52 protein-coding genes (2 of these 52 only partly in view) are annotated in these 56,852 nt (G+C 63.9%); 30 read left to right on the plus strand and 22 right to left on the minus strand.

Annotated elements, in window-relative coordinates; translation table 11 throughout:
• The 3 genes from P0D87_RS05365 to tkt all read left to right on the plus strand — a co-directional run.
• A protein-coding gene (locus P0D87_RS05365) for a hypothetical protein (protein WP_006047046.1) crosses the window boundary here: on the plus strand, positions 1-50 show its 3' portion. The gene continues 121 nt to the left of window position 1, outside the view; the window shows 50 of its 171 coding nt (coding positions 122-171); its start codon lies off the left edge, out of view; it ends in the stop codon at positions 48-50.
• Positions 51-149: 99 nt separating this feature from the next.
• The gene (locus P0D87_RS05370) at positions 150-752 is read left to right on the plus strand and encodes a cupin domain-containing protein (RefSeq protein ID WP_321175857.1); all 603 of its coding nucleotides are present in this window, start codon (positions 150-152) and stop codon (positions 750-752) included.
• Positions 753-993: 241 nt separating this feature from the next.
• Positions 994-3,078 (plus strand): transketolase, encoded by a 2,085-nt coding sequence (gene tkt, locus P0D87_RS05375; protein ID WP_171799900.1) that lies wholly within the window; start codon positions 994-996, stop codon positions 3,076-3,078.
• Positions 3,079-3,143: 65 nt separating this feature from the next.
• Here the strand turns inward: tkt and P0D87_RS05380 are convergent, their stop codons facing one another.
• From P0D87_RS05380 to P0D87_RS05390, 3 genes are all read right to left on the minus strand, one after another.
• Positions 3,144-4,229: a hypothetical protein gene (locus P0D87_RS05380; RefSeq protein ID WP_053859134.1), complete on the minus strand. Its 1,086-nt coding sequence runs from the start codon at positions 4,227-4,229 to the stop codon at positions 3,144-3,146.
• Between the two features lie 94 nt (positions 4,230-4,323).
• Positions 4,324-5,400 (minus strand): cell division protein ZapE, encoded by a 1,077-nt coding sequence (zapE, locus tag P0D87_RS05385; RefSeq protein WP_053859133.1) that lies wholly within the window; start codon positions 5,398-5,400, stop codon positions 4,324-4,326.
• A 94-nt stretch (positions 5,401-5,494) separates the two neighbouring features.
• The gene (locus P0D87_RS05390) at positions 5,495-6,397 is read right to left on the minus strand and encodes a YihY/virulence factor BrkB family protein (RefSeq protein WP_006047051.1); all 903 of its coding nucleotides are present in this window, start codon (positions 6,395-6,397) and stop codon (positions 5,495-5,497) included.
• A gap of 135 nt (positions 6,398-6,532) precedes the next feature.
• On the opposite strand from P0D87_RS05390, the gene P0D87_RS05395 reads away from it, so the two are divergent.
• The 7 genes from P0D87_RS05395 to P0D87_RS05425 all read left to right on the plus strand — a co-directional run bounded on the left by P0D87_RS05395 (position 6,533) and on the right by P0D87_RS05425 (position 15,064).
• On the plus strand, positions 6,533-7,687 hold the full coding sequence (locus P0D87_RS05395) for a ligase-associated DNA damage response exonuclease (protein ID WP_006047052.1): 1,155 nt from the start codon (positions 6,533-6,535) through the stop codon (positions 7,685-7,687).
• Positions 7,684-9,369 carry an ATP-dependent DNA ligase gene (locus tag P0D87_RS05400; protein WP_006047053.1) on the plus strand — a complete coding sequence of 562 codons (1,686 nt, stop codon included), beginning with the start codon at positions 7,684-7,686 and terminating at the stop codon, positions 9,367-9,369. Before P0D87_RS05395 ends, P0D87_RS05400 begins: the two co-directional genes overlap by 4 nt.
• 128 nt (positions 9,370-9,497) lie before the next feature.
• Positions 9,498-9,956, plus strand: a complete 459-nt coding sequence (locus P0D87_RS05405) for a response regulator (protein WP_006047054.1) — start codon at positions 9,498-9,500, stop codon at positions 9,954-9,956.
• A gap of 255 nt (positions 9,957-10,211) precedes the next feature.
• Positions 10,212-11,078: an SDR family oxidoreductase gene (locus P0D87_RS05410; RefSeq protein WP_053859132.1), complete on the plus strand. Its 867-nt coding sequence runs from the start codon at positions 10,212-10,214 to the stop codon at positions 11,076-11,078.
• 178 nt (positions 11,079-11,256) lie between these two features.
• On the plus strand, positions 11,257-11,817 hold the full coding sequence (locus P0D87_RS05415; protein ID WP_053859131.1) for a (2Fe-2S)-binding protein: 561 nt from the start codon (positions 11,257-11,259) through the stop codon (positions 11,815-11,817).
• A complete protein-coding gene (locus P0D87_RS05420) occupies positions 11,814-12,818 on the plus strand; it encodes an FAD binding domain-containing protein (RefSeq protein ID WP_053859130.1) in 1,005 nt (334 codons plus the stop codon). Before P0D87_RS05415 ends, P0D87_RS05420 begins: the two co-directional genes overlap by 4 nt.
• Positions 12,815-15,064, plus strand: coding sequence for a xanthine dehydrogenase family protein molybdopterin-binding subunit (locus P0D87_RS05425; protein WP_053859129.1), 2,250 nt, complete (start codon positions 12,815-12,817; stop codon positions 15,062-15,064). The genes P0D87_RS05420 and P0D87_RS05425 overlap by 4 nt, the downstream gene beginning before the upstream one ends.
• Before the next feature lie 87 nt (positions 15,065-15,151).
• Here the strand turns inward: P0D87_RS05425 and P0D87_RS05430 are convergent, their stop codons facing one another.
• Entirely contained in the window at positions 15,152-15,571 is a 420-nt protein-coding gene (locus P0D87_RS05430) for a PRC-barrel domain-containing protein (RefSeq protein WP_171799899.1), read from the minus strand.
• A 204-nt stretch (positions 15,572-15,775) separates the two neighbouring features.
• Between P0D87_RS05430 and glgX the strand changes: the two genes are divergently transcribed.
• From glgX to P0D87_RS05445, 3 genes are all read left to right on the plus strand, one after another.
• Positions 15,776-17,992 (plus strand): glycogen debranching protein GlgX, encoded by a 2,217-nt coding sequence (gene glgX, locus P0D87_RS05435; protein ID WP_053859127.1) that lies wholly within the window; start codon positions 15,776-15,778, stop codon positions 17,990-17,992.
• 107 nt (positions 17,993-18,099) lie between these two features.
• Complete coding sequence (locus P0D87_RS05440) at positions 18,100-18,279, plus strand: DUF2934 domain-containing protein (RefSeq protein ID WP_006047061.1); 180 nt, start codon at positions 18,100-18,102, stop codon at positions 18,277-18,279.
• Positions 18,280-18,342: 63 nt separating this feature from the next.
• Entirely contained in the window at positions 18,343-20,415 is a 2,073-nt protein-coding gene (locus P0D87_RS05445; RefSeq protein WP_053859126.1) for an AI-2E family transporter, read from the plus strand.
• Between the two features lie 90 nt (positions 20,416-20,505).
• Here P0D87_RS05445 and P0D87_RS05450 read toward each other — a convergent pair whose 3' ends face one another.
• The gene (locus tag P0D87_RS05450) at positions 20,506-20,679 is read right to left on the minus strand and encodes a hypothetical protein (RefSeq protein ID WP_165919845.1); all 174 of its coding nucleotides are present in this window, start codon (positions 20,677-20,679) and stop codon (positions 20,506-20,508) included.
• Between the two features lie 147 nt (positions 20,680-20,826).
• The gene (locus P0D87_RS05455; protein ID WP_408636739.1) at positions 20,827-22,416 is read right to left on the minus strand and encodes an FAD-dependent oxidoreductase; all 1,590 of its coding nucleotides are present in this window, start codon (positions 22,414-22,416) and stop codon (positions 20,827-20,829) included.
• 282 nt (positions 22,417-22,698) lie between these two features.
• Between P0D87_RS05455 and P0D87_RS05460 the strand changes: the two genes are divergently transcribed.
• A complete protein-coding gene (locus tag P0D87_RS05460; protein WP_029970598.1) occupies positions 22,699-24,852 on the plus strand; it encodes a hybrid sensor histidine kinase/response regulator family protein in 2,154 nt (717 codons plus the stop codon).
• A gap of 116 nt (positions 24,853-24,968) precedes the next feature.
• The gene (locus tag P0D87_RS05465) at positions 24,969-25,271 is read left to right on the plus strand and encodes a hypothetical protein (RefSeq protein WP_006047066.1); all 303 of its coding nucleotides are present in this window, start codon (positions 24,969-24,971) and stop codon (positions 25,269-25,271) included.
• 128 nt (positions 25,272-25,399) lie between these two features.
• Here P0D87_RS05465 and P0D87_RS05470 read toward each other — a convergent pair whose 3' ends face one another.
• The 3 genes from P0D87_RS05470 to P0D87_RS05480 form a co-directional block, all read right to left on the minus strand.
• Positions 25,400-26,419, minus strand: coding sequence for a class I fructose-bisphosphate aldolase (locus P0D87_RS05470; protein ID WP_053859125.1), 1,020 nt, complete (start codon positions 26,417-26,419; stop codon positions 25,400-25,402).
• Positions 26,420-26,495: 76 nt separating this feature from the next.
• On the minus strand, positions 26,496-26,915 hold the full coding sequence (locus P0D87_RS05475) for a secondary thiamine-phosphate synthase enzyme YjbQ (RefSeq protein WP_053859124.1): 420 nt from the start codon (positions 26,913-26,915) through the stop codon (positions 26,496-26,498).
• Positions 26,916-26,937: 22 nt separating this feature from the next.
• On the minus strand, positions 26,938-27,258 hold the full coding sequence (locus P0D87_RS05480; RefSeq protein WP_053859123.1) for a thioredoxin family protein: 321 nt from the start codon (positions 27,256-27,258) through the stop codon (positions 26,938-26,940).
• 272 nt (positions 27,259-27,530) lie between these two features.
• On the opposite strand from P0D87_RS05480, the gene P0D87_RS05485 reads away from it, so the two are divergent.
• From P0D87_RS05485 to P0D87_RS05500, 4 genes are all read left to right on the plus strand, one after another.
• Positions 27,531-27,827 (plus strand): DUF2628 domain-containing protein, encoded by a 297-nt coding sequence (locus P0D87_RS05485; RefSeq protein ID WP_053859122.1) that lies wholly within the window; start codon positions 27,531-27,533, stop codon positions 27,825-27,827.
• Positions 27,828-27,986: 159 nt separating this feature from the next.
• Complete coding sequence (locus tag P0D87_RS05490) at positions 27,987-29,330, plus strand: sugar efflux transporter (protein ID WP_053859121.1); 1,344 nt, start codon at positions 27,987-27,989, stop codon at positions 29,328-29,330.
• A gap of 201 nt (positions 29,331-29,531) precedes the next feature.
• Positions 29,532-30,569 (plus strand): phosphogluconate dehydrogenase (NAD(+)-dependent, decarboxylating), encoded by a 1,038-nt coding sequence (gene gnd, locus P0D87_RS05495; protein ID WP_053859120.1) that lies wholly within the window; start codon positions 29,532-29,534, stop codon positions 30,567-30,569.
• Positions 30,570-30,654: 85 nt separating this feature from the next.
• Positions 30,655-31,356: an HAD family hydrolase gene (locus tag P0D87_RS05500; protein WP_044020110.1), complete on the plus strand. Its 702-nt coding sequence runs from the start codon at positions 30,655-30,657 to the stop codon at positions 31,354-31,356.
• Here P0D87_RS05500 and P0D87_RS05505 read toward each other — a convergent pair.
• Both P0D87_RS05505 and P0D87_RS05510 read right to left on the minus strand, forming a co-directional pair.
• Positions 31,353-31,883, minus strand: a complete 531-nt coding sequence (locus tag P0D87_RS05505) for an ankyrin repeat domain-containing protein (RefSeq protein WP_053860703.1) — start codon at positions 31,881-31,883, stop codon at positions 31,353-31,355. The genes P0D87_RS05500 and P0D87_RS05505 overlap by 4 nt on opposite strands.
• A gap of 94 nt (positions 31,884-31,977) precedes the next feature.
• Entirely contained in the window at positions 31,978-32,103 is a 126-nt protein-coding gene (locus tag P0D87_RS05510) for a hypothetical protein (RefSeq protein WP_258196184.1), read from the minus strand.
• Between the two features lie 329 nt (positions 32,104-32,432).
• Here P0D87_RS05510 and P0D87_RS05515 point away from each other — a divergent pair, with 329 nt between their 5' ends.
• The 3 genes from P0D87_RS05515 to P0D87_RS05525 all read left to right on the plus strand — a co-directional run bounded on the left by P0D87_RS05515 (position 32,433) and on the right by P0D87_RS05525 (position 36,947).
• Positions 32,433-34,826: a phosphoketolase family protein gene (locus tag P0D87_RS05515; protein ID WP_053859119.1), complete on the plus strand. Its 2,394-nt coding sequence runs from the start codon at positions 32,433-32,435 to the stop codon at positions 34,824-34,826.
• Between the two features lie 12 nt (positions 34,827-34,838).
• The gene (locus P0D87_RS05520) at positions 34,839-35,987 is read left to right on the plus strand and encodes an acetate/propionate family kinase (protein WP_053859118.1); all 1,149 of its coding nucleotides are present in this window, start codon (positions 34,839-34,841) and stop codon (positions 35,985-35,987) included.
• A 258-nt stretch (positions 35,988-36,245) separates the two neighbouring features.
• Positions 36,246-36,947, plus strand: coding sequence for a YceH family protein (locus P0D87_RS05525; protein WP_053859117.1), 702 nt, complete (start codon positions 36,246-36,248; stop codon positions 36,945-36,947).
• A 10-nt stretch (positions 36,948-36,957) separates the two neighbouring features.
• On the opposite strand, the gene P0D87_RS05530 is transcribed toward P0D87_RS05525, so the two are convergent.
• The 3 genes from P0D87_RS05530 to P0D87_RS05540 all read right to left on the minus strand — a co-directional run bounded on the left by P0D87_RS05530 (position 36,958) and on the right by P0D87_RS05540 (position 39,169).
• Complete coding sequence (locus P0D87_RS05530; RefSeq protein ID WP_053859116.1) at positions 36,958-37,476, minus strand: SLATT domain-containing protein; 519 nt, start codon at positions 37,474-37,476, stop codon at positions 36,958-36,960.
• 92 nt (positions 37,477-37,568) lie between these two features.
• Positions 37,569-38,834 (minus strand): acyl-CoA dehydrogenase family protein, encoded by a 1,266-nt coding sequence (locus tag P0D87_RS05535; protein ID WP_053859115.1) that lies wholly within the window; start codon positions 38,832-38,834, stop codon positions 37,569-37,571.
• Positions 38,835-38,998: 164 nt separating this feature from the next.
• On the minus strand, positions 38,999-39,169 hold the full coding sequence (locus P0D87_RS05540; protein WP_408636740.1) for a hypothetical protein: 171 nt from the start codon (positions 39,167-39,169) through the stop codon (positions 38,999-39,001).
• 246 nt (positions 39,170-39,415) lie between these two features.
• On the opposite strand from P0D87_RS05540, the gene P0D87_RS05545 reads away from it, so the two are divergent.
• Positions 39,416-40,090: a UdgX family uracil-DNA binding protein gene (locus P0D87_RS05545; RefSeq protein WP_053859114.1), complete on the plus strand. Its 675-nt coding sequence runs from the start codon at positions 39,416-39,418 to the stop codon at positions 40,088-40,090.
• Positions 40,091-40,109: 19 nt separating this feature from the next.
• Here the strand turns inward: P0D87_RS05545 and P0D87_RS05550 are convergent, their stop codons facing one another.
• The gene (locus P0D87_RS05550) at positions 40,110-41,018 is read right to left on the minus strand and encodes a DUF72 domain-containing protein (protein ID WP_044020189.1); all 909 of its coding nucleotides are present in this window, start codon (positions 41,016-41,018) and stop codon (positions 40,110-40,112) included.
• Positions 41,019-41,134: 116 nt separating this feature from the next.
• On the opposite strand from P0D87_RS05550, the gene P0D87_RS05555 reads away from it, so the two are divergent.
• Together P0D87_RS05555 and P0D87_RS05560 are read left to right on the plus strand one after the other, a co-directional pair.
• Positions 41,135-41,443: a DUF6566 family protein gene (locus tag P0D87_RS05555; RefSeq protein ID WP_053859113.1), complete on the plus strand. Its 309-nt coding sequence runs from the start codon at positions 41,135-41,137 to the stop codon at positions 41,441-41,443.
• Positions 41,443-41,952: a hypothetical protein gene (locus tag P0D87_RS05560; RefSeq protein WP_053859112.1), complete on the plus strand. Its 510-nt coding sequence runs from the start codon at positions 41,443-41,445 to the stop codon at positions 41,950-41,952. Before P0D87_RS05555 ends, P0D87_RS05560 begins: the two co-directional genes overlap by 1 nt.
• Before the next feature lie 25 nt (positions 41,953-41,977).
• On the opposite strand, the gene nosR is transcribed toward P0D87_RS05560, so the two are convergent.
• The 4 genes from nosR to P0D87_RS05580 all read right to left on the minus strand — a co-directional run bounded on the left by nosR (position 41,978) and on the right by P0D87_RS05580 (position 45,851).
• Positions 41,978-43,399 carry a response regulator c-di-GMP phosphodiesterase, NosR family gene (gene nosR, locus P0D87_RS05565; RefSeq protein WP_171799897.1) on the minus strand — a complete coding sequence of 474 codons (1,422 nt, stop codon included), beginning with the start codon at positions 43,397-43,399 and terminating at the stop codon, positions 41,978-41,980.
• Positions 43,400-43,462: 63 nt separating this feature from the next.
• Complete coding sequence (locus P0D87_RS05570) at positions 43,463-44,065, minus strand: chemotaxis protein CheC (RefSeq protein WP_006047086.1); 603 nt, start codon at positions 44,063-44,065, stop codon at positions 43,463-43,465.
• The gene (locus tag P0D87_RS05575; protein WP_053859110.1) at positions 44,058-44,426 is read right to left on the minus strand and encodes a response regulator; all 369 of its coding nucleotides are present in this window, start codon (positions 44,424-44,426) and stop codon (positions 44,058-44,060) included. The genes P0D87_RS05570 and P0D87_RS05575 overlap by 8 nt, the downstream gene beginning before the upstream one ends.
• Before the next feature lie 9 nt (positions 44,427-44,435).
• Positions 44,436-45,851 (minus strand): ATP-binding protein, encoded by a 1,416-nt coding sequence (locus P0D87_RS05580; protein WP_006047088.1) that lies wholly within the window; start codon positions 45,849-45,851, stop codon positions 44,436-44,438.
• Between the two features lie 316 nt (positions 45,852-46,167).
• On the opposite strand from P0D87_RS05580, the gene P0D87_RS05585 reads away from it, so the two are divergent.
• Together P0D87_RS05585 and P0D87_RS05590 are read left to right on the plus strand one after the other, a co-directional pair.
• On the plus strand, positions 46,168-47,310 hold the full coding sequence (locus tag P0D87_RS05585; RefSeq protein ID WP_053859109.1) for a substrate-binding domain-containing protein: 1,143 nt from the start codon (positions 46,168-46,170) through the stop codon (positions 47,308-47,310).
• A 49-nt stretch (positions 47,311-47,359) separates the two neighbouring features.
• On the plus strand, positions 47,360-49,117 hold the full coding sequence (locus P0D87_RS05590; protein ID WP_053859108.1) for an ATP-binding protein: 1,758 nt from the start codon (positions 47,360-47,362) through the stop codon (positions 49,115-49,117).
• Between the two features lie 3 nt (positions 49,118-49,120).
• Here P0D87_RS05590 and P0D87_RS05595 read toward each other — a convergent pair whose 3' ends face one another.
• A complete protein-coding gene (locus tag P0D87_RS05595) occupies positions 49,121-50,695 on the minus strand; it encodes an alpha-amylase family glycosyl hydrolase (protein WP_053859107.1) in 1,575 nt (524 codons plus the stop codon).
• A gap of 48 nt (positions 50,696-50,743) precedes the next feature.
• Between P0D87_RS05595 and P0D87_RS05600 the strand changes: the two genes are divergently transcribed.
• From P0D87_RS05600 to P0D87_RS05610, 3 genes are all read left to right on the plus strand, one after another.
• Positions 50,744-52,408, plus strand: a complete 1,665-nt coding sequence (locus P0D87_RS05600; RefSeq protein WP_053860702.1) for an alpha-amylase family protein — start codon at positions 50,744-50,746, stop codon at positions 52,406-52,408.
• 38 nt (positions 52,409-52,446) lie between these two features.
• Positions 52,447-53,793 (plus strand): PQQ-dependent sugar dehydrogenase, encoded by a 1,347-nt coding sequence (locus tag P0D87_RS05605; RefSeq protein WP_053859106.1) that lies wholly within the window; start codon positions 52,447-52,449, stop codon positions 53,791-53,793.
• Positions 53,794-53,942: 149 nt separating this feature from the next.
• Positions 53,943-55,925 carry a DNA-binding protein gene (locus tag P0D87_RS05610; RefSeq protein ID WP_053860701.1) on the plus strand — a complete coding sequence of 661 codons (1,983 nt, stop codon included), beginning with the start codon at positions 53,943-53,945 and terminating at the stop codon, positions 55,923-55,925.
• 35 nt (positions 55,926-55,960) lie between these two features.
• Here P0D87_RS05610 and P0D87_RS05615 read toward each other — a convergent pair whose 3' ends face one another.
• Positions 55,961-56,281: a hypothetical protein gene (locus P0D87_RS05615; RefSeq protein WP_408636741.1), complete on the minus strand. Its 321-nt coding sequence runs from the start codon at positions 56,279-56,281 to the stop codon at positions 55,961-55,963.
• A gap of 151 nt (positions 56,282-56,432) precedes the next feature.
• A protein-coding gene (locus P0D87_RS05620; protein WP_053860700.1) for an endonuclease/exonuclease/phosphatase family protein crosses the window boundary here: on the minus strand, positions 56,433-56,852 show its 3' portion. The gene runs 357 nt beyond the window's last position; only the last 420 of its 777 coding nucleotides appear in the window; the start codon falls outside the window, past its right edge — the gene reads right to left on this strand; its stop codon occupies positions 56,433-56,435.

A 56,852-nucleotide genomic window follows, 5' to 3' on the forward strand; every position in this document is an offset into this window, starting at 1 on the left:
CGGTGTGCGGCGGCACGGGGAAAGTGCTGCAAGGCATCGGCGGCGGTTGAGCGTTCCGCGCGAGCGGGCGCGCTTTATGCGGCAGTGCAAGATCGTCCGTGTCCGGCATGCGATTGCCGGACCGGCCACGCTACGCATAGGAGCCATGTATGGACCGAAACCCGCACGAAAGTTCGCACATAAACTCGCCCGAAGTCTCGCACCAAGACTCGATACACGCGTTCGATGCCGCGCAAACCGAGTACGAAGCCTTCATGCTCGAACCGCACGACTGGGTGCCGAATAACCGCAAGCTGCCGGTCGTGATTTACCGGCAAGCGGTCGATCCGGCCATCGGCGATCTTGCCGCCGCGTTCGAAGTGCTGTTCGGCCGCAACGAGTGGCCGCCGCAGTGGCGCGACGGCATCTTCGACTACCATCATTTCCACTCGACCGCGCACGAAGTGCTCGGCGTCAGCGAGGGTTCGGCCGAAGTGATCGTCGGCGGACCGGGCGGGAAAGTGGTGAGCATTTCTGCCGGCGACGTCTTGCTGCTGCCCGCCGGCACCGGCCATTGCCTGCAATCGTTCGAGGGACACTTTCGTGTCGTGGCCGGCTATCCGGCGGGCCAGCAGTGGGACATTCGCCGCGACGCGCTCACGCCGCAGGAACTCGCGGCGATGCACGCATTGCCGTTTCCGCCGATGGACCCCGTCGACGGCAAGCACGGCCCGCTTTGCGAGCACTGGCTTGGCGCGGCTGAATGCCGCTAGTGCGTTCAGTGCACCGGATATCAGCGGTGCGCGAAGTGCGGCTGATGTCCGAATCCGCAAGCGCGTGTGCAAGCCCCCCGTAAACGCCCCGCGATGTCACGCCGCGTGCACATTTGCGCGCATCGGCGCATCATCGTCAACGCCTGGGCGATGTTCATGCGTTGCGTGTGAACACCGCTCCCCTGCGACGTCGCGGCAGCGCGCGCGGGCAATCTCCCAACGGCCGAACAAGGAGTGTCCCATGCAAAACGATCCCGCCCTCGATCAGCTGTGCATCAACACGATCCGCACGCTGTCGATGGACGCTGTGCAGAAAGCCAATTCCGGCCACCCAGGCACGCCGATGGCGCTCGCGCCGGTTGCCTATCATCTGTGGCAGAACCATTTGCGCTACGACCCGGACGAGCCGCTGTGGCCGAACCGCGACCGCTTCGTGCTGTCGGTCGGGCATGCGTCGATGCTGCTGTATTCGCTGCTGCATCTCGCGAACGTGAAGGCCGTCGACGAAGAAGGCAAACCGACCGGCGGTCCCGCGGTGTCGCTCGAGGACATCGAACGTTTTCGTCAGATCGACAGCAAGACGCCGGGCCACCCCGAGTATCGGATGACGACGGGCGTCGAGACCACCACGGGTCCGCTCGGCCAGGGTCTCGGCAACAGCGTCGGCATGGCGATGGCCGCGCGCTGGTACGAGAACCGCTTCAACAAGCCCGACGCGCCGCTCTTCGATTACCGCGTCTACGCGCTGTGCGGCGACGGCGACATGATGGAAGGCATCTCGCACGAAGCGGCGTCGCTCGCGGGCCACCTGAAGCTCTCGAACCTGATCTGGATCTACGACAGCAATCGCGTGACGATCGAAGGGCACACCGATCTCGCGTACAGCGACGACGTGGAGAGCCGTTTTCGCGGCTATAACTGGCACACGCTGCATGTGAACGATGCGAACGACGCCGCCGCGCTCGAAGCCGCGTTCGTCGAAGCAAAAAGTATTACCGACAGGCCGACGCTGATCGTGGTCAACAGCATCATCGGCTGGGGCGCACCGAACAAGCAGGACACCGCGTCCGCGCACGGCGAGGCGCTCGGCGTGCAGGAAGTCGCGCTCACCAAGAAGTTTTACGGCTGGCCCGAAGACAAATTCTTCTATGTGCCCGACGGCGTTCACGAGCGTTTCGCCGCAGGCATCGGCGCGCGCGGCAAGGCGGCGCGCGAAGAATGGCAGGCGAAATACGATGCCTACAGCAAGCAGTATCCCGAGCTCTCGCGCGAATTCGCGTTGATCGAAGCGCATGAATTGCCAGTGGGTTGGGACAACGACATTCCGACCTTCGACGCGGACCCGAAAGGCATAGCCACGCGCGAATCGTCGGGCAAGGTGCTGAACGCGATTGCCGCGCGCGTGCCGTGGATGATCGGCGGCGCGGCCGACCTCGCGCCATCCACGAAAACGAATCTGAAATTCGAGGGCGCGGGCAGTTTCGAGCACGACAACTACGGCGGCCGCAATCTGCATTTCGGCATTCGCGAGCATGGCATGGGCGCGGTGGTCAACGGTCTGGCGTTGTCGAACCTGCGGCCGTTCGGCTCCACGTTCCTGATTTTCAGCGACTACATGAAGCCGCCGATTCGCTTGTCCGCGATCATGGAAGTGGAGGCGATCTACGTCTTCACACACGATTCGATCGGCGTCGGCGAAGACGGTCCGACGCATCAGCCGATCGAGCAACTGGCCTCGCTGCGTGGCGTGCCCGGCCTGACCGTGCTGCGTCCGGGCGATGCAAACGAAGTGGCCGAAGCATGGCGCGTCGCGCTGACGGAAAAGCGCCGTCCGGCGTGCATCGTCGTATCGCGGCAAGCGCTGCCTACTTTGGACCGCAGCCGTTATGCATCCGCCGAGGGCGTGAAGAAGGGCGCCTATGTGCTCGCCGATGCACCCGACGGACAGAAGCCGCAAATCATTCTGATGGCCACCGGCAGCGAGCTTTCGCTCTGCGTCGACGCCTACGAGAAGCTGAAGGCCGAGGGCATTGCGGCGCGCGTGGTGTCGATGCCTTCATGGGATCTGTTCGAGCGGCAGGACGAGGCGTATCAGGACGCGGTTCTGCCGCCGGACATCGACGCGCGCGTCGCAGTCGAGCAGGCCGCGACGCTCGGTTGGGATCGCTATGTCGGCAGGCTCGGCGCGCAAGTCGTGATGCACACGTTCGGCGCGTCTGCGCCGCTTGCGGATCTGAAGAAGAAGTTCGGCTTCACACCCGAGCATGTTTATGAGGCAGCGAAGCAGCAGATTGAAAGAGTGCAGAGTAAGCGCAGCCAGGAGTGATGAACGCGCAGGCAGCGTGCTAAAAACCGGCGGCGTAAAAACCGCCGGTTTTTTTTATCGTCAACTCAATTCGCAGGAATCGTCACGACGGGCGCCTTGCTGCTGGTATCGGCTTCGGCGAGCGCCATCAGATTCTGCACGACCGTGAACGCGTATTTCGAGTCGAAGTCGTTGCGGTCCACCCAATACGACGACGCGCCATACGGGATCATCACGTAGGCATTCTCGGGCGCGGTCTTGCTCGAATGAATGACGATGGTCGGCCTCGTCTCGCCGCCGATCAGACCCACGGTCGGCTTCGTCGAACCGTCGCTGATGCGCTCGGCGGGCACCTGTGCCTGCGCGCCGAGATCGGTCAGGATGCCGAGCACCGAACGTGTCACCATCGGAATCTTGTCGGCCTTCCGCCATGCCGACGACGGCCCGTAAACGATCTCGTAGCTTCGTGTATTCGACGAAAGATGCAGCAGCTTGCGCACACGCGCGACGTCGGCGGTGATTTGCGGCGAGTCGCCGCTGGTGGTTGCGCCCATCACGAGAAAGACGCGCATCGGCTCGTTCTTGTCGCCCGTGTTGCGCGATTCCACATTCAACTCGCCCGCGAGTTGCAGACGCCGCAACGCGCGCAGCAATTCGAAAAAGCCCGGCGCGCCGGCGCTGTTTTCACCGCCGAGCGCATTGCCGTTCTGCAAGCCGCCCACCGATTGCGCGGTAATGCGCAACAGCAGGTCAATCGGAACGCCGCCTTCGGCGAGCGGCAGCACGAGTGCCGGTGCGAGCGGCCGGATATAAGCGGAGGCGAAGGCTTCACCGGTGGTCGGTGTGAACGTGAAAGTAGGGTGATTCGAGTACGACACGCTGCCGGTGGCAAGCGCATAGTTCGGCTGACTGCCCGAGCCCACGTTTGCGGTCGCGCCGCCGCCGGCATCGAACGTATAGGCCGCGATGATGCTGCTGACGGAGAGAAACGCCGGTGCGTCGCCATAGCGCAAGCCGACCACGGCCGCGAGAATCTCGCGCTTTTTTGCATCGCCGAGTGCGCGGGCATAGTCGACCTGATCGGCCTTCAGGCGCGCGGGGCCAATATGCACGCAGGCGGAAGAAAGGCACGCCGCGCACAGTGCGGCGGCGACCGAAACGGCTTTGATCATCTCGGAGTGTTTATCCGCTGAAGAATGAAACTTCAACGGCGGTAGCACGGTGCATTCCCGTATCGATCGTATGCGGGTTTTTAAGCGTGCTGGCTTAGCGTTCGTCCGCTGTTTGCGCTGGCCGGTCCATCGCATCGTCGAGCGCATTCCGATAGCCGCGCGATTGCATTTCCGCGAGCCGGCTCAGCGTTCTCGACAGATCATGTGCGCCTTCGAGGCCGCGCAACGCGGCATGAATCGGTTGATCCGATGCAATGAACAGCGCGCGCTTGCGGTCGTAAAGAATGTCGACGAGCCATACGAGCCGCTGCAGCGTATGAGATTTCGTGAGCCATTCGGTACGCACGTTGTCGACGATGAGCCCACGCCAGCGCTCGGCGAGATCGAGGTAGTCGAGATGTGAACGGCTTGCCACGCAAAGCGCTTCGAAGTCGGCCCAAAGAAGAGCCGCGCCGACCGCGCGCGCAATCAGCGGGCGGCCCGCTGCGCTGAGCTTCGTCGCGTCGAGTGCGCCGCTGCTTTCGTAGCGCAGAAAAACATCGCGCAGCGCGTCGCCGGTCGCGGCATCGAGTGGAGAAAAGAAACGCGGCGACGGATGCGCCTGACCGCCGAAGCGATAATCGCGGGCGCCGTCGAAATGAATCACGCGAAAGTGCTGCCTGATCTGCCCGATGGTCGGCAAGAAGCGCTCGTGAAACTCCGGGTCGGACAATAGATGCTCCGGTGCGTAGTTCGACGTCAGCATGATGCGCGTACCGAGCGCGATGGCCGTGTCGAGAAAGCGGCCCATCAGAAACGCGTCGGCAATGTCGTGTACATGGAATTCGTCGAAGCACAACAGCTCAATTCCATCGAGCCATTGCTTCGACACGGAGCCGAGCCGATCGTCGCCACGCGGTTCGTTCACGAGGCGCCGGTTCATCTCGCGCAGAAACTCGTGAAAATGCAGACGCCGCTTGCGGCAATCCGCGAGTTCGAACACGGTATCGACCACGAGGCTTTTGCCGCGTCCAGGCAGTCCGTGGCAATACACGCCCTGGTATCGTGAGTGAAAATCGCGCGCAGCCGGGCGGAGTAATTCGGCGAGCGCCGCGATGGACTCGCGTTGCCTCGCATCGGCAACGATGCCGCGGGCGGCGAGACTGTTTTCGATCAGCGCTTCATCGAGCATTCGAATCCCGTAAGTGCGCCGGAATGGAAGCGGCGAATGCGCGTAATGTTACCGCAGCGTTTTGGTCGCGCTGCGCCTTGCTGCGAGAACACACTCAGCCGGTTTTAATCGGCTGCTTCGGCGCGTCTTGCGGCTCGAGGCCGAAGCGCTCGTATTGCGCGATCACCTGTGCACCGAACAGCAGCAGCGTCGCGAGCCATTCCAGGCTGAACAGAATCACGATCGCCATCGTGAGCGAGCCGTACACCACGCTGACCTGCGAAAGCGTCGCGAAGTACCACACCAGCACATGCCGCGTGATCTCCCACAACACGGCCGCGACAATACCGCCGAACAGCGCGTGTTTCAGCGAAGGCCGTCCTACCGGCATCACCATATAAATCGACGTCAGCACAAAAATCTCACCGGCGAGACCCAGCAGATACAGCAGCACGCGCGACGCACCTTGCAACGAAACATAGGTGCCGAACAGATCGATGCCGGCGGCGCCGACCGCTTCGAGTCCACTCGACACAACGGTGACGATCAACGCGCCGACGCCGAGGAACAGGATGTAGCAATACGGCAGCAGCGCCGACAGCAAAAAATGCCGCCGCCGTATGACCACGCGATGCACGAAGATCAGCGACATCGCGTTTTCGAGCACGGTGAACGCGAGCGAACTGAAGAACAGCATGGTGACGAACAGCACCCAGCCGACCACCGCGCGATGCGCGAGGAAATTGGCGAGTTCATGCACGAGCGCCTTCGACTGGCCAGGCACGAGCCACTGCAGAAGATGCCCCAGCGCCGACAACAAAACGTGTTGCGGCACGATGCGCGACAGTGCGATGACGATGAGTATCATCAGCGGCACGATGGAAAGCAGCGCGTAATACGCGACCGCGCCGGCGAGCAGCAGTCCCTGGTTCGCGCGAAATGCTTTGAGCGCGTCGAGCGTAAACCGGCCCGGATGTTTCGCGACGTACAGCGTGCGTCGATCGATGATGAAGTGCATGGGTCCTCGCAACAAGCGCGTTTCGTGCCGCCGATGAGCGGCGCATTCCGACACGCCTGATCGCAAACATAAGCAAGAAAGCCGCCATGCTTATGACAGTCCACCCGGGAATAACCTTTGCTTGATACGGGCGACATGGCATCCGAACCCACCTCGAATATCGCAGCGGACAATGCCGGCCCCGGGGACCTCGTCATCGCACGGCCCGAGGGTTTGTATTGTCCGCCGGGCGATTTTTATATCGATCCGTGGCAGCCCGTCGAGCGCGCCGTGATCACGCATGCGCACTCGGATCATGCGCGCTTCGGGCATCGGCACTATCTCGCATCGCGTGCGGGCGCGAACGTGCTGCTCTCGCGTCTGCCCGACATCTCGCTGCAAACGCTCGCGTATGGCGAGCGGCTCGACATCAACGGCGTCACTGTCTCGCTGCATCCGGCGGGACATGTGCTCGGTTCCGCGCAATTGCGCATCGAATACGGTGGCCGCGTGTGGGTCGCATCGGGCGACTACAAGCTGGACCCCGACCCGACCTGCGATGCATTCGAGCCCGTGCGTTGCGATACATTCATCACCGAATCCACCTTCGGTCTGCCGATCTATCGATGGGACACGCCGCAAACCGTGTTCGACGGAATCGATTCATGGTGGCGTCACAACGCGGCCCAGGGGCGCGCGTCGGTGCTGTTCTGCTATTCGTTTGGCAAGGCGCAGCGCGTGCTGGCGAGCGTCGACGCGGGCATCGGACCGATCTTCTGTCATGGCGCGGTCGAGCCGCTCAACCGCGCGTATCGCGAAGCCGGCGTGCGTTTGCCGCCGGTACGGCTCGTCAGCGAAATTCCGCCGAAAGAGAAGGCCACGTTCAAACAGGCGCTGATCGTCGCGCCGCCGTCGGCGCAAGGCAGCGCGTGGCTCAAACGCTTCGGCGACTATAGCGACGCTTTCGCGTCGGGCTGGATGCGCCTGCGCGGCGCGCGCCGCAGGCGCGGCGTCGACCGCGGCTTCGTGCTCTCCGATCATGCGGATTGGCCCGCGCTGCAAACGGCGATTCACGCGAGCGGCGCACAGCGCGTCATCGTCACGCATGGATCGGTTGAACCGATGGTGCGCTGGCTGCGCGAGCAAGGGCTCGAAGCGGGAGCCTTCGCGACGCAATACGGCGACGACACGGTCGAAGCCGATGCGTTGGGCAGCGTCGAAACCGTCACGCAAGACGCGGTGACACATGCACCGGGCGACGAAGCCCGCGCGCCCGCATTCGACGCCAACGATACCGCGAGCCGTTCATGAAGCGCTTCGCCGCTCTTTACACCGCGCTCGACGCGACCACTTCCACGCATGACAAGCTCGAAGCGCTCACGAGTTATTTCTCCGTGGCCGAGCCCGAAGACGCCGCGTGGGCATCGTACTTTCTGGCGGGCGGCAAGCCGCGGCAATCGGTGCCCACGCGCCTGCTGACCGAGTTCGCGCGCGAACGCGCCGGCTTGCCCGCATGGCTTTTCGAAGAGTCGTATCACGCAGTGGGCGATCTGGCGGAGACCATCGCGCATATTCTGCCGCCCGCGCAACGCAGCTCCGAACTCGGCCTCACACAATGGATCGAGCAGCGCGTGCTGATCTTGCGCGGTCTTCCGCCGGACGAATTGCGCACGCGTCTTTTCAGCTATTGGGACGAACTCGACTGGAGCGGTCGCTTCTTGCTCACGAAGCTGATCGGCGGCGGCTTTCGTGTCGGGGTCGCGCGGCAACTCGTCGTGCGAGCGCTCGCGGAAGTGGCCGGTGTCGACCATAAGCGGATCGCGCAACGCATGGTCGGATGGACGGATTCGCGGCAAAAGCCGGACGCCGCGCGCTATCTGCGGCTGATCGCGCCCGAGGCATCAGAACTTGCCGGCGACGATGCGCAGCATCCAACAGAGCGGCACGACAGCGATCTCGGCCTGCCGTATCCGTTCTTTCTCGCGCATCCGTTGCAGGCCGATCCCGAGACGCTCGGCGATCCGTCGCACTGGTTGATCGAATGGAAGTGGGACGGCATACGCGCGCAACTCGTCAAGCGTGCGGGACGCGTGTGGTTGTGGTCGCGCGGCGAGGACCTGATCACCGATCGCTTTCCCGAAGTCACCGCGTTGGGCGAGGCCTTGCCCGACGGCTTCGTGATCGACGGCGAGATTCTTGCGTGGGAGCCGGGCGCTATCGCGCCATTGCCGTTCGCGCGTTTGCAACCGCGCATCGCGCGCAAGACGCTGACGAAAAAAATTCTCGCCGATTCGCCCGCTGCATTGCTCGCTTACGATCTGCTCGAAGCGGACGGCAAAGATTTGCGCATGACGCCGCTTGTGGAGCGGCGTGCGCGTCTCGATGCGCTTGCGGCATCGCTCGACACCACCCTTGCGCGCGATTTGCTGCGCGTATCGCCGCTCGTATCGGCCGCCGATTGGCAGACGTTGGCTGCACTGCGTGAAGAAAGCCGCGCGCGCGGCGTCGAAGGCTTCATGCTGAAGGAGCGCGAGTCGTTGTATGGCGTGGGCCGCACGAAGGCTTCGGGTACGTGGTGGAAATGGAAGATCGATCCGTATGCGGTGGACGCCGTACTGGTTTACGCGCAGCGCGGACACGGTCGACGCGCGAGCCTCTACACCGACTTCACGTTCGCAGTGTGGGACGAAGCCAATGGCGTGCGCACGCTCGTGCCGTTCGCCAAAGCGTATTCGGGTCTTACCGATGAGGAAATGCGCCAGGTTGACGCAATCGTGCGCAAGACTACGATCGAGAAGTTCGGACCGGTGCGCAGCGTGACGCCGACACTCGTATTCGAAATCGGCTTTGAAGGCATCCAGGCGAGTACGCGTCACAAATCCGGCGTGGCCGTGCGCTTCCCGCGCATGCTGCGCTGGCGCACGGACAAGCATATCGACGACGCCGATACGCTCGCGATGCTCAAGGGTTTCATCGACGATCGGGCCGCATAAGCGCCGCAGTCATTCACCAAGCATCTAAGCCACACCATGTAAGCAACAACAACGCGGCGCGGGAGCGAATCTTGCGGCCGTGCGCCGGGTGCCGCATAGCGGCGCACGCGACGATCAAGGAGAAGAAGGTGACGCTCGATAACCGATTCGACGACAGCGAAGACGTGGTCGTATGGCGGCCGATCCAGTATGCGATGGCGTCGCACCGTCGCGTGCTGGTGGTGGACGACTATCGTGAAGCAGCCGATGCGCTGCAGATGCTGCTGAACGCGGACGGATTCGAATGCCGCGCGCTGGACGACCCGCACGCGGTATGCGATATGGCGTCGGAGTGGCAACCGTTCGCCGTCGTGCTCGACATCAAGATGCCGGGAATCGACGGCCTGGAACTTGCGCGGCGCTTGCGGGCGCATCCATCGACGGCGCATATGCTGCTTGTTGCGTGCACCGCGTTCGCCTCGCGCGACGACCGCGCCCGCGCGCGCGCGGTGGGTTTCGACGCGCATTGCGCGAAGCCGTTGACGCCGGAACGGCTCTTGCGCGTGCTCGAATCGGCTGCTGCGCTGCATGCGGCGGGGCCGCCGTAAAGCCTGCGCGGCCTTTGAAAAAACTGCGATTGCCGTTTCGCTGCATATGCTTGCCGATTCCCTCTATTCGCGCAGATCGCGGCGCGAGCGTCACACTTCATCCACGCGTTGTCCTCATCTTTTCCCAACATCTTCTACCGCCGCACGCATGCGCCGTAACAAACCGCATGTATGCAGGCCCGCCGGTTGCTGACCTTGTTGCAACGCCGTGCGTCTCGCACGCCGCACATGTTCATCAGCACTCTGGAGGATCGTATGAGCGACAAGGAACGTCCTACGCCACCGTTCGACGGACAGCAGCAGGATCAAACGCCGGGCCGCACCGCGCCGATGCAGCCGCAGCCCGATCACGGCGAGAAATCGTATAAGGGCTCGGGCCGCCTCGCCGGCAAGGCGGCGATCATCACGGGCGGCGACAGCGGCATTGGCCGCGCGGTCGCCATTGCGTTCGCGCGCGAAGGCGCGGACGTGCTGATCGCGTATCTGAACGAAGACGACGACGCGCGCGAAACCGCGCGCTGGGTCGAAGAAGCGGGCCGCAAGGCGGTGCTGGTGCCGGGCGACATCACCGATCGCGCGCATTGCAATGCGATCGTCGACAAGGCCGTGCAGGCATTCGGCCGGCTCGACGTGCTCGTGAACAACGCCGCGTACCAGATGACGTATCCGTCGCTCGACGCGATCACCGACGACGAGTGGGACAAGACCTTCGATACCAACATCGGCGCGATGTTCAGGATCTCGCGCGCCGCGGTCAAGCATATGAAGCCGGGCGGCGCGATTGTGAACACGACCTCGATCAACGCGGATCATCCGAACCCCGGCCTGCTCGCGTATGCGACGACCAAGGGCGCGATTCAGAACTTCACCGGCGGGCTCGCGCAACTGCTCGCGGAGAAGGGCATTCGCGTGAATTGCGTCGCGCCGGGGCCGATCTGGACGCCGCTGATTCCATCGACGATGCCGCCTGAGAAGGTCGAAAAATTCGGCCAGCAAGTGCCGATGAAGCGGCCAGGCCAACCCGCCGAACTCGCGCCCGCTTACGTGATGCTCGCCTCCGACGAAGCGAGCTACATTTCAGGCGCAACCATTGCAGTCACGGGCGGCTCGCCGATTATTTAGGCATATTGATTGAATCTCGACGCAAGCGAACCGCAGTCTGTGCGCTAGTGCAGACAGCGGTTCGTGCGAGAACGTCCCCGATATTTCGACACGCGCCTTCCTGCCGGGCACGGCGTTTGCGCGCACCACTAGTTCTCCTAGCGCTCGCTGTGCGTCACCTCGTCAGGAGAACCTCCCCATGAATACACCCACTGCGGATACGCCGCTGGATGTCGCGCCGAGCGACGTCGAGCGCGTGCCGGTGAGCTTCGACATCAACGGCAAACAGCATGCATTCGGCGTCGAAGCCTGGACGTCGCTGCTCGATCTGCTGCGCGAACATTGCCATTTGACCGGCACCAAGAAGGGCTGCGACCACGGGCAATGCGGCGCATGCACCGCGATTGTGAACGGGCAGCGCATTAATACCTGCCTTGCGCTCGCGGTTGTGTACGACGGCGCTTCGATCACCACGATCGAAGGGCTTGCGAACGGCGAACAATTGCATCCCCTTCAACAGGCTTTCATCGATCACGATGCGTTTCAGTGCGGCTACTGCACGCCGGGGCAAATCTGCTCCGCCGTCGCGATGCTCGAGGAAGGCCGCGCGAAAACCGCCGATGAGGTACGCGAACTGATGAGCGGCAACCTATGCCGCTGCGGCGCGTACAACAACATCGTCGCCGCGATTCTCGATGTGTCCGAACCGGCGGAAGCGGCGGAAGCAGCCGAAGTCGGCGATGCAGGAGCGCGGCCATGAACCGCTTCTCCTACACACGCGCGAGCGAAGTGCCGCAAGCCATCGACCAGCATCGCGCGAACCGGGCGGCTGCGTTTATCGCAGGCGGCACGAATCTCGTGGACCTGTGGCGCGAGAACGTCGCGCATCTGCAGCTCGTGATCGACATCAACCGTTTGCCGCTTCGGCAAATCGAGCCGACCGCCGCGGGCGGACTCAAGATCGGCGCGCTCGTGACCAACAGCGCGGCCGCCTACGACGCGACGATAAGCGCGCGCTACCCGTTGCTCTCGAAGGCGATTCTCGCGGGCGCGTCGCCGCAGATTCGCAATGTGGCGAGCGTCGGCGGCAATCTGCTGCAACGCACGCGCTGCCTCTATTTCTACGACGCGGGCACGCGCTGCAACAAACGCGAGCCCGGCACCGGCTGTCCCGCAATGGAAGGCGTGAATCGCATGCATGCGATTCTTGGCGCAAGCGAGCATTGCATCGCCGTGCATCCGTCGGACATGTGCGTCGCGTTGGCCGCGCTCGATGCAACGGTTCATCTGTCAGGGCCGGACGGTTCGCGCGTGCTGCCGTTCGGGGACTTCCACCGCTTGCCTGGCGACACGCCGCACATCGACACCAACATGCGCGACGACGAGCTGATCACCGCCGTCGAGTTGCCGAAGCAGGGCTTCGCGGAACATCACGCTTACGTGAAAGTGCGTGACAGGGCTTCGTATGCGTTCGCGCTGGTCTCCGTTGCACTCGGGCTCGAGCTGGACGGCGACATCATCGTCAATGCGCATTGCGCGCTCGGCGGCGTTGCACACAAGCCGTGGCGTAATACGGATGCCGAAGCTTCGCTGCGCGGCAAGCCGCTAAATACCGACACGGTGCGCAACTTCGCGACCGACATGCTGCGCGATGCCCGCGGCCGCCGCGGTAACGCGTTCAAGATCGAATTGACGGCGCGCGCCATCGAGCGTGCGTTCGCGATGGCGGCGCAACGTTCACTGGAGGAGCACGCGCGATGAACCGCATTGAGACTTTGCCCGCGTTGCGTGCGAGCGGTGTGCCGCACAAGCGCGTCGACGGCCGGCTGAAAGTGACCGGCGCCGCGCAGTATGCGGCCGACTTCAGCGCCAACGGACTGACGTATGGCTTCGTCGTATCGAGCACGATCGCGGCGGGAACCATCGTGTCGATCGACTCATCGGCGGCACTCGCGTTGCCTGGCGTGCTGCATGTGCTGACCTGGCAGAACCGCCCCGAGTTGCCGCGCGAGGACAAGCCGTACAAGGACATGGTCGCGCCCGGCGGCAGCCCGCTCCGGCCGCTGTGGGACGACCGCGTGTGGTACAGCGGCCAGCCTGTCGCGCTGGTGCTCGCCGAGTCGCTCGAACTCGCGCGTCATGCGGCCTCGCTCGTCGACGTGCGTTATGAATCGGCGCCGCATCGAACGGAGATGGGCGAAGTGCTGATGAACGCCGAGCCGCCGTCCACGGAGAAGGGCGGCTTCGATCCGCCGCCCGAACCTCGCGGCGATGCCGACGCCGCGTTGGCGCGCGCCGCGGCGCGCGTCGATGCGTTCTACAGCACGCCCGCGGAATATCACAATCCGATGGAAATGCATGGTTGCACGGTGGTGCCCGACGAGCATGGGCACTTGACCGTGTATGAAAAGACCCAAGGCGTCGTCAATACGAAGTCGTATCTGACGGCCGTATTCGGCTTGAAAGACGATGAATTGCAGGTCGTCTCGCCATTCGTCGGCGGTGCGTTCGGCTCGGGTCTGAGGCCGCAGTATCACCTTGCGCTTGCGGTCATGGCCGCGCTTGAATTGAAGCGGCCGGTGCGTGTCACGCTGACGCGCCAGCAGATGTTCACGTTCGCGCATCGGCCGCAATCCATTCAGCGCGTGGCGCTCGGCGCTGATGCGGACGGCCGCTTGCAGGCGGTGATTCACGAAGCGGTATCCGAGACCTCGCAGTACGAGGACTACTGCGACGTGGTGGTGAACTGGGCCGGCCAGATTTATCGATGCGAGAACGTGACGCTTGGCTACAAGGTTGCGCGGCTCGACGTGCCGACGCCCGCCGACATGCGCGCGCCGGGCGCGGCGCAAGGTCTTTTCCCGCTCGAAGTCGCGATGGACGAACTCGCGGAAGCATTGCGGATGGACCCGCTGCAACTGCGCCTCATCAACTACGCCGAACGCGATGCGAACAAGAACCTACCGTTCTCCAGCAAGGCGTTGCGCGACTGCTATCGCGAAGGCGCGGCGCGTTTCGGCTGGGACAAGCGGCCGCTCGCGCCACGCGCGCGGCGCGAGGGCACCGAACTGATCGGCTGGGGCATGGCGACGGGCGCGTGGGACGCGATGCAAAACGAAGCGTCGGCGCGCGCGGTGCTTACGCGCGATGGACGCGTGACCGTGTCCAGTTCAACCGCCGACATCGGCACCGGCACCTACACCGCGATGACGCAGATCGCAGCGGATGCACTCGGCGTGCCGCTGCAGGACGTGGTGTTCGAACTCGGCGATACGCGCCTGCCGAAGGCGCCGATAGAAGGCGGATCGTGGACGGTATCGTCGGTAGGCAGTGCGGTCGATGCCGCGTGCAAGCGGTTGCGCAATCGCCTTGTCGAACTGGCGCGGCAATATGGCGGCGGACGTTTCGCAAGCATTGATCGCGACGACATACGGCGCATGGGCAAGCGCCTCGTATGCGGTCATGGCACGGCCGACGCGATCGACATCGACGCGTTGCTTGAGCGCGCCGGCCTCGACAAGCTCGAAGAACAGGCCACCGTGAAGCCGCACGAAAAGCAGCAGGCCTATTCGATGGGCACGCATTCGGCGATCTTCGTCGAAGCGCGCGTGGACGAAGCGCTGGGCACCGTGCGCGTAACGCGCGTGGTGAGCGCGGTCGCGGCGGGGCACATCGTCAATCCGAAGACCGCGGCGAGCCAGGTGGCGGGCGGCGTGGTGTGGGGCATCAGCATGGCGCTGCATGAAGAAGCGCAGTTCGATCATGACATAGGCCGCCAGATGAACCATAACCTTGCCGAGTATCACGTGCCGGTTAACGCGGATATTCACGACATCGAGGTGCTCTTTGTCGAGGAGCACGACACGATCGTCAATCCGCTCGGCGTGAAGGGCGTGGGTGAAATCGGCGTGGTCGGCGTGGCGGCCGCGGTGAGCAACGCGATCTGGCATGCAACGGGCAAGCGCGTGCGCGACTTGCCGATTACGCTGGATAAACTGTTCGCGTGAGTTCGCGATGGCGAGGAGCGTAGCGCGGTGCCGCGGTGCATTGGCCGCGCCGCGCTCTCGCCACTTCGCGGCGCGCCAAATGCAGCGTCAATCCGCGTACTTGAATTCCGGCAATGCCTCCAGTGACTTCTTGGTCGCCTCCGGCAAAACCACACGACGGTTGGTAACCTGCAGATCGTTGAACGGAACGGCCACGAGATGCTTGCCGATGCCGAGGAATCCTCCGACGGACAGAATCGCGTAAGTGCTGCGGTCGCCGCCTGGCGAGACGATCAGATCGTCCACTGTGCCGATGGTGTCCTTGTTCTTGTTGAACACGTCCGCGCCGGTCAGCTTCGATGCGCGATAGCCGCTCGCGAGTTGCACGACGTCCGTGCGCTTTTCGGTAATCGCCTGCGGCGCGCCTTGCGCATGCGCGTTGCCGGAGAGCGAAAAAGGCGTTAGCGGCACGAGCGTGCTGACGAGCAGCGCTGCCGCGAGCAGCGCCTTGGATTGCATGCTTCGCATGATGGTTTCTCCTTGTTATGTCTCGCGCCGGTCGCGGCGCGTCGAGCCGAGTCGGCTTTCAAACGCGTTACCGCAAATTGCATGCCGCGTCGCCCTGTGGCGCGCGACGTCCAGGCCCGCGGATTGCTACAGGAGCGAGCCTCTTATCCGTATCGCCTACACTAAAAAGGCGCGTGCGCGCCCATGCTTCTCACAGGAAAACCTATGTCATCCCCGGCCAATTACTCGACGCGTATCGCGGAAGGCACGCCTTTCCCGCTTGGTGCGACATGGAACGGAAACGGCGTGAACTTCGCGCTGTTCTCGGCGCACGCAACGAAAGTCGAACTGTGTCTGTTCGATGAAACCGGTCAGCATGAAATCGAGCGCATCGAATTGCCGGAATATACCGACGAGGTCTGGCATGTGTTCGTGCCGAACCTGAAACCGGGCGCTGTGTACGGCTACCGCGTGCATGGTCCGTATGAGCCGGAGAAGGGTCATCGCTTCAATCCGAACAAGCTGCTGCTCGACCCTTACGCGAAGGCGCATATCGGCGAACTGAAATGGGCGCCGGAAATTTTCGGTTACACGCTCGATTCGGAAGACGCGGACCTGTCGTTCGACGAACGCGACAGCGCGCCGTTCGTGCCGAAGTGCAAGGTCGTCGACGCGAACTTTTCGTGGATTCATCCCGAACGCAATCCGTTGCCGTGGGACCGCGTGATCTTCTATGAAACGCATGTGCGCGGCTTCACGAAGCGTCATCCGCAAGTGCCGGAGAATCTGCGCGGCACCTTCGCCGGACTCGGGCAGAAGGCGGTGATCGACTACATCAGGAGCCTCGGCGTGACTTCGGTCGAACTGATGCCGATCCAGACCTTCGTCAACGACAGCTATCTGCTCGACAAGGGCCTCACGAACTACTGGGGCTATAACACCATCGGCTTCTTCGCGGCCGATCCGCGTTTCTTCGCGTCGAACAACGAGTCCGTCAGCGAGTTCAAGGGCATGGTGGACGCGTTTCACAACGCGAATCTCGAAGTGATTCTCGACGTGGTGTACAACCACACCGCCGAAGGCAACGAACGCGGGCCGACGCTCTCGTTCAAGGGCATCGACAACGCGTCGTACTATCGGCTGATGCCCGATGAGCCGCGCTATTACATCAACGATACGGGCACGGGCAATACGCTCAATCTCTCGCATCCGCGCGTGCTGCAGATGGTGACCGACAGCCTGCGCTACTGGGTGACGGAGATGAAGGTCGACGGTTTTCGTTTCGACCTCGCGACGATTCTCGGCCGCGAGCCGCACGGCTTCGACGAAGGCGGCGGCTTTCTCGACAGTTGCCGGCAAGACCCGGTGCTCTCGAGCGTGCGGCTCATTGCGGAGCCGTGGGATTGCGGCCCCGGCGGCTATCAGGTCGGCGGTTTTCCGCCGGGCTGGGCCGAATGGAACGACCGCTTTCGCGACACCGTGCGCGCGTACTGGAAGGGCGACGAGGGCATGGTCGCCGATCTCGCGACACGTCTCACCGGATCGGGCGACAAGTTCAATCATCGCGGCCGACGCCCGTGGGCGAGCGTCAACTTCATCGCCGCGCACGACGGCTTCACGCTGAACGATCTCGTCTCGTACAACGACAAGCACAACGAGGCGAACGGCGAGGACAACAAGGACGGCCACTCGGATAACAAGTCGTGGAATATGGGCGTCGAAGGTCCAACCGACGACCCCGAGATTCGCCAGCAACGCGAGCGTCAGAAGCGCAATCTGCTTGCCACGCTGCTGCTCTCGCAAGGCACGCCGATGATTCTCGCGGGCGACGAGTTCGGCCGCACGCAGAAGGGCAACAACAACGCGTATTGCCAGGACAACGAAATCAGTTGGATCGACTGGGAAGGTATCGACGACGACGGCCGCGCGCTCACCGAGTTCGTCAGGAATCTGACGACGCTTCGCCACCGCTTGCCGGTGCTGCGCCGCAGCCGCTTTCTGACGGGTGAGTACAACGAGGCGCTCGACGTGACCGATGCGCGCTGGCTCGCGCCGGACGGCACCGATCTCACCGCCGAGCAATGGGCCGATCCGCTGATGCGCTGCTTCGGTCTCGTGATCGACGGCCGCGCGCAGGCGAGCGGCATCCGCCGCCCCGCGTCGGATGCGACGTTGCTGCTAGTGCTCAATGCACACCATGACGTCGTCAACTTTAAATTGCCCGACGTGCCCGAGGGTGAGCGCTGGACCTGCCTGCTCGATACCAACATGCCGGTGCGCCCAGACTTGCCGCAGTTCAGCGCCGGCGACGAGTATCAGGTCACCGCGCGTTCGCTGCTGCTGTTCGCACTCGAAGCGCCGAGCCGCGCGACGCAACGCGTGTTTGACAGACTCGAACAGCAACTCACTTCGGATGAAAGCGAAGCGCCGCCCACTAGCTGAGCGGGAATAGCACTTGCTCTGCGTGGATGGCCACGCGCGTTCGTCACGACGATGCGCGCGGCTTCGCCATGCCGGCATCCGCGAGACCTAAACCGTAGGGGACTCATATGGAACAGGAGCAGACCTCCCAGGAGGACCAGATCCGCACGCGCGCGTACTACCTGTGGGAGCATGCGCCGGAGCCGAAGGGCACGCCCGACGAGTACTGGGAACAGGCCCGCAGCGAGATCGAGAAGGAAGCGCCGCCAGTGGAAAGCGGGCCGATTGCAGAAGAGCCGAAAAAATAGCGTGATGACAGGGAGCGCCACAATCACAACCACGATCACAAGCAACAAGAAGCACGTAGCGCAATGAAGGACATTCCGGAACCGTCGCGCGGCGGGACGCCCACGCGCATCGATGCGCCGCCTGCCGCGTTCGGTCTCGATGCGCTGATCGCACTCGCGGTCGGCGCCGGTTTCGTCGCGTGCCTGTACTTCGCGCGCGCCGTCCTGATTCCGATGACGCTCGCGATTCTGCTGAGCTTTCTCGTCGCGCCGCTCGTCAAATGGTTGGGCCGACTGAAGCTCGGCCACGTTGCGTCGGTGTTTGCGGCCGTCGTGATGTCGATCTCGGTGATCGGTGTGCTGGGCGCGGTCATCACGATGCAGTTGAGCGACCTCGCCGCGGGCATGCCGCGTTATCAGGCGACGATCGAGCGCAAGATGGAAGCGGCGCACACGCTGACGGTGGGCAAGCTCGACCGTTTTGCGAAAGCCGCGGGCCAGGCGTTGCAACGCGCGACCGTCGAGCCGCCGCAACCGGAGCCGCGCCACGATGCGTCTTCTTCCGATGGCCGCGCGCCTGCCGCCGTGCCCGTCGAAGTGCGCGAGCCGGTGCCCACGCCGCTCGAAGTCGCGCGCCGCGTGTTGTCGCCGGCCATTAGTCCGCTGGAGACGGCGTTCATCGTATTCGTCGTGATGGTGGTGATCCTGCTGCAACGCGACGACTTGCGCGACCGCGCGATTCGTCTGTTCGGTTCGCGCGATCTGCATCGCACGACGATGGTGATGGACGAAGCCGCGCGGCGCTTGAGCCGCTACTTCGTTTCGCAGCTCGGATTGAATGCGGCCCTCGGCGTGGCGATTGGCGCGGGGCTCTTTTTCATCGGCGTGCCGAGTCCGATTCTGTGGGGCATCCTCGCGGCCTTGCTGCGGCTCGTGCCGTATGTCGGCATCTGGATCGCCGGCGGGCTGGCCACTGCGCTCGCCGCCGCGGTGAGTCCGGGTTGGGACATGGCGATCTGGTCGATTGCGCTCTTCGTGACGGTCGAATTGCTGGTGGGCCAGGTGGTCGAGCCGTTGCTGTACGGACGCAGCACCGGGCTCTCGCCGTTCTCTGTGGTCGTCGCGGCGATCTTCTGGAGCTGGATCTGGGGGCCCATTGGCCTGATCCTGTCGACGCCGTTGACGCTTTGCCTGCTCGTGCTCGGCCGACATATCCGGCGCCTGGAATTTCTCGACGTGATGCTCGGCGATCAGCCCGCGCTCACGCCGGTCGAAAATTTTTATCAGCGCGCACTTGCGGGCGATCCCGACGAAGCGATTGCGCAAGCCGAAGCGCTACTGCGCGAGCGTTCGTTATCGGCTTACTACGACGAGGTGGCGATCAAGGGTTTGCAACTGGCCGCGAACGATGTCGTGCGCGGCAGCGTCACAGCGGTGCAGCTTGCGCGCATCGAGTCGACCACGAACGATCTGGTCGATGGCCTCGATAGTTACGCCGACGAGCCGCCGCAGCACGCAGCAGAAGACGCAAGCGCGGAGATCGGACCGGTCGCGCCGTCGCGTGAAGGCCCGCCTGCTTCGACGGCAACGCATATGCTGTTCGCGAACCAGGCACGCGGCGCGGCCGATGAAGCACGCGAAAACGCCGCCGAGAGCGCGGAAGAAGATGCGCGCGAGCAAACATTGCAACGCGCGCCCGAGTTGCCGCAGACACACGCAATGCCGCGCGTCGGGAATCAACGCATCTTGTGCATTCCCGGGCGCGGACCGCTCGATCCGCTTGCGACGACGATCATGCTGCAGTTGCTCGGCAAGCACGGCTTCACGGCGCGCGCATTGCCGCATGAAGCGGCATCGCGTGCGTCGATCGACCGGATGGACGCCGACGACGTCGGTATCGTGTGCCTTCTCTATCTGCAGATAGACGGCATTCCCTCGCACTTGCGCTACATGGTCCGGCGCATTCGCGCGCGCTTGCCGAACGTGTCGATTATCGTCGGACTATGGACGCCCGAAGATCTGCAGAAGTGGAGCGTCGATCTGCAAAACGCGATGGGCGCCGAATGCTACGTGACTTCGTTGCAGGAGATGCTGGCCGCTTGCCATGTGTGCGGCAGCACGACGCGCGATGAATCGCTCGCGGTGGCCAACGGATAGCAACGGGTGCAACCCGCGCATGTAAAAAACGCCCGGCGCTTGCGCGTCCGGGCGTTGCGTTTTTAGTCGTGCATCGCAAGCCGATGCTATTTATTTGCCGGTAGCTTCCCCGTCGTCGGACGAAGAATCTTCGTCGTCGGTCACGATTTTGGTGGTGCCGCCGGTAGAAGGCGGATCGCTCGCCGGAAACGTGTCTTCAACTTCCTTGTCGATCTGCTTCTCCGTCTTGTTGGCGTTCGGATGTTGTTCCTTGGGTTCTGGCATGGCGCTTCTCCTTTAGCTAACGAATGGTGTGCGCAAAAAAGACACGCGGTTCGCGCGGCCCACGTGCGGTGCTTTTTACATGAGCATGTAGAGTTGAACGATAAGCCGGTACGCTTCGATTCGAAGCAGCCTGTTTTTCACTTTGGTTCAGCTTCTGTCGCACGAGTCGCGCCCGACAATCCGCAATGCCTGCGCGCATGTGAGCGGGCCGCGGCGCATCGCGTCGATCAGATGCGCGGTCTGCGTGTCGCGTTCGCAGGCAAGCACGGCGGCCACGTTGTCGTCCTTCACATAAAGCGCGGCAAAATCCTGACGATCCAGCTCGCCGTCGACGACAAGCTCGTCCCACTCGCTTGCATGGCCGAGGTATTCGAAGTTCTTGCCGAAGTGATAGGTCCAGAAAAACGGCACGCCGCTGTAACGGTTGCGCGCTCCGCACATGTTTTGAGCCGCGATGCGCGCATGTTGCTGCGCGACGCGCCAATGTTCTATCCGCAACGGCTCTTCGTTTTCGCGCAGCGGAAACACGGCGATGTCGCCTGCGGCGTAGAGACCCGGCGCGGCCTGCATGCCCGCGTTCACGATCACGCCGCCATCTTTCTGCAACGGCAAGCCGTCGATAAAGCCGGTCGCAGGCGTAACGCCGGTGCCCAACAGCACGAGGTCCGCGGCGATATGTTCGCCGCTTTCGAGCATCACTTCATGCACATTGCCTTCTTCGCCCTCCAGCGGAGCAACCTTCGCTTGCAGATGAAACTTGACGCCATTGCGTTCATGCAACTCGCGAAACATCGCACCGATGCGCTCGCCGAACTGCTTCGCAAAGGGCACCTTATCCGGCGAAATAACCGTGACCTGCACGCGTTTGCGCAGCGCGGCTGCGGTTTCGAGCCCGATGAAACTGCTGCCGAGAATCGCGACTTGCAGGGAGCCGGCGTTTTCTGAGGGGCCGCGGGCATCCGCGTCGCCGAGCGCCTCGACAATCGCGGTGGCGTCGTCGAGATGACGCAGCACATGCACGCCGCCGAGTTCGCAGCCCGGAATTCGCGGCACTTTCGGCGTGCTGCCGCTGGCGAGCAAGGCCGTGTCGTACGTCAGTTCGCCGCCGCTTTCCAGATGAATCGTGCGATTGCGCACGTCGAGCCGCGCGACCTTCGCGACGAAGCGCTCGACGCGGTGCTGCTCGTACCAGTCGGGCGCGAGCAGCGGCGGCACGTCGGCGGGAGGCATTTCGGCGGACGGGACAAACTTGCTAAGCGATGTGCGGTCGTAGGGCGCGTGCGGTTCATCGCCGATCAGCGTGAGGCGCCCCGTAAAGCCATATTCGCGCAGCGCCGCGCAGGCGGCCGCGCCGGCCGCGCCCGCGCCGATCACCGCGAAGTGCGGCTCTTGCGTCGCGGCGGGTTCGGTTTCGTCCGGCAGCTTGTCGGGCGTGACCATGACGTCGTCGCCGTCGACGATCACCGCGTAACGTTTGAGCGGCACCAGCGGCGGCGGCTCCAGCACCTTGCCGGTGGCCGCATCGAAAGTGCCTTTGTGCCACGGACAAATGATCCTGCCGCGGCATAGCGCGCCTTCTTCGAGCGGTCCGCCTGCGTGCGGACAGTCGGCGGAATACGCGCGCACCACGTCGCCGTCGCGGATCAGCATGATCTTTTCACCGTCCACGACAACGCGTTGGCCCCGGTCTTCGCGCAGTTGCGAAAGCTGGCCAACGTGTCGGGCGGTGGTGGGCATGCTGGTTTCCGTGAACGTAATCAGCAGGATTCGGCGCGGCAGGATGCCGCAGCGATTCGGCGACTCGGGAGAATGCGAAACTCGTTGCGTGAGCAGCAATTCATGTGCCCAACACGCCCTGATAACTCAGTTAAGCAGAAACGTTCGCGTTTCTTCGCGCGTCGCTATGTACATGGCCGAAAGTGGGGTAGATTCCTCACTAAGGAATTAGCGCACGAACGCCGCGGCACGATACGTGCGTCTGATTGCCTAACTTGTATGACCTTTGATGGAGCGTGGGCCGTGCAGCGTGCGGAGCGAGTCGCAGTTGATTTTCCGATGCCGTCGCGCAACTTTGCGGCGACGCGGCGGATGCTCCTTATTGTTCTTGCCGTTTCCATTCTGTTCCCGCTTGCCTGCCTCGCCGGTTATGGCTACTTCGATTACCAGCGCCGCATCGCCGATTCAAACGATGTGATCGACCGGCTCGTGCGCGTCGCCGAAGAACAGGCGGTCAAGGTGCTCGACCTCAATCAGCAGATGGCGTCGCGCATCGTCGAGTTGATCGGCACCGAAGACGACGCGCAGATTCGCGCGCGCGAGGCGGAATTGAACCGGCAGTTGCGCGAGATCGGCGGAGACTTCCCGCAAGTGGCGTCCATCTATCTGATCGGCGCGAACGGCGATCTGCTCGTGTCGACCCGCGCTTATCCGGCGCCAACCGTGTCCGTCAGTCAGCGCGAAGACTTTATCGCCGCGCGCGCTATGCGCCCGCATCCTTACTTCTCGCTGCCGATGCTCGGCACGCTGTCGCAGACGAACGTGTTCAACACATCGATCGGGCGTATCGGGGCGGACAGCAAATTTCTCGGCGTCGTTTCTGTCGCATTGCGCAGCGAGTATTTCTCGCGCTTTTATCGCGAGTTGACGAACGGCGATCCGTCGCTTGCGCTCTCGTTGTATCGGCAGGACGGCAGTCTGCTGGTGCGCTATCCGCCGTGGCCAGGCGGCGTGCAGCCGCCCGCGGCGAACGCGTTTGGCGCCGCCTTGCGCGACAAACAGTTGTCGGGCCATGTGCGCGTCAAATCGCCGGTCGATGGCGTGGAGCGGCTCGTTGCGTTTCGGCGCGTCGGCGATTATCCGCTCTACGTGTCGAGTGCTTATGCAACGGGCTCGATCGTCGATGCATGGCGCCGGCACTTCATCGTGATCGCCGCGCTGACCGCGGTGCCGTGCATCGCGATCTGGATGCTGGTGCTGTACTCGCTGCGTCAGCTCGACGGCGAGCGCGTCGCGTGGGAACGCTGGCAGGGCGAGGTCGCGATGCGGCTGTCGGCGGAAGCATCGAGTCGGCAACTGCAGCGCATGGGCGCGCTCGGCAATCTGGTTGCCAACGTGGCGCACGACTTCAACAATCTGTTGATGGTCGTGTCCGCCAATATCGAACTGGCGCGGCTAAAGCGCTACAACAACCTCGAGAAGGAGATGACCGCCGTGCAGCGTGCGACCGCAACGGCTGAATCGCTGACACGCCGGCTTTTGAGTGTCGCGAAGAAGCAGCCGCTCAAGCAGGAGCCGATCGACCTCAGGAAATGGATGCCGGGCGCGGCGCCGCTCATCGAAGCGGCGCTCGGCGACAAGATCGAACTGGCGCTCAGCATCGTCGACGACGTGTGGCCCGTGCTCGCCGATCCGACCGACCTGGAACTCGCGATCATGAACCTCGCGGTCAACGCGCGCGATGCCATGCCGCGCGGCGGACGCTTTGTGATTCGTTGCCAGAACAACCGGCTGGTCGGCAGCGATACCTTGCTGCCCGACGGCGAGTATGTGCTGATCGCCTGTTCGGACGACGGCGAGGGCATGCCCGAATCGGTCGCGCGGCGCGCCTTCGAGCCGCTTTTCACGACCAAGCTGAGCGGCTCGGGCGCGGGCCTCGGTCTCGCGCAGGTGCTGTCGATGTGCGAACAGGCGGGCGGCACCGCGAAGATCGACAGCGTGCCTGGCAGCGGCACGACGGTGCGGCTGTATCTGCCGCGCTATCGCGAGCGCCGCGCGACGCACGCGGCGAGTCAGACCGTGGTCGAACAGCCCGCGCTGCGGCATGCCGGCATGGTGCTGCTGGTGGAAGACAACGAGGATGTCGCCGCGGGCGTCGCAGCGGTGCTCGAGACGTTCGGCTGCGAGGTGCGGCACGAGCCGACCGCCGACCAGGCGTTCGACGTGCTCAACGGCGGCGAGCGTTTCGAACTCGTGCTGTCGGACATTCAGATGCCGGGCAAGCTGAACGGCATCGACCTCGCGGAACGAGTGCGCAGCACCTGGCCTTCGCAGAAAATCGCGTTGATGACGGGCTATGCCGACGAGCTCGAACGCGCGCGCCGCATCGGCGTCGCCATTCTCGCGAAGCCATTCGATATCGAGGAACTGCACGCGCTCGTCGCTTGCGAATCGTAAGCCACGCCGTTTGTGCGGCACACCCCTTGCTGAACTCCTGACGAGGCATGCGCAGGCGGCGCGTCCGCTTGCGCAATCCGCTTCTATTCCGCATTCATCCCGACAGGAGAACAGTTATGAAGATCAAGAAGGCATTGCTCGTTTCCACACTGCTCGCAGCGTCGTCGCTGGCCATGGCGCAAGGCACAGGCGGTGCGGGTGGTGGCGGCGCCGGCGGAGGTGGCGGCGCGGGCCCGGCCGGCAACGACCCGAGCACGAGCGCCGGCGCGAATACGTCGACGCGCGAAGGCGGCGACACGGGATCGGGCACGATGTCGCATTCGAAGACGAAGAAGCATTCGTCGAAGACGACCAAGCCCGCGACCGACACCACAAATATGCCGGGCGCGAACGCGAGCAGCGACACGAAGGGTAAGTAATGCGTGCGTCGTGTGCGTAGAGTTCACGCACGCTTCCCTAAGTTTCGCGAGTGACGCGCCCGTGTGCGCGTCACTCATTTACACCGCGCTGTTGTTTTTACTTTCGCGTTTGTTCTGGCTAACGCAGCCTAGCTTTTCTCTTGCGCTGCGTCGTATTTCCCGAGCGCCGCGGCGCTGTTCAAACGCGCGCGTTTGAGCAACGCCTGCTGCGCTTCCTCGACGTTGCCCGCCGCGCCTTTCCATGCCTGCAATGGCGGTTCCTGCAACGCGCGCCCATACGAGAAGCTCAGATTCCACGGCAGCGGCCCGAGGCGATTCATTGCGTCGAGATTGGCGGTGGCTTCCTCGGGCGATTGTCCGCCGGACAGAAACACGATGCCGGGCACGGCCGAAGGCACCGTGCGTTTCAGAATCCGCACCGTATAAGCGGCGATGTCCGCAGTGGACGATTGCCGCGCGTTCTCCGAACCGGCGAGCACCATGCTCGGTTTCAGCAGAATATGTTCGAGCACCACGCGATGCCGACGCAGCGCATCAAACACCTCGTGCAGCACCGCTTCGGTGACTTCGGCGCTGCGCTCGATACTGTGATCGCCGTCCATCAGCACTTCGGGTTCGACGATCGGCACGATACCCGCTTCCTGGGAGATCGCCGCATAGCGCGCGAGCGAATCCGCGTTGGCTTCGATCGCGAGACGGCTCGGCAGATTGGCCGTGATGTTGTAGACCGCGCGCCACTTCGCGAAGCGCGCGCCTTGTTGCTTGTAATCGACGAAGCGGCGTGCGAGGCCGTCGAGGCCTTCGGTGATTTCATCGCCCGGAGCATGGGCGAGCGCAATCTTGCCGAGATCGACCTTGATGCCCGGCACGATGCCGTTTCGGGCGGCGAGTTGTGGAAACGGCGTGCCGTCGTCGGCCTTTTGACCGAGCGTTTCCTGATACAGAATGACGCCGCTCACGAATTCGCCGAGACCGGGCGTGGTGAGCAGCAGGTTGCGATACGCGCGGCGGTTTTCCTCGGTGGAGTCGATGCCGATCGTCTTGAAGCGTTTCGCGATGGTGGGACCGCTTTCGTCGGCGGCGAGCAGACCCTTGCCGGGCTGAACCATGGCGTCGACGGTGGCTTGCAGTTCGCTGCGGGTATCCATGAGATGTGCTCCCTTTGTTCGGGTTGCGGAAGAAAACCTGCCGTCGCGGCGCGTGCGGCTGCGCCCGGGTTATGACTTATTCGCCGATCAGATGCAACACGATGTCGCGATGCTGCGCATGACGCCGATGCTCGAACAGATAGAGCCCCTGCCATGTGCCGAGCACCATCTGTCCATGTTCGACGGGCACGCTCAATTGCACTTGCGTCAACGCGGTGCGCAGATGCGCGGGCATGTCGTCCGGACCTTCGGCGTCGTGCTCGTAGCGTTGCTCGTCTTCGGGCGCGAGGTTCGCGAAGTAGCGCTCCAGATCGCGCTGCACCGACGGGTCCGCGTTTTCCTGAATCAGCAGCGATGCCGACGTATGACGGCAAAAGAGCGTCAGCAGTCCCGTGTCGATGTGCTGCGCCGCGACGAAGCGGCGCGCTTCGTCGGTGAATTCGACAAGTCCGCGAGTGCGCGCCTTGACGCTTAGATGGTGGATGACCTGCTTCATGATGGAAGCGCTCGTCTACGGTTTATAGCGACGCGAACGCGTCTGTGATCTGCTCGACGCTGGTGGGGCGCACGACGCGCGCCACTTCCGCGCCGTCGCGCATGAAGATCAGCGTGGGCCACAGCTTGACCTTGAACGAGCGGCCTAGCGGCCGGCCGGGGCCGTCCTCGATCTTCAGATGCCTGACGCCGGCATGCGCTTCGAAGGCTTTTTCAATCGAAGGCTGCGCGCCCTGGCAGTAGCCGCACCAGTCCGTGCCGAACTCGACGACGGTGGCGCCGGGCAGGGCGTCGACTTCGGCTCGCGACGGGGCTTTGGTGGAATAGGGCGTCCGTATTGCCATGCATGCTCCGCTGTGGATCGGGTTGTGCGGTGTGGGGTTGCCGCGGCGCGCGGCGATCCTGTGGCCGTTGTGCTGGTCGCTACGGTAATCGCCGCAGTAATCGCCGCGGTCAACACGCGCCGCATTTTGCTTGGATAAGAGTATCAGCTATTGGTTCGGGGTTCAGACTGGCGGAACGGGGATTTGACACAAACGTACAAGTTCGTCACGCGCGGCTGTTAAACAATGCCTGACATCGTCGGCAATCTGCCGGCGGATTTGAGGAAGGAAAAATGGCGGACAGGATTTATCTGGGGCGCCCCGGCACGGACGACACCATTGGCGTCCCCACTGGTTTCAGTTGGGGCGCATTCTTGCTGGGCCCGATCTGGGCTCTGTCGAGGCGCATGTGGTTTGCGGCCTTTGCAATGGTGGCTGTGGAGCTGGCACTGTACTTACCGAGCTTGTGGTTAGACCGGGGCGACATAGTGACCTTGCTCCTGTCGATCCTGTTTGGCATCGCCTGCGGTAAGTATGGCAATGGCTGGCATCGACGGGTCTTGGAGAAACGGGGGTATGCGGTGCTGTAAGTCTGAGCGCCAGTGCGGTCGGGAGTGAGATTTGGGACACGCCTCCCCACCTTTACGCGCCCGCGCGAGCGGTCGATAATGCCCCGTTCATTCTCGCCACGAAGCCTGCCGTGCGCGCCGCGCCTCGCAGACTCGCTTCTCCTGAACTCACAGCCGCCCGTGTCGAAAAACTCACGTTTTTTTGGTCTGCTGCACATTCCCGGCTTCAAGCCGCTTGCCGCCGCCACGCTGATGCTCGGTGTGGCCATGTCGTTCACCGCGCCGTATCTGTCGCTGTTCGGCGTCGAGCGCGCGGGCATGACGCCGTTCCGGCTCGGCGTCTTCATGACGCTGATCGCGGCAAGCGGCGTGCTCGCGAGCACCTTCGCCGGCCGCTGGAGCGATGCAAGCGGGCGGCATCGGCCGTTACTGCTCGTCGCGCTCGTGCTGGCCGCGCTCGGCTATCTGTCGTTATGCGTGGTGCGCGATTACCGGCTGCTGCTCGTCGTCGGCATTGTGTTTATCGGTGTCGGCGGCTCGGCTATTTCGATGGTGTTCTCATTCAGCCGCGCCGCGCTGCCCGTGCCCGACGCGTCCGAACGCGCGTTTGCCAGCGCGACGCTGCGCACGATTCTCTCGGCGGCGTGGGTGTTCGGGCCGTCGGTGGGCGCGCTGGTGCTCGCGGCGACCAGTTTCACCGGACTCTTTCTGTTCGCCGCGGCGAGCTTTGCGGCGTGCGCGGCTATCGTGTGGCGCATGCGCGAGCCGCAAGGGCATCTCGGCGACCACACGGTAGAGGACACCGCATCGGAGCCGTCGTCGTCGATCACCGTGCCGCCGCTCAGGGAACCCGGAGCGGATGCGCACGAGGACCTGCCCGGCGTCGCATCGGCGAACGACATTGGCCGTGCGGTCGCCGCGCTGACCTTGCTCGGGCTCGCGGCCAACGCCACGATGATCGTGTTGCCGCTTTACATCGTGCATGGCCTGAACGGCACGCATCTGGACGTATCGGTGATGCTCGGCCTCGGCGCATTGACCGAGATTCCGATGATGCTCGCGCTCGGCGCGAAGTCTTCGAGCCTGCACAAGCCGAACTGGCTTGCCGCCTGCGCGGCGGTTCACGCGGCCTATTTCGTCGCGATGTCGCTCGCCGGAAACGTGCATGTGCTGATTCCGATGCAGATCCTCAACGCGTTCGTCGTTGCCGTGACTTCATGCCTCGGCATGACCTACGTGCAGGACCTGATGCCCGATGCGCCAGGCCGCGCCACCGCGCTCTTCTTCAACGCGGCGCGGGTCGGCTCGATTCTTTCCGGCGTGTTGTCCGGCCTGCTGGTGCAGGCGTTCAGCTATCGCGGCACGTTCCTCTTCTGCGGCTTGCTCGCGCTGTGCGCGCTCGTGCTGTTTGCCGTGCCGGGCTATCGTTATCCGCTGATGTGGCGAGCCGTGCGGCGTTTCGCCCGCACGCAATACGCGAAGCTTCAATCGAGGCGCGCGCTGCGCGGAGGGCGCGAGCTTTAGCGGGCACGGGACACGTTTCATGTGCGGCGGGCCGGTTTGCCACGCGCTGAATGACAGAGACCTTACGCCGCGCACAACTTCGGCAAGGAGGCGTATCGTTGTCGTCACGCATGCTGCCGGACGCGGCCGACGCAACAAACGCAGCATGACCATCTGACTGAAACCAGGCAGCATCACAAGGCACTTTCGGGAGCGGTGAAAATGCAGCTAGGCATGATTGGATTGGGACGCATGGGCGCGGATATGGTGCGGCGCCTGACGAAGGGCGCGCAGCAATGCGTCGTCTACGACGTACAGCCTGCGGCTGTCGAGCGGCTCGTGCAGGAGGGCGTGACGGGCGCGTCGTCGCTCGAAGACCTCGTGGCCAGGCTCGACAAGCCGCGCGCCGTGTGGCTGATGGTGCCCGCCGCGGTGGTCGACGGCACGCTCGAAAAACTCGTGCCCTTGCTCGAGCCGGGCGACATCGTGATCGACGGCGGCAACTCGTACTATCACGACGACATTCGCCGCGGCGCCGACCTCGCCGCACGCAAACTGCATTACGTCGACGTCGGTACGAGCGGCGGCGTCGCGGGCCGCGAGCGCGGTTATTGCCTGATGATCGGCGGGGAAACGCAGGTCGTCGAGCGGCTTGAGCCGATCTTTTCGACGCTCGCGCCAGGCGCCGCCGCCGCGCCTGCGACGTCAGGACGCAATCCGGGCAACAGCACGGCGGAGCAGGGCTTTCTGCATTGCGGTCCGCTCGGCGCAGGGCACTTCGTGAAGATGGTCCACAACGGCATCGAATACGGTTTGATGGCCGCGTATGCCGAGGGCCTCAACATTCTGCGTCACGCGGACGCCGGCAAGCACGCGCGCGAGGCGGACGCCGAGACCTCGCCGCTGCGTCGTCCGCAGTTGTATCAATACGATTTCAATCTGGCCGATATCGCCGAAGTATGGCGGCGCGGCAGCGTGATCGGCTCGTGGCTGCTCGACCTGATCGCGGGCACGCTCGCGGGCGATGCCGATCTGCAACAGTATGCGGGCCGCGTATCCGATTCGGGCGAGGGACGCTGGACGATGTCGGCGGCCATCGACGAAGGCGTGCCCGCGCCCGTGCTGAGCGCGGCGCTGTTCGCGCGCTTCAGTTCGCGCGGCGAAGCGGACTTCGCGAACCGCGTGTTGTCGGCGATGCGTCATGACTTCGGCGGCCATGCAGAAAAACCCGCTGCGCCGCCCGCGAGTTCGCAGGGTTGATCGTCCGCTAATAGCCCGAGCAGCCCAAGCAGCACAAGCAGCACAAGCACAGAGCACAAGCACAGCCGAATCCACGGAGCCGCACATGCCAGCCGCACCCGCCACCCGCACTGCACCGCACGACGTCGTTTTCCTCTTCGATTGCGACAACACGCTGCTCGACAACGACCATGTGCTCTCCGACTTGCGCAGCCACATGATGCGCGAGTTCGGCACCGACAACAGCACGCGCTATTGGGAAATTTTCGAGCAGTTGCGCGGCGAGCTCGGCTATGCCGACTACCTGGGCGCGTTGCAGCGGTATCGCACGGAGCATCCGCGGGACACGCGCCTGTTGCTGATGTCGTCGTTTCTGATCGATTATCCGTTTGCGAACCGGCTCTATCCGGGCGCGCTCGACGCGTTGCGCCACGTGGGCGAATACGGGCCCACGGTGATTCTGTCGGACGGGGACGTGGTGTTCCAGCCGCGCAAGGTCGCGCGTTCGGGCCTATGGGACGAAGTCGAAGGCCGCGTGCTGATCTACATCCACAAGGAGCTGATGCTCGATCAGGTGATGGAATGCTACCCCGCGCGCCACTACGTGATGGTCGACGACAAGCTGCGCATTCTCACCGCGATGAAGAATGCCTGGGGCGGGCGGCTCACCACGGTATTTCCGCGCCAGGGTCACTACGCTTTGGACCCGAAGGAGATACTCGGCAATCCGCCCGCGGACGTCACGATCGAGCGGATCGGCGACCTCGCGCAGTTTGACGTGAAAGCGCTGCTGGCGGAAAAGCCCTAGACGTTGCGCAGTTTTTCCTGCGCGTCGGCGGCGCCCATTCTGCCTGCCGCATCCTGTGCGCTCGTGCCTGCCGCGTCGCGCGCATCGCGATTCGCGCCGTGCGCGATCAGCAGATCCATGATCGTGGTGCGGTTGAACATGGCGGCGACCATCAGCGCGGTGCGTCCGTCGGGCGATGCGCCTTCCACATCGGCGCCATGCGCGAGCAAGGTTTCGACCACGGCGTCGAAACCCTTGAACGCCGCGCCCGCGATAGGCGTCTGGCCGTTATTGTTGCGCAAGTCGGGATCGGCGCCGCGTTCGAGCAGCGTGCGCACCGCGTCGACATGTCCGTGATAGCTCGCGAGCATCAGCAGACTGTCGCCGTTGTCGTTGCGCAGATTGGGCGGCACGCCTTTTTCGATCACGGCGGCGAGCATCGCGGCATCGCCCTGGCGCGCAAGATCGAACACCTGTCGCGCGAGTTCGAGCACTTGCGGGTCGATGGGCTGCCCGGAAGGCGGGGAAGAGTCGGCCGGATTGGTCAATGAAATCTCCTTGCAGGAACGCTGCGCCGCTCGGCGCATGAACACCGGCAGCATACACAGTTTGTGCCGTCGACGCGCGCAGCGGCACGTCCCATCACGCGTGGCCGAACAGCTTCACGAGCAGCCCGAATATGCCGACGAGGACAGCCAGGCCCGCGCACAGCACCACGAGCGTGAGAAGAAGAACGAGCGGCGCTTTCATACGGTTGGAAGTCGGCATGATGAATGTGTATGGTTAAGAGCGAGTAATACGGGTGCGCGACGATATGCGCAGTCGCTTCGCGCAGCTTAAGCGTTTCGGTGGATGCGTGCAGCGTGGGTGGCGCAGGACTTGCAGCGGGGCGTGCGGCGTGCGGTGATGGTGACGCTTGACCACGCGCAAGCATTTGTCCGCATTCCCGAACCATGATGCGCGCATACGGTCACACCGCAGACGACCGCGCTTCGCAACACGCCTCACCCCCGTCATGTCACGCGCATGACACGCATCGGCAAAACACTTCGCAACGTCCGCTAACCCGCCTGACAGTTCTTACGAGGAGTGACGTCATGGCTGAAGCAATCTCCCGTCCTGCCCCGCCGCAAACTCTCGACCCCGAAACGCTGCGCAAGATGGACCGCTACTGGCGCGCATGCAATTACCTGTCCGCCGGCATGATCTATCTGCGCGACAACCCGCTGCTGCGCGAACCGCTGAAGCCGGAGCACATCAAGAATCGTCTGTTGGGACATTGGGGCTCGGACCCTGGACAGAGCTTCCTGCTCGTGCATCTGAACCGGCTCATCAACAAGCTCGACCTGAACATGATCTACATTTCCGGTCCAGGGCACGGCGCACCCGCGACGCTCGCGAACTGTTATCTCGAGGGACATTACTCGGAAATCTATCCGGACCGCAGCGAAGACGAAGCCGGCCTGCGGCGCTTCTTCCGCCAGTTTTCGTTTCCTGGCGGCATCGGCTCGCACTGCACGCCGGAAACGCCGGGCTCCATTCACGAAGGCGGCGAACTCGGCTACAGCCTGTCGCATGGCTATGGTGCGGCGTTCGACAACCCCGACCTGATCGTCGCGGTGATGATCGGCGACGGCGAAGCGGAGACCGGGCCGCTCGCCACGTCATGGCATTCGAACAAGTTTCTGAACCCGGTGCGCGACGGCGCGGTGCTGCCGGTGCTGCATCTGAACGGCTACAAGATCGCGAATCCGACGCTGCTCGCACGCATTCCGCGTGAAGAACTCGAAGCGTTGCTGACCGGTTACGGCCACAAACCGTATTTCGTCGAAGGCGACGATCCAAACGTCATGCATCAGCAGATGGCCGCGACGCTCGAACAATGCATCGGCGAAATCAGGGCGATCCAGCAACATGCGCGCGCCAGCAACGACACGACGCGTCCGCGCTGGCCGATGATCGTGCTGCGTTCGCCGAAAGGCTGGACCGGTCCGAAAGAAGTGGACGGTCACAAGGTGGAAGGTTCGTGGCGCTCGCACCAGGTGCCCATTGCCGATCCGGCGACCAACAGCAAGAGCCTGAAACTGCTCGAAGGCTGGCTGCGCAGTTACGAGCCCGAGTCGCTGTTCGACGAAAGCGGGCGGCTCGTCGAGGAATTGCGCGAACTCGCGCCGAAGGGCACGCGCCGCATCAGCGCAAATCCGCATGCGAACGGCGGCGTGCTGTGCAAGATGCTCGACATGCCCGCGTTTCGCGACTACGCGGTCGAAGTGAAAAAGCCCGCATCCGCGTACTCGTCGCCTACACAAACACTCGGCAAATTTTTGCGCGACGTGATGCGCAGGAACATGACCAACTTCCGCGTGTTCGGCCCCGACGAAACCGCGAGCAACAAGCTCACGGCGATCTATGAAGCATCGGACAAGACCTGGCTCGCCGACTCGCAGCCGAACGATGCGGACGGCGGCGCGCTGTCGGCGAACGGCCGCGTGATGGAAATGCTGAGCGAACACACGCTCGAAGGCTGGTTCGAAGGTTATGTGCTGACGGGCCGGCATGGTCTCTTCGCGACGTATGAAGCGTTCGTGCATGTGATCGATTCGATGTTCAACCAGCACGCAAAGTGGCTCGAAAAAGCCAAGCGCGAACTCGGCTGGCGCCAGCCAGTGCCGTCGATCAACCTGCTCATCACGTCGCTTGTATGGCGTCAGGATCACAACGGCTTCACGCATCAGGACCCCGGTTTTCTGGACGTCGTGACGAATAAAAGCCCGGACGTAGTGCGTATTTATCTGCCGCCCGACGCAAACTGTCTGTTGAGCGTGGCAGATCACTGCCTGCGTTCGCGCGATTACGTGAACGTGATCGTGTCGGACAAGCAGCCGCATCTGGAGTATCTCGACATGGATGCGGCCGTCACGCATTGCACGAAGGGCATCGGCATCTGGGATTGGGCGTCGACCGACCAGGGCGCCGAGCCGGACGTGGTGATCGCGTGCGCGGGCGACATCGCGACAATGGAGGCGCTCGCCGCCGTGCAGCTTCTGAAAGAGCGTTTCGCTGATCTGAAAATCCGCTTCGTCAACGTCGTCGATCTGTTCCGGCTGATGCCCGAGCATGCGCATCCACACGGCCTGTCGAGCCGCGATTTCGATTCGCTGTTTACGACGAGCAAGCCGGTGATTTTCAACTTCCATTCGTATGCGTCGCTGGTTCACAAGCTGACGTATAACCGCACGAATCACGACAACCTGCATGTGCACGGTTATCACGAGAAGGGCAACATCAACACGCCGCTCGAACTCGCGATCATCAATCAGGTGGACCGGTTTTCGCTCGCCATCGACGTGATCGATCGCGTGCCGAAACTGCGCGGCGTCGGCGATCACGCGAAGGAATGGCTGCGCGGGCAGATCATCGAGCATCTCGCCTATGCGCATGCCGAGGGCATCGACAAGGAAGAAATCCGCAACTGGACGTGGAAAGACTGAGCGAGGCGCGCCATGAACACGCAGCACGGCGCTTCGCCGCCAACCATTCTCGTGCTGAACAGCGGATCGTCGTCGCTGAAGTTCGGGCTGTTCGCGCATACGGGCGACGACGAATCGCTGCTGCTCGAAGGCAGCGCGCAAGGCATCGGCCGCGGCGACGGCAGCCTGCGCATTGCTGCGCCGGACGCACGCGTGCTGGTGCACGAGCAGCATGTGCTGGAATCGCAGACCGATGCGTTGCAAAAGCTCTCGGCCGTGCTTGCCGCTCAGCACTATGCGCAGCCAACGGCGGTCGGGCATCGCGTGGTGCATGGCGGGCCGCATCTGCGCACGCATCAGCGGCTCACGCCCGAGGTGCGCCGCCGTTTGCAGGATGCCGTGCATTTTGCGCCGCTGCATATTCCGCCGGCGCTTGCGTTGATCGACGAGGCGCAGACCATCTTCGGTGACGCCGGGCACTTTGCCTGCTTCGACACCGCGTTTCATGCGACGCTGCCGCCGCGCGCGGCGCAGCTCGCGTTGCCGCGCCGTTATGCGGATGCCGGCGTGATTCGCTATGGATTTCACGGGCTTTCGTACGAATCGCTCGTCGCGCAACTGGGCGCGGCGCTGCCGCCGCGCGCGGTGTTCGCGCATCTCGGCAACGGTTCGAGCGTGTGCGCGTTGCGCGACGGGAAATCGATCGATACGTCGATGGGCATGACGCCGACCGGCGGCGTGCCGATGGGCACGCGCTGCGGCGATCTCGATCCGGGCGTGTTGCTGTATCTGATGCGGGTGGAAAAGCTCGACGCGGACGCGCTCGAAACGCTGCTGAACCGGCACAGCGGTCTGGCCGGTTACGCCGATGGCGAGAGCGACATGCAGGCGCTCGAACAACGCGCGGCGGCGGGCGACGCGAATGCGTCGCTTGCGCTCGACGCGTTCGCCGCGGCGGTGCGCAAGACCATCGGCGGATATGCGGCTTTGCTGGGCGGCATCGATCTATTGGTGTTCACCGGCGGCATTGGCGAGCATAGCGCGGAGATTCGCAAGCGCATTTGCGAGGGACTGGGCTTTCTTGATCTTTGCGAAGGCGATGCTTCGGGCAAGGTGAGGGCGGTTCATACGGAAGAGGAGAAACAGATTGCGAGGCATTGCCGTGCGTTGTTGCGTGGGTGATGCACCCACTGCGAGCGACACGGCGCTCACGCGCAGGACCGGCTGCAAACGCATAGGCATCGAATACTCCATGTGAAAAAGCAGAAAGCCAGGCAGGCGACATGCCCAGCGGCGCGCGATACGACCCGCTGCGGCGAGATAGATGCACCGCCGGCGCCCAGGCCGTTTATCATAGTGCCCACAACCAGAAAAGTGCCGCCTCGCTGAGCGCGGCAAGGCGTTTCACCGATCACCACGGCAGCCATGCCGCTACACCACATGAATTCGACTCCCGATGTTCCCTCCCGTCCTTCGATCCGCGCGTTGACGCTGCTCGAGGGGCGCGTGCTTGGCGTGCTCGTCGAAAAACAGCACACGGTGCCCGACAGTTATCCGCTTTCGCTCAACGCACTGACGTTGGGCTGCAACCAGAAGACCGGCCGCTCGCCGGTGATGAACGCGACCGAAGCCGAAGTGCTGACCGCGCTCGACGGCCTCAAGCGGCTCAGCCTCGTCATGGAGGGCAGCAGCAGCCGCGTGCCGCGCTTCGAGCACAACATGAATCGCGTGCTTGGATTGCCGAGTCAATCGGCTGCGTTGCTCACCACGTTGCTGCTGCGCGGTCCGCAGACGGCCGCGGAATTGCGTTTGAACAGCGCGCGCCTTCATGGATTCGCCGATATTTCGTCGGTCGAAGCGTTTCTCGACGAACTCGCCGCGAACGATCCGCCGCGCGTCGTCAGACTGCCTCGCACGCCAGGCGAGCGCGAACATCGCTGGATGCATTTGCTGTGCGGCGAAGTGAACCTGAGCGAGTTCGCGCAGCCGGGCGGCAGCGCGGACGAAAGCGTGCCGCTCTCCGCGTTCGAGGCGCTGAAAGCCGAGCAAAAAAGACTCGCCGACGAAGTCAGCCGGCTTCAGGTGGTGGTGCGGCGCATGGCCGCCGAACTGGGCATCGACGCGAACGATCTAGATGCGTGAGCTTTGACGCTCAGGTGTCGGTGCCGCGGCGCGGATCGGTGGATAACGCACGCTGCGTGCGATAGAAATTGCGCGGCGGCACATTTGGCGAGTCTTGTGCGAGCCGGTCGAGCTCGTCGCGAATCGCGGTCAGATAGTGGCCGTCGCGCGCATCGGGGTCGCCCGCGAAAACCGATTCGAGACGCCGCCGCACCGCGCCATAACGCGCGCCCGCCGCGCGATGTTTTTCGGCGCGCTCCGCATACCGCAGATACGTTTGCAGCGCCGCCGACACCGCGGCGATCACGCTCACGAGCCCGACCAGCATCCTGACCTCGAACGAAACGGCGCTCGAATTCAGCGAGGCAAACACGGCCGTGCCCACGAACGCGGCCAGTACGGTGACGAGCCAGCCCATCTGACGGTCGCGCGCGGACAGCAGATCGGCCATGTCGTAGTGACTCATCTGGGATTCGCGCGCGCGTCGGATCCATTTCAGCAGAAGCTGCTGTTCGTCGACGGGCGGCTCGTAGGCAGGCAGATTCTTCATGGGGCTCGTCAGGGCAGTGGCGTGCCGCGCTCCGCGCGCGTGCACCGATGACGTTACTGTGCCACAGAAGGCGCGGCCTGGAGCCGCGCGTGTCACGCCGCCTGCGCGGCCGGCCGCGCTATGCCGAAGCGCTCATTGTGCGGCCTGCCGTTCAGATAGAAGTCGCCGATGGCGGCCTCGCGGATGATCGCCGGATTGTGCGACGCGAGCACGCGCGCATTGCGCCAGTAGCGGTCGAAGCGCCGCGTTTCGCTCGTCGCCGATGCGCCGCCCACTTCGAACAGCAGCGTCGCGGCCTGCAACGTTTGCTCGATGGCGATCTGCTGCGCCGGGAAGGTCTGAATGTCGAGCCGGAAATAGGTCTCTTCGGTCGTGCGGCCTTCGTGCCGTGCGATCAGTACTTCGTCGATGGCCCTTGCGAGCGATGCACTGATGCTTTGCGTCGAATAGGCGAGGCTCGCGAGCCGGCCCACGACGCGTTGCACGAGCGGATTGTCGCGCGGACTCGATTCGCCTGGGATTCCGAAGGTTCGCGTCTTTGCCTGCGCGAAGGCGACGGCGTCGCGCAGCGCGGCACGGCTAATGCCTGCGAGATTCGCGATGTGCAGCGCCTGATAGTACGACGTGAGCACGCTGTTGCGGCGCGGCGCCGACGCGTCATAGCGCCGGTACACGTTCTCGCGCGAGATGGGCACATGGTTAAAGCGCGTGGTGCCGCTGCCCGTCAGGCGCTGGCCGAAACCGTCCCAATCGTCGATACGTTCGAGACCCGGCGTGTCGGTTTTGACGAGCACGCGCAGGTCGCTTTCGCCGTCGTGCGCGGTGACGTCGACCCAGTCCGCGTAGAGCGTGCCGGTGGTGTAGTACTTCTCTCCGTCGAGATGCCACGCGCCGTCGGTCTGCGTGAGACGCAGGCTGTTGTTGGTGACGGCGGTGCGTTCGGCCACGGCGCCGCCGATGATCTGCCCTTGCGCGACGCGTGTGAGCCAGCGGTCGCGCAACGCGTCGTCGCCATATTCCAGCAGTGATTCGATAAAGCCGCCATGCACGCGCAGGATTTGCGGCAGGTTCGAATCCGCTTCGCCGAGGCGCGTGACGAGGCCAAGGAACTCGCTCAGCGACACCCCTTCGCCGCCGTATTGCGTCGGTACGCGCAGCTTCGTATAGCCGGCTTCGCGCAACCATTCGACGGGTTCGTAGGCAAGCTCGCGATGCCGTTCGCGATGCACCGCGCCTTCTGCGATGCGCGCGAACACGGGCGCGAAGCGGCGCGTCAGCGCGTTGTCGTCGAAAAGTTGCGCGGCATCGGCAAGGTCGGCCGCATGCGGCGGGTTGTCGTGTGAAGAGGGCGCGGACATGGGTTCTCCGTATGGGACGCGCAATGCGCAATCCGGCAACGGTAAGACATACGGCGAGCGCGGAGCAACGAAGGATTTCGCTGATTCTTAGCAGGGAGAGAGGAATGGATTTTGTGCGTGCATGGATGGCACGCGCTGTGGACGCGTGCGCAAGTCCACTCCTGTCACGACCGATCCCGATTGCGCGCTCGCGTCGCACCGGTGATGACCGCGATGCCGAACAGAATCACGGCCACGATCGCGATGATGTGCTGCGCGGCGTGCAGCGCCATCAATCCCCACGCGACGCCGCCGATGAAAATGATCCATCCGACCAGGTAGATAAGCAGGGTCATCGTTTTTCTCCTTCTGTTGTCGGCTCATGGCGCCGGTTGCCTGCCGTGAAAAATTTACCGTGCGCTCCGATGGTTGCCTATGACGCCGCTAATGCAAGGGCCATCGGCAGGCTTATTCCCAAGCACATTGCGCGCCTGGCTTCGTGATGCAGTGCGTGGCCAATCGTCGGAACGCGGCTTGCTTGCTTCGCGTGCATATCCGCCCCATGCAAAAAACGCGAAGCGAGCAGCGCAACGCGACGAACTATGGTTACCACGAAGCGCACACCGAAGCGCACACCCAAGCGCCCATCATCCTCGGAAGGCGAAGAGCCGGCCGCGCCCGAGGTCGATCCCGACCAGCATCCCGCGACACTCGACGATTGCCGCCGCTGTCCGCTCTGGGCCAACGCGACCCAAGGCGTGCCGGGCGCCGGTCCACGCCGCGCGCCGATCATGATGGTCGGCGAGCAGCCGGGCGACAAGGAAGATCTGCAAGGCTTGCCGTTTGTCGGCCCAGCCGGCGCGTTGCTCGACGACGCGCTCGTCGAAGCCGGCGTCGGTCGCAAGGAAGTCTATGTGACCAACGCGGTCAAGCATTTCAAATGGACGCCGCGCGGCAAGCGCCGCATGCATAAAACGCCGGGGCAACGCGAGGTGGACGCGTGCCGCTACTGGCTCGATCAGGAACTAGAGAGCGTCGGCGCTCACGTGATCGTCGCCTTGGGCGCGACCGCGCTGAAGGCCGTGCTCGAAGATCCGAAGTCGCGCTTGCAGGACGCGATCGGCAAGGTCATCGAACATGGCGACCGGCTCGTGGTCGCGACGTATCATCCTTCGTTCGCCTTGCGTGCGCCCGATCCCGAGACGCGTCATCGCGCGTATGCGGCGATCGTCGCCGCGCTGCAGGACGCGAAGAAACTCGCGCAGCGGCGCAAATAGAAGCGGGCGTGGCGTGCTCTCACGCCGCCGCTTGCTGCGCGTGCAGCCCGAGGCGCTCCATCAATCGTTGCGCGTCGAACGGTGCGTTGGTTTTTGCATCGTTGTCGAAATAGCAGTACACGTCGCGCGTTTGCGCGCGAGGCGGCTGCAGGGCCGGCGCGGCGAGACGTGCGTCGGCGGGCTGCGAACCCTGGCTCCACGATTCGATTCTGCGCGCCCATCGTTCGAGCGCCGCATCGGAGTACTCTCCCGAATACTTGGTCTCGGTGCCGTGCAGACGGATGTAGACGAAGCCCGCGCTGAGATCCTCGAACTGCGGCCATGCTTCAGTCGAATCCGACACGACGAGCGCGACCTTGTGACGACGCAGCAGCTTCACGAACGCGGGGTCGACGAAACTGTCGTGACGCACTTCAATCGCGTGACGCAATTTGCGTTTGCGGTCGATCTCGACATACGGCGTCTTCACGCGCTGATCGTGCTGTTGCGCGAGCGCGAGCGCCGCTTCGGTATCGCGCGGCAGCAGGCTCAGGAAGCGCTCCATGTGCTCGGGATCGAAACGCAACGACGGTGGAAATTGCCACAGTATCGGCCCGAGCTTGTCCTTCAGCGCGAGCAGTCCCTGCGCGAAAAAATTCGCACACGCGACGGTGGCCGTCTCGTCGCGAAAGCGCAGAAGGTGCGTCAGATAGCGCGCGCCTTTCACGCTGAAAACAAAACCGGGCGGCGTTTCGGCGTACCAGTGCAGCCAACTGTCGAGCGATTGCAGGCTGTAGTGCGTACCGTTGATTTCGATCGTCTGCATGAGGCCCGATGCGTACTGCAACTCGCTGTCCTGCTTCAGGCCCTTCGGATAGAACGTCCCGCGCCACCCTTTGTAGCGCCAGCCTGAAATGCCGATATGAATCTCGCCGGATGTGCTTTTCACGTCGATGCCCAAATGTCTGACGTCTGTCTCTGAACCTGGGGCGCAGCAATGGCCGTGCCATCGCAGGGCACGCACGTTGCTGCATCCGCGTATCGGACGATGCATTGGAGGCACGCATGGCAGGCACGGATTTCCGCAGCACGGACCTCGAGACGCAAAGCGGCGGCACGATGCGCGTGACGCATCGCGGCGTGGATATCGTCGTCAGTGCGAAGCAGAACGATCGGGGCGCGTGGGTCGCGCGAATCGACGCGTCCGTGGACGGCAAGCCGTTCGCGCTGCCCGACGTCGAACCGGTCACACCGGAATGGACGACGCATGCCGAGGCGTTACGCGATGGCGTCGAACGCGGCTGCTATCTGGTCGAGCGAAGCAAGGCCGGTCACGGTCTCGAAGATTCAGCGCACGGATCGGGAGGCAACTGATGAACCGTCTCGCCAATCTCGTGTGCCGCGCGACGGTGTCCGGCACCGCAGCGGGCAGCGCCGCAGCCGTCGCCGCCGCCGCGCGAGCGCGCGCCGACGGCAGCACGCCGTACGCGCCGCTCAACGCCGTCACGCATTGCTTGTGGCCGCGCCGCGCGTTCAGCGAAACGGGTCCGAGCGCGCGCTTCACGCTGACGGGTCTCGCGATCCATCAGGCGTCGGCGATTTTTTGGGGCGTGCTGTTCGAAGGATTACTGGACCGCTGGCAGTGCCATGTAAAACGCCGCGCCGGTGTCGCGGACATCGCGGCGAGTGCGGTTACGACTGCGGCCGTCGCTTATACCGTCGACTATCACATGGTGCCGCGCCGTCTCACGCCCGGCTTTGAAGCGCATCTGACGAAGCGCTCGATGTTCTACGTGTATGCGGCGCTCGCAGCAGGTTTCGCGGCCGCCGCGCTGTGCCGCGGCAACGGCAACGGCAACAGCAACAGCAATGGCAACGGATGAGCTGACGTGACCTCATCGGACCCGCTCACGCCACTTCCGCCTTCCGCACCTCCGCCGCGCGCTCGACCAGAATCACGAACGGCTCGCCCTCGTGGATTTCATAGCGGCGAATCTGAGTGACCTGCTCGGCGGACAGCACCTTGCCCTTGGTCATCAGCAGCGTGCCGCGCGACGTGCGCAGATCGTCGGCGAGCTTCATGCCTTCCTTCAGATGCGATGCGTCGACGCGGTCGGGCACGCCTTCCGGCGTCAATTCCGCGTGCTTCATCAGCAACTCGATGTACTTCTCCGCAATCGCCGGATCGTAGCGAATGCCGCTTTGCGCGCGCACGGTCGAGATGATCTGCGCGTCGTTCATCTTTTGCGGCGCAATCACGCCGATGCGCAGATCTTCCGCATCGCGCGCCAGCGCAAGCACGCGAGCGCCGAGCGGAATCAGGCCGCCGAGCAGGCCATCCGGCGTGCCGCGTCCGTCGTAACGTTCATACTGATGGCGAATCATTGCCTGCACGCCGCTCAGTTGCGAGACGGGCGTGAGCGCCATCTGCCCATGCAATGGATGAAGCTGATAGAGCTTCGCTTCCTGCGGCTGCAGCTTCGCGATAGGCGTCTTCAGCAGCGCATCGGGCAGAAACAGTTTGCCGATGCCATGCAGCAAGCCCGCCATCAGCAATTCGTTGCACGCGTAGTCGCTCAGGCCGAGCGCGGCGCCGAGCTGTCTTGCCGTCTCGCCGATTCGCGCCGAATGGCCGGGCAGCCCGCAGCGCATTTCGACCATGTTCGCGCAGACCTTCACCATCGTCAGGAAGTTGCTTTTGAGGTCTTGTTGCGCGCCTTCGAGAAACATCACGGTCTGACGTATTTCCTCGGTGCGTGCATCGACCTCGCGCTCGAGTTCCATGTTGAACGACGAGAGCTTCTCGTTCTGCTCCTGCAACAGCGCGGCGAGCCGTTCGGTCTTGCGTTGCAGCGCGAGCTGTTCGAGCGCGCGCTGGATCGTGAGCAGCAGATCCTGGTCGTCCCACGGCTTGTGCAGATAGTGATAGACGTGGCCTTCGTTGACCGCGCGCACGACCGCATCGACTTCGGAATAGCCGGTCAGCAGAATGCGGATCGCGTCGGGCGCCATGCTGCGCGAGCGCGACAGAAACTCCGCGCCGTCCATGTTCGGCATGCGCATGTCGGAAATGATCACGTCGACGCGCGCCGATTCGAGCAGCGTGAGCGCTTCGGCGCCGCTGTTCGCGCTCAGCACCTCGTACTTCAGCGGGCGCAGCAGGCGTTTGAGCGACGAGATCACGCCGGGCTCGTCGTCGACGAGCAGCAGTGTCGGGACTGGCGCGGGCGCGGCATCCGCAGCGGCATCGAAAGAAGCGGGCAGTGTTTGCTGCGCCGGTTCATCGCGAGCGGGCTCGATGGAATTGCCGGTTGCCTGAAGCTCAGCCATGATTAACCTCGTGGTTAGCGCAAATAACAGCGCGTTTTACAGCGCGCTTTGCATCGGCCCGCATTACAGCGCTTCCAGAAAGTGGTCGAGCGCTTCCTTCATTCCGCGGATTGCCGCATCGGGCAGCAACAGCACCATGCGCGCGCCGAAGCCGCCTTGCTCGAGCGTGAAGTGAATCTCGAGCAGCAGCGCGACGTCCCAGCGTCCGCCGGGCAGCAGTCCGTCCTGCGTCTTCGTCGCGCAGGGCAACAGCGTCGGCTGCGAGAAGCAGATGTGCCGCCCCAACTGCTCGAACACGCTTTGCACGCAGGCGCCGACCAGCAGGTTCGTGATGTCGCACAACACTTCGACTTCGGTGTCGGGCTCGCCGACGTCATGACCCATCAGTTGTTGCAGTTCGCGCTGGCCGTCCTTGCCGACCAGCACGATCGCCTCGCCGGATATGTCGGATTGAAACGCCTGGCGCACCGGCCGCAATTCGCTGTCGTCCTGTGCGCCGAGCGCGACGCGCAATTGCTCGACGCCGACGACGCGGATATTCGGCACCGACAGCGTGACGAAAGCGCCCAGCAGTTTGGCCAGTGCGGCGGCGGCCTTGCCCATGCCGACGTTGCAGATCTCCTGCAACGCGTCGCGCTGGTCTTCGTTCAGAAACTGTTCATTCATGGAGACCGTACTCCGCGAGAATCGGCCGGATCGCTTCGGGCGATACCGGCTTGGAAATGAAGCCGATCGCGCCGAGCGACTTCGCGCGCTCGACGGCGCCGCACTGCACGTCCGCCGACACGACGATCACAAACGTATCGAGGCCCTCGTGCTGGATCGCTTCGAGCACCTGAAAGCCGTTCATGATCGGCATCGTCAGATCGAGAAACATCACGGCGCCCTTGCCGGCGCGATACAGCTCGAGCGCGGCCGCGCCGTCCGACGCCTGGGTGATCTCGATGTCCCATTCCTCGGGCAGCGAGCGGATCAATAGTTTGCGGGCGAGTGTCGAATCGTCGACAACGAGTACAGGCAATGGCATAGGTCTACCTCATGTGGCTGCCGGCGACTGCGCCGGCAACGCGATTGCATCGAGCGAACCGCTTTGCGCGAGCGCTTCGGTGTTGCTGTCTTCAGGCTGCGCTCCGTCGACGGGCAGCGTGACGCGGAAGGTGGTGCCTTCGCCGATGGTGCTCGCCACGGAGATCGTGCCGCGATGCGCGTTGACGATTCCATAGGTCACCGACAAACCGAGGCCGGTCCCCTGGCCCACGGGTTTCGTCGTAAAGAACGGATCGAAAATGCGCTTCAACAGTTCGGGCGGAATGCCGCAGCCCATGTCGGCGACTTCGAACCACACGCGCGACGGGTCGGCCGCATCCATGCCAGTGCGCACGGTGATGGTGCCGCGCGGCGCGCCGTGCTGCTCGTGATTGCCGCCGTAAGCCTGCGCCGCGTTCACGACCAGGTTGAGCACGACCTGGCTGATCTGCGACGGAATGCAGCGCACGAATGGAATCTCCGCGTATTCGCGCACGAGATGCGCGCAGTACTTCACTTCGTTATGGACGATGTTCAGCGTCGACTCGATGCAGCGATGAATGTCCGCGAGTTCCCATACCTGCGTGCTGTCCACGCGTGAGAAGTCGCGCAGATCGACCACGATGGTGCGCACGCGCGCGAGTCCTTCCTTCGATTCGTGCACGAGCGTCGGTGCGTCGCCGAGCAGATAGTCGAGGTCCGCCTGTTCCGCGAGCGCCTCGATGTCATGCTTCAGTGCGGGCGCGGCTTCGCTCACCATGCGTTGAACGTCGGCTGCATAACGGATCAGCGTCTTCACGTAGCCGTCGAGTGTGTTCAGGTTCGACAGCACGAAGCCGACCGGATTGTTGATCTCGTGCGCGACGCCCGCCGCGAGTTGGCCGATCGCGGCCAGCTTCTCCGATTGCAGCAATTGCTGATGCGCATGGGCGAGCGCATCGTTGAGCGAAGTAAGCTGCTGGTTGCGCACGGTCAGCTCGGCCAGCGCGTTCGTGACCGCCTTCTCGCGGTCCTGAAGCTCGCCGTACGCAATGCACACGTCGGTCGTATCGACGATCGCGACGCCGACCGCGACCACTTCGCCGCGGCTGTTCTCGATCGGAATGAAGTTGCAGTTCTGGCGCATCGCGTCGATCGTGCCCGTGATCGGGCGCGAATGCTCGAAGCGAAACAGATACGGCCGATGTTCCCACGACGAATAAGCCGGCGTGCCCAGCACGAACACGCCTTCGATCTTTCTGCTGAGCCACTGCCGCGGCAATTCGGGAAACACGTCGAGCAGATTCTGGCCGACTACCGATTCGGCCGAACGCCCGCTATGCGATTGCATGAAGCGATTCCACGTCAGGATGCGTAACTCGCGATCGACGGTGAAGACGCCGCAGTTCACGCGCTCGACAATAGCTTCCGACAGACTGGTTTTCACCGAAGAAATGGCCCGTGAAAAGACAAAGCATGCGGCGCTCTCTTCGCCGCCATGAATGAATTAACGGAACGTAAGGGGCGCGCGCGGAGCGGTATTTACCCTGGGCCATGCGCATGCAACGTGGCGCAAAAGCGCAACCGCAACCGCAACCGCAACCGCAACCGCAACCGCAATGCAAGGGTTTCCCGTAATGCGCGGCGTATCAAGCGGGCCGCGAATCCGCCGTTAACACGAGGAAGAGAAATGTCTCGCCGCGCGCGCTCCGATTCATCGAGCGAGCGGCGATGACGCATCGTTCGGCATATCGGGAGAAGTCATGCATTCACGCCTTGGGCTCACGGCCGCGTTGCTCGTGCTCTGCGGCCTGTGCATGCGTCCCGTATGCGGACAGAGCGCGCCGCAGCCCGCTCATCGCGCGACAGCCGACACCGCGCTCGACCTCGCCGCGATGCAGCGCGCCGTGGATAGCGCGAGCGAACCGGCGTCGCATTGGAGCGGCCCGAAGTCCGGGCCGCCGGCGGTGGCGGGCGCGAGCATCGCGATCATCAGCGAGGATCTGCGTAACGGCGGCGTGCTGGGCGTCGCGAAAGGCATCAAGGAAGCCGCCAACGCGATTGGTTGGAATACGCGCGTCTACGATGCGCACGGAACCGCCGAAGGCCGCAGCAAGGCCGTTGCCGCGGCGCTCGCATTGCAGCCGGACGGCGCGATCCTCGTCGGCGTCGACGCGGGCGAGATGAAGCAGGACTTACAGCCGTTCGCGGCGCGCCGCATTCCGCTCGTCGGCTGGCATGTCGGGCCAATTGCAGGCGCAATGACGAACAGTCCGGTCGCGATGAACGTGTCGACCAATCCGCTCGACGTCGCGCGCCTCACGGCGATGGCCGCGGTGATTCAGTCAGGCGCGCGCGCGGGCGTCGTGGTGTTTACCGACGGCAATTTCCAGATCGCAAGAGCCAAGACGGATGCCATGCTCGACGTGATTCGTGCATGCCGCGATTGCCGTCTGCTTGCCGTGCGCGACGTGGCGATTTCAAAAAGCGCCGAGCAGATGCCCGCGGTCACCGACGAACTGCTCGCGCAATACGGCAAGAGCTGGAACTACGCGCTCGCGATCAACGACATCTACTTCGACTACGCGGCGCCCGCGCTCACGCGCGCGGGCAACATGGGCCGCGGCCTGAGCATGCTGTCCGCGGGCGACGGCAGCGCGGCCGCTTTCCTGCGCATTCAGGCCGGCACGTTCCAGACCGGCACGGTCGCGGAGCCGCTCAATTTCCAGGGCTGGCAACTCGTCGACGAATTGAATCGGCTGCTCGCGCATCAGCCGGTCACAGGTTATGTGTCGCCGGTGCATCTGGTGACGGCCGCAAACATCGCGTTCGATGGCGGATTGCAAGGGCAGTTCGATCCTGGCAACGGCTATCGCAACCTGTATCGCGGCATCTGGAAGCGATAAAGGCGATGAACGCGCCGATGAACAAAACAACGCACCCGGAGCGCAGTTCATGCGACTAGCGGCGAGACGCCTGAAGCTGTTGCCGCGCTCATTGCGCCGGCAGTTCACGCTGGCGACGGTCGTGCTCACGCTCCTGATCGCGACGAGCGGCCTGACCGCCGTCTACACGCTGCGGGTGGCGACCAACGAGACGCGCCTGCTCGCCACCGGCGAACTCACGCGCATGCAGGCCGCCGACACGCTGGTGCAGCACACGTTGCTGATCGAGCGCGAATCGGCGCGGCTCGCGAGCACCGGTTCGCTCGATGCAATGCGTGCGAGTTACGCGGACATCATCAGGCAACTGCAACTATTCGACCGCCTGTCGGACCGGCTCGCCGCCGCCAATGACGACGACGTCAGCGTGCTCGACCTTCATCAGGCGAGCCAGTTGTTTCGCAACACGGTGAACATCGTCGCGCAGTTGCGCGAGAGCGAGTTGAGCGCGGCGATTGCGCATGCGCCTAACGTGGCGGATCAAAACAGCACGGCTGCGCGAGCCGATTCGCAAACCCTCGCATCGCGCGATCGATTCAGCGACGGCCTGCGTCAGCAAGCGAGCGCAATGGTCGCCTCGGCGCAGCTTCAATCCGACCGATGCACGCAGGAGTTTCAGCAGGCCGTGCAGCGGCTCGCGGCAACGTCCGCGCGACACGAGCGCTGGATTACCGGCCTCGTCGCCGTGAGCCTGCTGTTTGCGTGGCTCGTTGCGCATGCGTTTCTCGGCAAGCATGTGCTCGCGCGCCTCGAAGTGGTCAGCAGCAATCTGCGCAGCGGCGACCCTGCCGATGAGCAGCACGTCTCGCGCATCGTCAAGGGCCGCGACGAGATCGGCGAAATGGCGCGCGCGGTCGAACAGTTCCAGGACGACCGGCGCCAGCTTGCGCATGCGTACGCCGCGCTGCGTGAAGAAAAAGCGCGCCAGGAAGCGCTCATCAACGAGCTTGCGCAAGCACATAGCCAGTTGTTGCAGTCGGAAAAGCTCGCGTCGATTGGTCAGCTTGCCGCGGGCGTCGCGCATGAGATCAACAATCCGGTTGGCTTTGTGAATGCCAACCTCGGCACGCTGCAACGCTATATGGCGGATTTGTTGACCGCGCTCGCCGCTTATGAGCGCAGCGAGGCCGAGCTGATTGCGGAGTCGCGGGCCGCGCTCATCGAACTGAAGCGCGAGATCGACATCGACTATCTGCGCAGCGATATTCCGACGCTGCTATCCGAATCCGTGGAAGGCTTGCAGCGAGTCAAGCGCATCGTGCAGGGCTTGAAGGACTTTTCGCACGTCGACAAGGCCGAGAAGCAGTGGGCCAATCTCGAGAGCAATCTCGACACGACGATCAACATCGTCTGGAATGAGCTCAAATACAAGGCTGAGTTAAAGCGCGAGTTCGGCGCGATTCCCGAGCTCGAATGCATTCCGTCGCAACTCAACCAGGTCTTCATGAATCTGCTGATGAACGCGGCGCAATCCATCGAAGGGCATGGGCATATCATCGTGCGCACAGGTCACGACGAAACGAGCGTATGGATCGAAGTGGAAGACAGCGGACAGGGCATCAAGCCGGAACATCGCGACCGCATCTTCGATCCGTTTTTCACGACTAAACCGGTCGGTACAGGCACGGGGCTCGGCTTGTCGATTTCGTATGGCATCGTCAGGAAGCAGGGCGGGCGCATCGAGGTGCGCTCCGAAGTCGGGCACGGCTCGACCTTCAGAGTGGTGCTGCCGAAGAGTCCCGAAGAAGCGCTGGCCGCAAGCGCAGAATAGCCATCACACCGACGCGATCAGCGCCTCGCCCGCAGCAAGACGATTCGCGCCTTGTACAAGCGGCTGGCCGTCGCGGCCCGCAAATGTGGAGAGCAGCACCACGCCCTCACGAGATTCGACTTCGGCATCCGCTGTGCCCATGTTGAGCGCGATAAACAAACGCTGGCCGCGATGATGCCGCTCGTAAGTCAGCACGTCGCCATAAGCGGCGACGTGTTCAATCGCGCCTTGCACGAGCGCCGCATTGTTGCGCCGCAATTTAAGCAGCCGGCGATAAAGCGACAACATGCTCGACGGATCGCCGTTCTGGATATGCACGCTCGTGTCGCTCGCGACCGGTAACCATGACCTGCCGGTTGTAAAACCGGCATTCGGCAGCGACGTGTCCCATTGCATCGGCGTGCGCTCGGGATCGCGTCCCTGGCCGATGCCAGGCTGGCGGATTTCAGCGGGGTCTTGCACCTGATCCGGCGGAATCACGCCATCCGTCATACCGATTTCATCGCCGTAATACAGCGTCGGCGTGCCGCGCAGCGTCAGCAGCAGCACCGCGGCCACGCGCGCCTGCGCGAGGCCCACGCGCGAAGCGACGCGCGGATTGTCGTGATTGCCGAGCACCCAGTTCGGCCATGCGTGTTCGGGCAGCGCGGTGTCGTAGTCGCGGATCATGCGTGCGATTTCGCCGGCATGCCATGTTGCGTTGAGCAACTGGAAATTGAACGGCATGTCCGCGCCGTCGCCGTTCGCGCCGTAATAGCGGATGAGTTGCGGAACCGGCAAATAGATCTCGCCGATCAGCACGCGCTGGCCGTATTCGGCGAGCGTGGCGCGCATCGAGCGCACGATGTCGTGCACTTCGGGCTGGTCTTCGGTGTACGTGTGCAATTGCCGGTGATGGTCGGGCTGACCCGGCTCATAGGCGGGATTCGGCGGATTGTCGCGGAACTGCGCGTCCTTGATGAGAAGCCACAGCACGTCGACACGAAAGCCGTCGACGCCATGATCCAGCCAGAACCGCAGCACGTCGTCCATCGCGCGGCGCACCTGCGGGTTGCGCCAGTTCAGATCCGGCTGTTCGCGCAGGAACGCGTGATAGTAGTACTGGCCGGTACGCTCGTCCCATTCCCACGCGGACCCGCCCATGCGGCTCTGCCAGTTGTTGGGCGGCCCGCCGCCTGGCGCCGGATCGCGCCACAGATACCAGTCGCGCTTCGGATTGTCGCGCGACGAGCGGCTTTCCTCGAACCACGGATGCCGGTCCGACGAATGATTCGGCACGAAGTCGAGCAGCACCTTCAGGCCGAGTCCGTGGGCGCGGTCCGCGAATTGCTTGAAGTCGGCCAGAGTGCCGAACATCGGGTCGATGTTGCAGTAGTCCGCGACGTCGTAACCGAAGTCGGCCATGGGCGACGGGTAGATCGGAGACACCCACACTGCATCGACGCCCAGTTCGGCGAGATACGGCAGACGCGAGCTCATGCCCGCGAGATCGCCGATGCCGTCGCCGTTGCTGTCCTGAAACGAGCGCGGATAGATCTGATAGATCACGCCGCGTTGCCACCATGCCAGTTCCGACATTGCAAGTCCTCTCAACGATCGATTGTTATGGCGCAAGGCGCAGGTTGCATGCTCAATGACCTCTGGTACAAGAACGCGATTGTGTATTGCCTCTCGGTAGGCACGTTCATGGACGCGAACGGCGACGGTGTCGGCGACTTCAAGGGCCTTCTGCGCCGCCTCGACTACCTGCAGGGGCTCGGCGTGACGACGGTGTGGCTGATGCCTTTCCAGCCTTCGCCGGGGCGCGATAACGGCTACGACATCTGCGACTACTACAACGTCGATCCGAAATACGGCACGCTCGGCGACTTCTCCGAGTTCACGCATGCGTGCCGCGAGCGCGGCCTGCGCGTGATGATCGACCTGGTCATTAATCACACGTCCGATCAGCACCCGTGGTTCAGGGAAGCACGCAGCGATCCTGAGTCGCAGTACCACGACTGGTATGTCTGGTCCGACAGGCAGCCGCCGAACGCGAAAGACGGCGTGGTATTTCCCGGCGTGCAGAAGTCCACATGGTCGTTCGACAAGCAGGCCAAGCGCTGGTATTTCCATCGCTTCTACGATTTTCAGCCGGACCTGAACACGGCCAACCCGTACGTGCGCGCGGAATTGCTGAAGATCATGGGCTTCTGGATCCAGCTCGGCGTGTCGGGCTTTCGCATGGACGCCGTGCCCTTCGTGATCGCGACGAAAGGCCCGAAGGTCAAGAAGCCCGTCGAGCAATACGACATGCTGCGCGCGTTTCGCGAGTTCCTGCAATGGCGTCAGGGTGATGCGATCATTCTCGCCGAGGCCAACGTGCTGCCCAATACCGACCTCGAATATTTCGGCGATCAGGGCGAGCGTCTGCAGATGATGTTCAATTTCCAGCTCAATCAGCACACGTTCTACACGCTGGCAACCGGCGATACCGCGCCGCTGAAGAAAGCGCTGACGGCAACGCGGCCGCGTCCGTCGACCGCGCAATGGGGCGTGTTTCTGCGCAATCACGACGAGCTCGATCTTGGCCGTCTCACGCCCGAGCAGCGCGACGCCGTGTTTGCCGCGTTCGCGCCCGAGCCCGACATGCAGCTCTATGAGCGCGGCATTCGTCGCCGGCTTGCGCCGATGCTCGCGGGCGACCGGCGCCGGCTCGAACTCGCCTACAGTCTGATGCTGACGTTACCCGGCACGCCGGTGTTCCGTTACGGCGATGAAATCGGCATGGGCGACGACCTGCGCCTGCCCGAGCGCGAATGCGCGCGCACGCCGATGCAATGGTCGACGGAACCGGAAGGCGGCTTCACCAAGCACCCGAAGCCGCCGTGCCGCGTGATCACGGGCGGCGCTTACGGGTTCGAGCGCATCAATGTCGCGACGCAGCGGCGCGATCCGAATTCGCTGCTGAACTGGATGGAACGCATGATCCGCATGCGCCGCGAAGTGCCGGAAATCAGTTGGGGCGACTTCGCCGTGCTGCGCACCTCGCGCAACGATGTGCTCGCGCTTCGCTACGACTGGCGCAACAACTCGGTGATATGCCTGCATAACTTCGGCGCGCAGGCATGCACGGTGAAATTCCGCTCTGGCTGCAAGGAGCCGGAACAGAACCGGCTCATCAACCTGCTCTCGGACGATCACAGCGAGGAGAAGGACGACGGCCGTCATGCGGTCGTGCTCGAGCCGTATGGCTATCGATGGTTTCGGGTCGGCGGGCTCGATTATCTGCTACGGCGCGGCGAGGTCTAGGCACGCGCATAAAATCCGCAACCTGCGAGGCGAATGCAATGAACATGCTTCACACGCGATGGGCCGAAGCGCGCCTCGGCGCAGTCGCCGCGATGCTCGCGCTGAGTCTGGCCGCCTGCGCGTCGACGACCGAGGACATCGGCGACACGGGTTTGGGACCGCGTCCCGAACTGCCGTCGCCGCAAACCTCGCTGCTGCCGACCATCAACATCGCGCCCGTGCAAACGCGCCCGAGCCAGAGCATCCCCACCGCGCCGCCGGGCTTCACGGTGACGGCTTTCGCGAGCGGGCTCGAGCATCCGCGCTGGGTGTATCCGCTGCCTGACGGTGGTCTGCTGGTCGCCGAGAGCAATGCGCCCGCGCAGCACGACGAGCACGGCGGCATTGTCGGCTGGGTTCGCAAGCAGGTGATGAAGTTCGTGATGAAGCGCGCGGGCGCGGGCGTGCCGAGCCCCGACCGGATCGTGCTGCTGCGCGGCCAGGGCGGCACCGCGCAAAGCCGCAGCGTGCTGATCTCGGGGCTTCATTCGCCGTTCGGCATGGCGCTCGTCGGCGACTCGCTGTATGTCGCGGACACCGACGCGCTGCTGCGCTTCCCCTATCGCGCGGGCGATACGCAGATCACAACACCCGGCGAGAAGGTGGCCGATCTGCCGGCCGGGCCGATCAATCATCACTGGACCAAGAATGTGGTGGCGAGCCGCGACGGGCAGCGTCTCTATGTGACGGTCGGCTCGAACAGCAACGTCGGGGAAAACGGCATCGAGGCCGAAGAGGGCCGCGCGATGATCCTCGAATTCACGCCCGCGACGGGGCGCTCGCGCGTGTTCGCAGCGGGCCTGCGCAATCCGAACGGGATGGACTGGCAGCCGGAGAGCGGCGCGTTGTGGGCCGCCGTCAACGAACGCGACGAACTGGGCGATAACCTCGTGCCCGACTACATGACCGCGGTGAAGGACGGCGGCTTCTACGGCTTCCCCTACAGCTATTACGGCCAGCACGTCGATACGCGCGTGAAGGAGCAGCGGCCCGACAAGGTGGCGAGCGCGCTCACGCCGGACTATGCGCTCGGCAATCACACGGCATCGCTCGGACTCGCGTTTTATACCGGCAGGAGCTTTCCGCAGCATTACTGGGGCGGCGCTTTCGTCGGCCAGCACGGCTCGTGGAATCGCAAGGAGCACAGCGGCTACAAGGTCGTTTTCGTGCCGTTCGAGCACGGGCGGCCGGCGGGCATGCCGGAGACTTTCCTGAGCGGCTTTCTCAGCGCCGATGGCCACGCGCTCGGGCGGCCCGTCGGCGTCGCCGTCGATAAGGCCGGCGCGTTGTATGTCGCCGACGATGTCGGCAACGTGGTCTGGAAGGTGGTGTATAGCGGCAAGTGACGATGCGGCCTGTTCGAGCCGCCGCGGCGCGCGCGGCTCACGCCGCCGCGGCCTCGCGGCATTGCCGCATTGCCCGGTAAAATACCTGCCACTCACGACGGCGCGGAACGCTCCATCCCCGCCTGCTTACTTTGATTTTCGAGGCGTTCATGTCCATGGAAACAGACATCGTCACCGACGAACGGGTGGCTCAAATCGCGGACCGCATGGCCGGCGAAGGCAAGAAGGTGTCCGCGCTGGCAATCTGGGGCGAACTGCGCTGCGGTTCGATCGTCGCCGTGTCGGCGGCCGTCGAGCGTTGGCGGCAAGCGCGCCAGCCAGCGTCGGCGGAGGCGCCGGCGTCGGTCATGACGGGCTTGCCGGACGACGTCGCGCAAACCATGCTCAGTGCCGCCGGCAATCTGTGGGCGAGCGCGCGCGAGGAAGCCGAGCGGGTCGTCAATCAGCGGCTCGCGCTGGCGGGCGGCCACGCGGAGGCGCTCGCCGCCGAGCGTGACGAGGCGCTCGCCGAGTATCAGAACACGCTCGCCGAGGCCGAACTCGCGCGCGAACGCGTCGCGACGCTCACGAACGCGCTGAGCATTTCCGAAGAGGCCGTGAATCGCCTCGCGACCGAACTGTCGGCGCTGCGGGACCGTGCAAAGACCGCGGAGGATCGCGTCGCTGAACTCGAGGACCGCGCCGCGGCGGCGGAGGCGCGCGTTGCGCAGACGGAGCAACGCGAGGCCGCCAGCGAGGCGCGTGTCGGGGAGGCGGAGGAGCGGGCGTTGGCTGCGGAGGCGCGTATTGCGGAGGCTGACGAGCGGGCATCGGCGGCCGAAGCGCGCGTCGTGCAAACGGAAGAGCGGGCGTTGGCCGCTGAAGCGCGGATCGCGGAGGCTGACGAGCGAGCATTCGCCGCAGAAGCGCGCGTCACGCAAACCGAGGAGCGGGCGTTGGCCGCTGAAGCGCGGATCGCCGAAGCTGACGAGCGCGCATCCACTGCTGAAGCTCGCGTCGCGCAAACCGAAGAACGCGCATCGGCCGCCGAAGCTCGCGCGACCGAGACCGACGAGCGCGTACGAGACGCCGAAGGCCGCGTGGCTCACGCCGAGGAACGCGCATCGACGGCGGAAGCTCGCCTTGCCGAAGCCGAGCAACACGCGTCGGCTATGCAAGCCCGCCTCGAAGCCGCTGAAACGTCGCTGACCGAAGAGCGCGGCGCACGCGAAGCGTTGAACGCCGCGACCGTCGCCAGGGACGAAGAAATCGCGCGGCTGATCGCCGAGCGCGACGCCGCGCACGAGAAAGCGGCCGCGTTGGGCGAAGCCGGCGAGGCCCACGCGAGAGAAGTCCAACGATGGGCGGACGAATCGAACGCGGCGTCATCGCGTGCACAGGACGCCGCGTTGCAAGCCAGCGAAAGCCTCGCGCAACTCGCCGCGCTGCAGACCGAGCTTGACCAGGCGCGCGCCGAACTCGCGGCAGAGCGCGACGCGCACGCGGCTCACGGCGACGAAGCCGCGGCTCAGCGCGCCGAGGTCGAGCGCGTGCAGCACGAACTCGCCGCCGCGCGCGATCAGCTTGCGGCGATGAGCGAGGCCAACGCGGCGGCGACGGCTGAAACGACCCGGCTCGCCCAGGATGCGTCGGCGGCAACGAGCCGCGCGCAGGCGGCCGAACAGCGCGTCGCGGAACTGGAGCGTCAGCTTGCCGAACTCGAAACGGCGCACGCGCAGCAGCAGGGCACGTCGCCGGAAGGACTGTCCGCCGACGATGAGTCGAAAGAAGCCGTAATGGCCGACGAGATCGCGTCGCTGCGCCGCCAGATGACGAGTCAGGCGAAGGCTCACGAAAAGGCCTACGCCGAACTGCGCACGCTCGCCGAGCAGTGGATCGCGCATGCCAAGGAACTCAAGCAGCGCCTGAGCGCGACCAATCAGAAAGTGACGTTCCTCGACGCCCGCAGCGCCGCCGAAGTCGCGCTCTTGCGCAGGTTGTCGTCAGAACTCGAGCGGCTGAAGCCGGACCACGATCTGATCTCACGCGACGCGCAGCAAAAATTCATCAGCGCGACGCTCGCCGAACGTCTCGAGCAGAAGGGCTATCGCTACGATCCGGCAACCGCGGTGATGTCGAAGATCGAGGCCTGATCGACTGATGCACTGACCGCGCCGCTCGCGCCGACTTATAACGGCTTGGGCGGCGAGCCGTCGTCGTCGACGCTATGGCTGCCCGCGCCCGGCGGCGAGATCGTGTCGCGCAGTTGCGTCTCTTTGGGGTCCTTCGGCACGACCTTGTCGGCGTCGGCTTCGTCGATGGCGTCGAGCTGATTGCCGCCCGGCGTGCGCGGCGTGCCGGGCGCGGGCGACGGAATCGGCTGCGGCTGAGCCGGCCCCGGCCCCGACATGCCCTCGCGTGAAGGCGTGGACGGCGAGGGCGGCGCGGCAGGCTCGTTGTTCGGACTGGAAGAACGCAAAGTGGAAGAACGGTCGGGCTGCTCGGTCATGAGGGATCTCCTGGCTGAGATTGCAAGCTGAGGGCGGTGCCAGTCCATAGCGAACGACACCAATCGCAATGTCTACGGCAAACGCAGCACGCGCCGTTCCATCAAGCCCTCGCAACAACAGCAACCCGCCGTTCGCCACAAGCCATTCAATTCAGCGCAACACGCGCGCGACCAGCGGCAGATGATCCGACGCAATACGCGCCGGCCGGCTTCTATCCACCTGAATATCGACGAGACGCGCGGCCGGATGCACCCACACGCGGTCGAGCGCAAACGCCGGAAAGCGCGACGGAAACGTGCGCGGCGCGGCGACCCGGCCAAAGCGCGTGAGCAGCGCCCGCAGCGGCCATCCCCACACGAACCATTCGTTCAGATCGCCGAGCAGGATCACGGGAAGATCGGGCGTATCGAACGCTTCGAGCAACAGCCGCACCTGGGCACGTCGTTCGCGCGCCGACAGGCCGAGATGCGTCGCGACGATCCGCATCAAGCCATTACCGGTGTCGATGTCGACATCGAGCGCGCCGCGCGCTTCGCGGCTGCCGAACGACAGGTCCAGCGTGCGCACCGC

Origin of the sequence: Paraburkholderia sp. RL17-368-BIF-A, from assembly GCF_046054045.1 — a bacterium.
In the GTDB taxonomy this organism is placed as follows: Bacteria; Pseudomonadota; Gammaproteobacteria; order Burkholderiales; family Burkholderiaceae; genus Paraburkholderia; species Paraburkholderia graminis.

What these genes read in the sequence shown, in the direction of transcription:
- P0D87_RS05370 (WP_321175857.1), top strand. Translation starts at nt 150, where the DNA reads ATGGACCGAAACCCGCACGAAAGTTCGCACATAAACTCGCCCGAAGTC.
- tkt (WP_171799900.1), top strand. Translation starts at nt 994, where the DNA reads ATGCAAAACGATCCCGCCCTCGATCAGCTGTGCATCAACACGATCCGC.
- P0D87_RS05380 (WP_053859134.1), bottom strand. Translation starts at nt 4,229, where the DNA reads ATGATCAAAGCCGTTTCGGTCGCCGCCGCACTGTGCGCGGCGTGCCTT.
- zapE (WP_053859133.1), bottom strand. Translation starts at nt 5,400, where the DNA reads ATGCTCGATGAAGCGCTGATCGAAAACAGTCTCGCCGCCCGCGGCATC.
- P0D87_RS05390 (WP_006047051.1), bottom strand. Translation starts at nt 6,397, where the DNA reads ATGCACTTCATCATCGATCGACGCACGCTGTACGTCGCGAAACATCCG.
- P0D87_RS05395 (WP_006047052.1), top strand. Translation starts at nt 6,533, where the DNA reads ATGGCATCCGAACCCACCTCGAATATCGCAGCGGACAATGCCGGCCCC.
- P0D87_RS05400 (WP_006047053.1), top strand. Translation starts at nt 7,684, where the DNA reads ATGAAGCGCTTCGCCGCTCTTTACACCGCGCTCGACGCGACCACTTCC.
- P0D87_RS05410 (WP_053859132.1), top strand. Translation starts at nt 10,212, where the DNA reads ATGAGCGACAAGGAACGTCCTACGCCACCGTTCGACGGACAGCAGCAG.
- P0D87_RS05415 (WP_053859131.1), top strand. Translation starts at nt 11,257, where the DNA reads ATGAATACACCCACTGCGGATACGCCGCTGGATGTCGCGCCGAGCGAC.
- P0D87_RS05420 (WP_053859130.1), top strand. Translation starts at nt 11,814, where the DNA reads ATGAACCGCTTCTCCTACACACGCGCGAGCGAAGTGCCGCAAGCCATC.
- P0D87_RS05425 (WP_053859129.1), top strand. Translation starts at nt 12,815, where the DNA reads ATGAACCGCATTGAGACTTTGCCCGCGTTGCGTGCGAGCGGTGTGCCG.
- P0D87_RS05430 (WP_171799899.1), bottom strand. Translation starts at nt 15,571, where the DNA reads ATGCGAAGCATGCAATCCAAGGCGCTGCTCGCGGCAGCGCTGCTCGTC.
- glgX (WP_053859127.1), top strand. Translation starts at nt 15,776, where the DNA reads ATGTCATCCCCGGCCAATTACTCGACGCGTATCGCGGAAGGCACGCCT.
- P0D87_RS05440 (WP_006047061.1), top strand. Translation starts at nt 18,100, where the DNA reads ATGGAACAGGAGCAGACCTCCCAGGAGGACCAGATCCGCACGCGCGCG.
- P0D87_RS05445 (WP_053859126.1), top strand. Translation starts at nt 18,343, where the DNA reads ATGAAGGACATTCCGGAACCGTCGCGCGGCGGGACGCCCACGCGCATC.
- P0D87_RS05450 (WP_165919845.1), bottom strand. Translation starts at nt 20,679, where the DNA reads ATGCCAGAACCCAAGGAACAACATCCGAACGCCAACAAGACGGAGAAG.
- P0D87_RS05455 (WP_408636739.1), bottom strand. Translation starts at nt 22,416, where the DNA reads ATGCCCACCACCGCCCGACACGTTGGCCAGCTTTCGCAACTGCGCGAA.
- P0D87_RS05465 (WP_006047066.1), top strand. Translation starts at nt 24,969, where the DNA reads ATGAAGATCAAGAAGGCATTGCTCGTTTCCACACTGCTCGCAGCGTCG.
- P0D87_RS05470 (WP_053859125.1), bottom strand. Translation starts at nt 26,419, where the DNA reads ATGGATACCCGCAGCGAACTGCAAGCCACCGTCGACGCCATGGTTCAG.
- P0D87_RS05475 (WP_053859124.1), bottom strand. Translation starts at nt 26,915, where the DNA reads ATGAAGCAGGTCATCCACCATCTAAGCGTCAAGGCGCGCACTCGCGGA.
- P0D87_RS05480 (WP_053859123.1), bottom strand. Translation starts at nt 27,258, where the DNA reads ATGGCAATACGGACGCCCTATTCCACCAAAGCCCCGTCGCGAGCCGAA.
- P0D87_RS05485 (WP_053859122.1), top strand. Translation starts at nt 27,531, where the DNA reads ATGGCGGACAGGATTTATCTGGGGCGCCCCGGCACGGACGACACCATT.
- gnd (WP_053859120.1), top strand. Translation starts at nt 29,532, where the DNA reads ATGCAGCTAGGCATGATTGGATTGGGACGCATGGGCGCGGATATGGTG.
- P0D87_RS05500 (WP_044020110.1), top strand. Translation starts at nt 30,655, where the DNA reads ATGCCAGCCGCACCCGCCACCCGCACTGCACCGCACGACGTCGTTTTC.
- P0D87_RS05510 (WP_258196184.1), bottom strand. Translation starts at nt 32,103, where the DNA reads ATGCCGACTTCCAACCGTATGAAAGCGCCGCTCGTTCTTCTTCTCACG.
- P0D87_RS05515 (WP_053859119.1), top strand. Translation starts at nt 32,433, where the DNA reads ATGGCTGAAGCAATCTCCCGTCCTGCCCCGCCGCAAACTCTCGACCCC.
- P0D87_RS05520 (WP_053859118.1), top strand. Translation starts at nt 34,839, where the DNA reads ATGAACACGCAGCACGGCGCTTCGCCGCCAACCATTCTCGTGCTGAAC.
- P0D87_RS05525 (WP_053859117.1), top strand. Translation starts at nt 36,246, where the DNA reads ATGAATTCGACTCCCGATGTTCCCTCCCGTCCTTCGATCCGCGCGTTG.
- P0D87_RS05530 (WP_053859116.1), bottom strand. Translation starts at nt 37,476, where the DNA reads ATGAAGAATCTGCCTGCCTACGAGCCGCCCGTCGACGAACAGCAGCTT.
- P0D87_RS05535 (WP_053859115.1), bottom strand. Translation starts at nt 38,834, where the DNA reads ATGTCCGCGCCCTCTTCACACGACAACCCGCCGCATGCGGCCGACCTT.
- P0D87_RS05540 (WP_408636740.1), bottom strand. Translation starts at nt 39,169, where the DNA reads ATGACCCTGCTTATCTACCTGGTCGGATGGATCATTTTCATCGGCGGC.
- P0D87_RS05545 (WP_053859114.1), top strand. Translation starts at nt 39,416, where the DNA reads ATGGTTACCACGAAGCGCACACCGAAGCGCACACCCAAGCGCCCATCA.
- P0D87_RS05555 (WP_053859113.1), top strand. Translation starts at nt 41,135, where the DNA reads ATGGCAGGCACGGATTTCCGCAGCACGGACCTCGAGACGCAAAGCGGC.
- P0D87_RS05560 (WP_053859112.1), top strand. Translation starts at nt 41,443, where the DNA reads ATGAACCGTCTCGCCAATCTCGTGTGCCGCGCGACGGTGTCCGGCACC.
- nosR (WP_171799897.1), bottom strand. Translation starts at nt 43,399, where the DNA reads ATGGCTGAGCTTCAGGCAACCGGCAATTCCATCGAGCCCGCTCGCGAT.
- P0D87_RS05570 (WP_006047086.1), bottom strand. Translation starts at nt 44,065, where the DNA reads ATGAATGAACAGTTTCTGAACGAAGACCAGCGCGACGCGTTGCAGGAG.
- P0D87_RS05575 (WP_053859110.1), bottom strand. Translation starts at nt 44,426, where the DNA reads ATGCCATTGCCTGTACTCGTTGTCGACGATTCGACACTCGCCCGCAAA.
- P0D87_RS05585 (WP_053859109.1), top strand. Translation starts at nt 46,168, where the DNA reads ATGCATTCACGCCTTGGGCTCACGGCCGCGTTGCTCGTGCTCTGCGGC.
- P0D87_RS05590 (WP_053859108.1), top strand. Translation starts at nt 47,360, where the DNA reads ATGCGACTAGCGGCGAGACGCCTGAAGCTGTTGCCGCGCTCATTGCGC.
- P0D87_RS05595 (WP_053859107.1), bottom strand. Translation starts at nt 50,695, where the DNA reads ATGTCGGAACTGGCATGGTGGCAACGCGGCGTGATCTATCAGATCTAT.
- P0D87_RS05600 (WP_053860702.1), top strand. Translation starts at nt 50,744, where the DNA reads ATGCTCAATGACCTCTGGTACAAGAACGCGATTGTGTATTGCCTCTCG.
- P0D87_RS05605 (WP_053859106.1), top strand. Translation starts at nt 52,447, where the DNA reads ATGAACATGCTTCACACGCGATGGGCCGAAGCGCGCCTCGGCGCAGTC.
- P0D87_RS05610 (WP_053860701.1), top strand. Translation starts at nt 53,943, where the DNA reads ATGTCCATGGAAACAGACATCGTCACCGACGAACGGGTGGCTCAAATC.
- P0D87_RS05615 (WP_408636741.1), bottom strand. Translation starts at nt 56,281, where the DNA reads ATGACCGAGCAGCCCGACCGTTCTTCCACTTTGCGTTCTTCCAGTCCG.